General features: G+C 37.9%; 49 protein-coding genes, 7 tRNA genes and 3 rRNA genes (1 of these 59 running past the window's edge). 15 read left to right on the forward strand and 44 right to left on the reverse strand.

What is annotated here, in order from left to right; translation table 11 throughout:
• Nucleotides 1-27: 27 nt before the first annotated feature.
• The 5 genes from ACVWM0_RS09890 to ACVWM0_RS09910 all read left to right on the forward strand — a co-directional run bounded on the left by ACVWM0_RS09890 (nt 28) and on the right by ACVWM0_RS09910 (nt 4,986).
• Nucleotides 28-708 (forward strand): metal ABC transporter ATP-binding protein, encoded by a 681-nt coding sequence (locus tag ACVWM0_RS09890; RefSeq protein WP_476472477.1) that lies wholly within the window; start codon nt 28-30, stop codon nt 706-708.
• On the forward strand, nt 681-1,502 hold the full coding sequence (locus tag ACVWM0_RS09895; RefSeq protein ID WP_476472478.1) for a metal ABC transporter permease: 822 nt from the start codon (nt 681-683) through the stop codon (nt 1,500-1,502). The genes ACVWM0_RS09890 and ACVWM0_RS09895 overlap by 28 nt, the downstream gene beginning before the upstream one ends.
• A gap of 118 nt (nt 1,503-1,620) precedes the next feature.
• Nucleotides 1,621-2,445, forward strand: coding sequence for a pur operon repressor (gene purR, locus ACVWM0_RS09900; protein WP_476472479.1), 825 nt, complete (start codon nt 1,621-1,623; stop codon nt 2,443-2,445).
• Between the two features lie 87 nt (nt 2,446-2,532).
• Nucleotides 2,533-3,906 (forward strand): bifunctional UDP-N-acetylglucosamine diphosphorylase/glucosamine-1-phosphate N-acetyltransferase GlmU, encoded by a 1,374-nt coding sequence (gene glmU / locus ACVWM0_RS09905; RefSeq protein WP_476472480.1) that lies wholly within the window; start codon nt 2,533-2,535, stop codon nt 3,904-3,906.
• A 111-nt stretch (nt 3,907-4,017) separates the two neighbouring features.
• Complete coding sequence (locus ACVWM0_RS09910; protein ID WP_476472481.1) at nt 4,018-4,986, forward strand: ribose-phosphate diphosphokinase; 969 nt, start codon at nt 4,018-4,020, stop codon at nt 4,984-4,986.
• Between the two features lie 51 nt (nt 4,987-5,037).
• Here the strand turns inward: ACVWM0_RS09910 and mscL are convergent, their stop codons facing one another.
• Nucleotides 5,038-5,475: a large conductance mechanosensitive channel protein MscL gene (gene mscL / locus ACVWM0_RS09915; RefSeq protein ID WP_476472482.1), complete on the reverse strand. Its 438-nt coding sequence runs from the start codon at nt 5,473-5,475 to the stop codon at nt 5,038-5,040.
• A 262-nt stretch (nt 5,476-5,737) separates the two neighbouring features.
• Between mscL and yfmF the strand changes: the two genes are divergently transcribed.
• From yfmF to ACVWM0_RS09945, 6 genes are all read left to right on the forward strand, one after another.
• Nucleotides 5,738-7,000, forward strand: a complete 1,263-nt coding sequence (gene yfmF / locus ACVWM0_RS09920; protein ID WP_476472483.1) for an EF-P 5-aminopentanol modification-associated protein YfmF — start codon at nt 5,738-5,740, stop codon at nt 6,998-7,000.
• Nucleotides 7,000-8,298 (forward strand): EF-P 5-aminopentanol modification-associated protein YfmH, encoded by a 1,299-nt coding sequence (gene yfmH, locus ACVWM0_RS09925; protein ID WP_476472484.1) that lies wholly within the window; start codon nt 7,000-7,002, stop codon nt 8,296-8,298. The genes yfmF and yfmH overlap by 1 nt, the downstream gene beginning before the upstream one ends.
• A gap of 6 nt (nt 8,299-8,304) precedes the next feature.
• Nucleotides 8,305-9,030: an elongation factor P 5-aminopentanone reductase gene (gene ymfI, locus ACVWM0_RS09930; protein WP_476472485.1), complete on the forward strand. Its 726-nt coding sequence runs from the start codon at nt 8,305-8,307 to the stop codon at nt 9,028-9,030.
• Nucleotides 9,018-9,962 (forward strand): RodZ domain-containing protein, encoded by a 945-nt coding sequence (locus ACVWM0_RS09935; protein ID WP_476472486.1) that lies wholly within the window; start codon nt 9,018-9,020, stop codon nt 9,960-9,962. The genes ymfI and ACVWM0_RS09935 overlap by 13 nt, the downstream gene beginning before the upstream one ends.
• Nucleotides 9,963-9,976: 14 nt before the next feature.
• The gene (gene pgsA / locus ACVWM0_RS09940; protein ID WP_476472487.1) at nt 9,977-10,555 is read left to right on the forward strand and encodes a CDP-diacylglycerol--glycerol-3-phosphate 3-phosphatidyltransferase; all 579 of its coding nucleotides are present in this window, start codon (nt 9,977-9,979) and stop codon (nt 10,553-10,555) included.
• 114 nt (nt 10,556-10,669) lie between these two features.
• Nucleotides 10,670-11,203, forward strand: coding sequence for an HdeD family acid-resistance protein (locus tag ACVWM0_RS09945; protein ID WP_476472488.1), 534 nt, complete (start codon nt 10,670-10,672; stop codon nt 11,201-11,203).
• A gap of 22 nt (nt 11,204-11,225) precedes the next feature.
• Here the strand turns inward: ACVWM0_RS09945 and ACVWM0_RS09950 are convergent, their stop codons facing one another.
• Nucleotides 11,226-12,305 carry an AI-2E family transporter gene (locus ACVWM0_RS09950; RefSeq protein WP_476472489.1) on the reverse strand — a complete coding sequence of 360 codons (1,080 nt, stop codon included), beginning with the start codon at nt 12,303-12,305 and terminating at the stop codon, nt 11,226-11,228.
• Nucleotides 12,306-12,382: 77 nt separating this feature from the next.
• Nucleotides 12,383-12,910 (reverse strand): hypothetical protein, encoded by a 528-nt coding sequence (locus tag ACVWM0_RS09955; protein ID WP_476472490.1) that lies wholly within the window; start codon nt 12,908-12,910, stop codon nt 12,383-12,385.
• A gap of 97 nt (nt 12,911-13,007) precedes the next feature.
• On the opposite strand from ACVWM0_RS09955, the gene ACVWM0_RS09960 reads away from it, so the two are divergent.
• Complete coding sequence (locus ACVWM0_RS09960) at nt 13,008-13,547, forward strand: dihydrofolate reductase family protein (RefSeq protein ID WP_476472491.1); 540 nt, start codon at nt 13,008-13,010, stop codon at nt 13,545-13,547.
• Nucleotides 13,548-13,571: 24 nt separating this feature from the next.
• On the opposite strand, the gene ACVWM0_RS09965 is transcribed toward ACVWM0_RS09960, so the two are convergent.
• From ACVWM0_RS09965 to ACVWM0_RS09975, 3 genes are read right to left on the reverse strand one after another with little or no spacing between them, the layout of a single operon-like run.
• A complete protein-coding gene (locus ACVWM0_RS09965) occupies nt 13,572-14,312 on the reverse strand; it encodes an epoxyqueuosine reductase QueH (protein WP_476472492.1) in 741 nt (246 codons plus the stop codon).
• An 8-nt stretch (nt 14,313-14,320) separates the two neighbouring features.
• Nucleotides 14,321-14,728 (reverse strand): hypothetical protein, encoded by a 408-nt coding sequence (locus ACVWM0_RS09970; protein WP_476472493.1) that lies wholly within the window; start codon nt 14,726-14,728, stop codon nt 14,321-14,323.
• 49 nt (nt 14,729-14,777) lie between these two features.
• Nucleotides 14,778-15,764, reverse strand: coding sequence for a polyprenyl synthetase family protein (locus tag ACVWM0_RS09975; protein ID WP_476472494.1), 987 nt, complete (start codon nt 15,762-15,764; stop codon nt 14,778-14,780).
• Nucleotides 15,765-15,897: 133 nt separating this feature from the next.
• Between ACVWM0_RS09975 and ACVWM0_RS09980 the strand changes: the two genes are divergently transcribed.
• Both ACVWM0_RS09980 and ACVWM0_RS09985 read left to right on the forward strand, forming a co-directional pair.
• Nucleotides 15,898-16,806 carry a 1,4-dihydroxy-2-naphthoate polyprenyltransferase gene (locus ACVWM0_RS09980; RefSeq protein ID WP_476472495.1) on the forward strand — a complete coding sequence of 303 codons (909 nt, stop codon included), beginning with the start codon at nt 15,898-15,900 and terminating at the stop codon, nt 16,804-16,806.
• A gap of 74 nt (nt 16,807-16,880) precedes the next feature.
• Nucleotides 16,881-17,432: a DNA-3-methyladenine glycosylase I gene (locus ACVWM0_RS09985; protein WP_476472496.1), complete on the forward strand. Its 552-nt coding sequence runs from the start codon at nt 16,881-16,883 to the stop codon at nt 17,430-17,432.
• 41 nt (nt 17,433-17,473) lie between these two features.
• Here ACVWM0_RS09985 and ACVWM0_RS09990 read toward each other — a convergent pair whose 3' ends face one another.
• The 17 genes from ACVWM0_RS09990 to ACVWM0_RS10070 form a co-directional block, all read right to left on the reverse strand.
• Nucleotides 17,474-18,187, reverse strand: a complete 714-nt coding sequence (locus ACVWM0_RS09990) for a DUF536 domain-containing protein (RefSeq protein WP_476472497.1) — start codon at nt 18,185-18,187, stop codon at nt 17,474-17,476.
• A 73-nt stretch (nt 18,188-18,260) separates the two neighbouring features.
• Nucleotides 18,261-19,208 (reverse strand): permease prefix domain 1-containing protein, encoded by a 948-nt coding sequence (locus ACVWM0_RS09995; protein WP_476472498.1) that lies wholly within the window; start codon nt 19,206-19,208, stop codon nt 18,261-18,263.
• A 1-nt stretch (nt 19,209) separates the two neighbouring features.
• A complete protein-coding gene (locus ACVWM0_RS10000) occupies nt 19,210-19,536 on the reverse strand; it encodes a PadR family transcriptional regulator (RefSeq protein WP_476472499.1) in 327 nt (108 codons plus the stop codon).
• 115 nt (nt 19,537-19,651) lie between these two features.
• Complete coding sequence (locus ACVWM0_RS10005; protein ID WP_476472500.1) at nt 19,652-20,263, reverse strand: trimeric intracellular cation channel family protein; 612 nt, start codon at nt 20,261-20,263, stop codon at nt 19,652-19,654.
• Between the two features lie 355 nt (nt 20,264-20,618).
• The gene (locus ACVWM0_RS10010; RefSeq protein ID WP_476472501.1) at nt 20,619-21,731 is read right to left on the reverse strand and encodes a WxLIP family cell surface protein; all 1,113 of its coding nucleotides are present in this window, start codon (nt 21,729-21,731) and stop codon (nt 20,619-20,621) included.
• A gap of 25 nt (nt 21,732-21,756) precedes the next feature.
• Nucleotides 21,757-22,482, reverse strand: a complete 726-nt coding sequence (locus ACVWM0_RS10015) for a WxL domain-containing protein (protein WP_476472502.1) — start codon at nt 22,480-22,482, stop codon at nt 21,757-21,759.
• 20 nt (nt 22,483-22,502) lie between these two features.
• Complete coding sequence (locus ACVWM0_RS10020) at nt 22,503-23,273, reverse strand: WxL domain-containing protein (RefSeq protein ID WP_476472503.1); 771 nt, start codon at nt 23,271-23,273, stop codon at nt 22,503-22,505.
• A 16-nt stretch (nt 23,274-23,289) separates the two neighbouring features.
• Nucleotides 23,290-24,111: a WxL domain-containing protein gene (locus ACVWM0_RS10025; RefSeq protein WP_476472504.1), complete on the reverse strand. Its 822-nt coding sequence runs from the start codon at nt 24,109-24,111 to the stop codon at nt 23,290-23,292.
• 22 nt (nt 24,112-24,133) lie between these two features.
• The gene (locus ACVWM0_RS10030) at nt 24,134-24,964 is read right to left on the reverse strand and encodes a WxL domain-containing protein (RefSeq protein WP_476472505.1); all 831 of its coding nucleotides are present in this window, start codon (nt 24,962-24,964) and stop codon (nt 24,134-24,136) included.
• 4 nt (nt 24,965-24,968) lie between these two features.
• The gene (locus ACVWM0_RS10035; RefSeq protein WP_476472506.1) at nt 24,969-25,280 is read right to left on the reverse strand and encodes a hypothetical protein; all 312 of its coding nucleotides are present in this window, start codon (nt 25,278-25,280) and stop codon (nt 24,969-24,971) included.
• Nucleotides 25,281-25,291: 11 nt separating this feature from the next.
• Nucleotides 25,292-29,599: a hypothetical protein gene (locus tag ACVWM0_RS10040; protein WP_476472507.1), complete on the reverse strand. Its 4,308-nt coding sequence runs from the start codon at nt 29,597-29,599 to the stop codon at nt 25,292-25,294.
• Between the two features lie 537 nt (nt 29,600-30,136).
• Nucleotides 30,137-30,859 carry a helix-turn-helix domain-containing protein gene (locus ACVWM0_RS10045; RefSeq protein WP_476472508.1) on the reverse strand — a complete coding sequence of 241 codons (723 nt, stop codon included), beginning with the start codon at nt 30,857-30,859 and terminating at the stop codon, nt 30,137-30,139.
• Between the two features lie 148 nt (nt 30,860-31,007).
• A complete protein-coding gene (locus tag ACVWM0_RS10050) occupies nt 31,008-31,469 on the reverse strand; it encodes a helix-turn-helix domain-containing protein (protein ID WP_476472509.1) in 462 nt (153 codons plus the stop codon).
• A gap of 103 nt (nt 31,470-31,572) precedes the next feature.
• Nucleotides 31,573-31,764: a hypothetical protein gene (locus tag ACVWM0_RS10055; protein ID WP_476472510.1), complete on the reverse strand. Its 192-nt coding sequence runs from the start codon at nt 31,762-31,764 to the stop codon at nt 31,573-31,575.
• A gap of 251 nt (nt 31,765-32,015) precedes the next feature.
• On the reverse strand, nt 32,016-32,303 hold the full coding sequence (locus ACVWM0_RS10060) for a hypothetical protein (protein ID WP_476472511.1): 288 nt from the start codon (nt 32,301-32,303) through the stop codon (nt 32,016-32,018).
• 120 nt (nt 32,304-32,423) lie between these two features.
• Nucleotides 32,424-33,602, reverse strand: a complete 1,179-nt coding sequence (locus ACVWM0_RS10065; protein ID WP_476472512.1) for a GNAT family N-acetyltransferase — start codon at nt 33,600-33,602, stop codon at nt 32,424-32,426.
• A gap of 14 nt (nt 33,603-33,616) precedes the next feature.
• A complete protein-coding gene (locus ACVWM0_RS10070) occupies nt 33,617-34,039 on the reverse strand; it encodes a NusG domain II-containing protein (RefSeq protein WP_476472513.1) in 423 nt (140 codons plus the stop codon).
• Nucleotides 34,040-34,226: 187 nt separating this feature from the next.
• Here ACVWM0_RS10070 and trhO point away from each other — a divergent pair, with 187 nt between their 5' ends.
• Nucleotides 34,227-35,201, forward strand: a complete 975-nt coding sequence (trhO, locus tag ACVWM0_RS10075; protein ID WP_476472514.1) for an oxygen-dependent tRNA uridine(34) hydroxylase TrhO — start codon at nt 34,227-34,229, stop codon at nt 35,199-35,201.
• A 59-nt stretch (nt 35,202-35,260) separates the two neighbouring features.
• On the opposite strand, the gene ACVWM0_RS10080 is transcribed toward trhO, so the two are convergent.
• From ACVWM0_RS10080 to ACVWM0_RS10180, 21 genes are all read right to left on the reverse strand, one after another.
• Nucleotides 35,261-36,418 carry a cation:proton antiporter gene (locus ACVWM0_RS10080; protein WP_476472515.1) on the reverse strand — a complete coding sequence of 386 codons (1,158 nt, stop codon included), beginning with the start codon at nt 36,416-36,418 and terminating at the stop codon, nt 35,261-35,263.
• Between the two features lie 178 nt (nt 36,419-36,596).
• Nucleotides 36,597-38,969 carry a hypothetical protein gene (locus ACVWM0_RS10085; protein WP_476472516.1) on the reverse strand — a complete coding sequence of 791 codons (2,373 nt, stop codon included), beginning with the start codon at nt 38,967-38,969 and terminating at the stop codon, nt 36,597-36,599.
• Between the two features lie 169 nt (nt 38,970-39,138).
• Nucleotides 39,139-40,899, reverse strand: a complete 1,761-nt coding sequence (cydC, locus tag ACVWM0_RS10090) for a thiol reductant ABC exporter subunit CydC (protein ID WP_476472517.1) — start codon at nt 40,897-40,899, stop codon at nt 39,139-39,141.
• Nucleotide 40,900: 1 nt separating this feature from the next.
• Nucleotides 40,901-42,628, reverse strand: coding sequence for a thiol reductant ABC exporter subunit CydD (gene cydD, locus ACVWM0_RS10095; protein WP_476472518.1), 1,728 nt, complete (start codon nt 42,626-42,628; stop codon nt 40,901-40,903).
• A gap of 15 nt (nt 42,629-42,643) precedes the next feature.
• Nucleotides 42,644-43,648, reverse strand: coding sequence for a cytochrome d ubiquinol oxidase subunit II (gene cydB / locus ACVWM0_RS10100; RefSeq protein WP_476472519.1), 1,005 nt, complete (start codon nt 43,646-43,648; stop codon nt 42,644-42,646).
• Nucleotides 43,649-45,055 (reverse strand): cytochrome ubiquinol oxidase subunit I, encoded by a 1,407-nt coding sequence (locus ACVWM0_RS10105; protein WP_476472520.1) that lies wholly within the window; start codon nt 45,053-45,055, stop codon nt 43,649-43,651.
• Between the two features lie 117 nt (nt 45,056-45,172).
• Nucleotides 45,173-46,519 carry a glutathione-disulfide reductase gene (gene gor / locus ACVWM0_RS10110; RefSeq protein ID WP_476472521.1) on the reverse strand — a complete coding sequence of 449 codons (1,347 nt, stop codon included), beginning with the start codon at nt 46,517-46,519 and terminating at the stop codon, nt 45,173-45,175.
• A 22-nt stretch (nt 46,520-46,541) separates the two neighbouring features.
• Complete coding sequence (locus ACVWM0_RS10115; protein WP_476472522.1) at nt 46,542-47,777, reverse strand: peptidase U32 family protein; 1,236 nt, start codon at nt 47,775-47,777, stop codon at nt 46,542-46,544.
• Between the two features lie 11 nt (nt 47,778-47,788).
• Nucleotides 47,789-48,709 carry a peptidase U32 family protein gene (locus ACVWM0_RS10120; RefSeq protein WP_476472523.1) on the reverse strand — a complete coding sequence of 307 codons (921 nt, stop codon included), beginning with the start codon at nt 48,707-48,709 and terminating at the stop codon, nt 47,789-47,791.
• 112 nt (nt 48,710-48,821) lie between these two features.
• On the reverse strand, nt 48,822-51,290 hold the full coding sequence (locus ACVWM0_RS10125; RefSeq protein ID WP_476472524.1) for an ATP-dependent Clp protease ATP-binding subunit: 2,469 nt from the start codon (nt 51,288-51,290) through the stop codon (nt 48,822-48,824).
• A gap of 12 nt (nt 51,291-51,302) precedes the next feature.
• The gene (locus tag ACVWM0_RS10130) at nt 51,303-51,761 is read right to left on the reverse strand and encodes a CtsR family transcriptional regulator (RefSeq protein ID WP_476472525.1); all 459 of its coding nucleotides are present in this window, start codon (nt 51,759-51,761) and stop codon (nt 51,303-51,305) included.
• A gap of 144 nt (nt 51,762-51,905) precedes the next feature.
• Nucleotides 51,906-52,021: ribosomal RNA gene (gene rrf, locus ACVWM0_RS10135) — 5S ribosomal RNA — on the reverse strand.
• Nucleotides 52,022-52,101: 80 nt separating this feature from the next.
• Nucleotides 52,102-55,014 (reverse strand): 23S ribosomal RNA (locus ACVWM0_RS10140).
• A 240-nt stretch (nt 55,015-55,254) separates the two neighbouring features.
• A 16S ribosomal RNA gene (locus ACVWM0_RS10145) occupies nt 55,255-56,812 on the reverse strand.
• The 16S, 23S and 5S rRNA genes sit together here with 7 tRNA genes alongside, the layout of an rRNA operon.
• A 244-nt stretch (nt 56,813-57,056) precedes the next feature.
• Nucleotides 57,057-57,130 (reverse strand) — tRNA-Pro (locus ACVWM0_RS10150).
• Nucleotides 57,131-57,147: 17 nt separating this feature from the next.
• A tRNA-Arg gene (locus tag ACVWM0_RS10155) sits at nt 57,148-57,221 on the reverse strand.
• A gap of 11 nt (nt 57,222-57,232) precedes the next feature.
• Nucleotides 57,233-57,318: transfer RNA gene (locus tag ACVWM0_RS10160), tRNA-Leu, on the reverse strand.
• Nucleotides 57,319-57,331: 13 nt separating this feature from the next.
• Nucleotides 57,332-57,403: transfer RNA gene (locus ACVWM0_RS10165), tRNA-Gly, on the reverse strand.
• A gap of 9 nt (nt 57,404-57,412) precedes the next feature.
• Nucleotides 57,413-57,485, reverse strand: a tRNA-Thr gene (locus tag ACVWM0_RS10170).
• Nucleotides 57,486-57,521: 36 nt separating this feature from the next.
• Nucleotides 57,522-57,594, reverse strand: a tRNA-Lys gene (locus ACVWM0_RS10175).
• 9 nt (nt 57,595-57,603) lie between these two features.
• A tRNA-Val gene (locus ACVWM0_RS10180) sits at nt 57,604-57,671 on the reverse strand (it continues 5 nt past the right edge of the window).

The raw sequence follows: 57,671 nt of genomic DNA on the forward strand, positions 1-57,671 counted from the left end.
GATTTAAAAAAGAAAGAAGGGACGAACTTGAATTACATAGAAGTCAACGACTTAACTTTTTATTACGGGGATGAGCCTGTCTTACAAGACATCTCTTACACTGTGAAACCAGGCGAGTTTGTCATTTTAACAGGAGAAAACGGAGCTGCGAAGTCCACTCTAATAAAAAATACCCTAGGCTTACTCCAACCAGCCAAAGGACAGGTCACTATTTCTCCTACTAATATAGAAGGAGAGCCACTAAAAATTGGGTATAGTCCGCAACAAATCGCCTCGTTTAATGCTGGTTACCCAAGTACCGTCACAGAACTTGTCCAATCAGGACGATATCAACGTGGCAAATGGTTTAAACGGTTATCCAAAGCAGATCACGATCATGTCAAAAAAGCATTAGAATCAGTAGGCATGTGGGACATGCGGGACAAACGAGTAGGAGAACTCTCAGGCGGTCAAAAACAACGCATCTGTTTAGCTCGTATCTTTGCTTCAGATCCTGATTTATTTATCTTAGATGAGCCGACAACAGGAATGGACGAGAACTCCCGTCGAGAATTTTATGAGTTATTACGTCACAGTTGCCACGCACACAACAAAGCAATTTTGATGATCACTCATGATCACGAAGATATTAAAGAATACATGGACCGACACATTCAGTTAGTCAGAAAGGAGAACACAGAATGGCGATGTTTTCATATGAGTTCATGATTAGAGCCTTGATTGCCGCCTCTTTTATGGCAGTCATTGCCCCTCTACTAGGTGTCTTCCTTGTCTTACGTAGACAATCTTTACTAGCAGATACCTTATCCCACGTATCACTTGCTGGGATTGCCCTAGGTTTTTACTTAAACATTAATCCAACACTTACGACTTTGATCGTTGTTATTTTATCTGCTCTTGTTCTAGAATATATTAGAAAGTTATACGCTTCCTATTCAGAAGTCTCTACAGCTATCCTAATGTCTGGGGGACTGGCAACGGCTCTCGTCTTAATGAACTTAAACAAAGGACAATCCTCTATGAACATTCAGCAATATTTATTTGGTTCTATTGTCACCATTAATTGGATGCAGGTCAAAATACTGGGTATATTGATGGTTGCTATAGTTATTTTATTCATCTTATTGAAACGTCCCATGTACGTATTAACCTTTGATGAAGAGACAGCTCATGTAGACGGTTTGCCTGTCACACTCTTGTCTACTTTATTTAACGTTATTACAGGAGTGGCTATTACTGTGATGATTCCTATTGCAGGAGCGCTTTTAGTTTCTGCTATTATGATTTTGCCAGGTATTATTTCCATGAAATTAGGCAAAACATTCAATTCTGTCATTATTATCAGCGTCATCGTTGGTTTTATTGGTATGATTTCTGGTTTGATTGGGTCTTACCAACTTGACGCTCCTCCTGGGGCAACCATTACTTTAATTTTTATTGGGTTATTTATTTTAGTGAATCTATTTGAATACATGAAAAAGAGAACAAAGAGAAGGGTTTAACCTCCTCTTTGTTTTTATTTACGAACGTTTTTAATGTTTTCTTCAAAATGTTTTGTTTTTTTGATAACAACCCTTTATAATGGTTATTATTACTTAAATCAATAGAGGAGTTTTAACCATGAAAATCAAAAGAAGCGAACGATTAATCGATATGACTGAGTACATTCTTAATCATCCTCATACCCTTACTCCCTTGACCTATTTTGTTAAAAAATACGCGTCTGCCAAATCTTCTATTAGTGAAGACTTAACGATTTTAAAGAAAACTTTCAAAGACCGCGGGTTCGGTACATTAGAAACAGTCGCTGGTGCTGCTGGCGGTGTGATTTTTACACCTCGTGTCCCTAACGATGCTGCTGAACATATGATTAATGATCTATGCAACCGTTTATCCGAACAGGACAGACTTCTACCTGGTGGCTATGTTTACTTATCAGACTTACTAGGCGACCCTCAGTTACTAAAACAAGTTGGTCAAATCATTGCCTCGCAATACGCTGATAAAAAAGTCGATGCTATTATGACCGTCGCAACAAAAGGGGTGCCTATCGCTCAAGCGGTGGCTTACTACTTAAACGTTCCTTTTGTCATTGTTCGTCGTGACTCAAAAATCACAGAGGGATCAACTGTTAGTGTGAACTATGTATCTGGTTCCTCAGAACGTATCGAAAAAATGGAATTATCAAAACGCAGTCTAAAACGAGGTTCCCGTGTCCTAGTGGTGGATGATTTTATGAAAGGTGGAGGTACTGTAAACGGTATGAAAGCCTTAATCGAAGAATTTGAATCAGAACTTGTTGGTATTACTGTGTTTGCTGAATCAAGTTTCAGTGGAAAACGTGTTATTGATGACTATACTTCTTTATTATGCGTGAAGGATGTCGACACTAAAACCAAAACAATCAACGTTGTACCTGGTACTTACTTTGATCACATCAATTAAAAAGAGGTATTTTAAAGAGCTTGCTATTAAAGCTCTTTTTTTGTTAGAATAAAGCAATGAAAAGATATCTTTAAGGAGTGTACACAAGTGAAAAATCGTTACGCTATTATATTAGCTGCAGGTCAAGGGTCTCGTATGAAATCATCTCTTTACAAAGTCCTTCATCCTGTCGCAGGTAAACCAATGGTCGAACATGTGTTAGAGCAAGTTGAAACATTAGACATGACAGACATCATTACTATTGTAGGATTTGGTGCCGAAAAGGTTAAAGAAGAATTAGGAACTCGTTCACATTATGCGTTACAAGAGGAACAACTAGGAACAGGTCATGCTGTCTTAGCCGCATCAGATATTTTAGAAGACAAAGAAGGAACAACTTTAGTTATTTGTGGTGACACCCCTCTTCTTCGAGAAGAAACACTCAAACAACTAATCAAACACCACGAAGAAACACACGCTAAAGCAACGATTCTTTCAGCCGTAGCACAAGATGCAACGGGTTATGGACGCATTGTTCGTGATGACTTGAGTTTGGTTGAAAAAATTGTGGAACACAAAGACGCCAGTGAAGCAGAATTAATGATTACAGAATTTAATACAGGTACTTATTGCTTTGATAACAAAGCTTTATTCACTGCTTTACGCCAAGTTGGTAATGATAATGCTCAAGGCGAATACTATCTACCAGACGTTATTAGTATCCTGAAAGAAGCCGGAGACATCGTGACGGCTTTTGTTATGGACTCTGAGGAAGAATCTATGGGTGTGAATGATCGTGTCGCATTGTCTGTTGCTAATAAGTTAATGCATGCTCGTATCAATGATAAACACATGCGTAATGGCGTGACCTTCATTGACCCTGAATCAACGTATATCGAAAGTGATGTTGTTATTGGGAAAGATACCCTGGTTGAACCCGGTGTCATGATTAAAGGACAAACAACCATTGGGGATAATTGTGTGATTGGTTCCCACTCACATCTCTCTAACAGTATCCTTGGTCATAACGTCATTATTAAACAATCACGCATCGATACAGCCACTATTTCTGATAACGCAGACGTAGGACCTTTTGCTAACCTTAGACCAAACGCCGTTTTAAAAGAACATGCCCACGTTGGGAACTTTGTAGAAATTAAAAATGCGACAGTTGGGGTACAATCTAAAGTCGGTCATTTGACATACGTTGGTGATGCGACACTTGGAAAAGAGATCAATGTTGGTTGTGGAACAGTCTTTGCTAATTACGATGGCAAAAATAAACATCATATCTCAGTAGGAGACCATGTCTTTATTGGAAGCGGGACAATTTTAGTCGCTCCTGTCACTTTAGAAGAAAATAGCGCAACAGCTGCTGGTTCTACCATTAACCAAAATGTGCCAAAAGATGCCTTAGGAATTGCTCGTGCACGACAAACAAACATGGCGGATTACTCAAAAAAGATGCCTTATAACAAGTAATACCCTCGTATAACGAATAAAACCCTGTAAATCACTTGATTTATTCGGTAAAAATGACTAATATTTATAAGGAAGTATAATCTCAGTTAAAACAAGAAAGTGGAGGTCCTCATGTCTAATCATTATTTTGATCCAAGACTAAAAATTTTTTCATTAAACTCTAACAAACCATTGGCACAAAAAATCGCTGATTCTGTTGGTGTGGAACTAGGTAAATCGGAAGTACGTAAATTCAGTGATGGTGAAATTCAAATCAACATTGAACAAAGTATCCGTGGTGGTCACGTGTATTTAATTCAATCAACAAGTAACCCTGTTAACGATCATTTACTAGAATTACTTATTATGATTGATGCTCTAAAACGCGCAAGCGCTCAAACAATTAACGTTGTTATGCCATACTATGGTTACGCTCGTCAAGACCGTAAAGCACGCTCTCGTGAGCCAATTACAGCTAAATTAGTCGCAAACATGTTGGAAACAGCTGGAGCAACTCGTATCCTAACGCTAGACCTACATGCTTCTCAAATCCAAGGATTCTTTGATATCCCGGTTGACCATTTAATGGCCGCACCGTTACTCGCTGAATACTTTAAAGAGAACGGCTATGAAGGCGATGATGTTGTCGTAGTCTCTCCAGATCACGGCGGCGTAACTCGTGCACGTAAATTAGCTGAAAGCTTGAAATCACCTATCGCCATTATCGATAAACGTCGTCCAAAAGCAAACGTTGCTGAAGTGATGAACATTATTGGTGAAGTAAAAGGGAAAAAATGTGTCCTAATCGATGACATGATTGATACAGCTGGTACTATTACTTTAGCTGCAGAAGCCTTAAAAGAAAAAGGCGCAACAGAAGTGGTTGCTTGTTGTACTCACCCTGTTTTATCTGGACCTGCCATTGACCGTATTGATAATTCTTCTATTGAAAAATTAATCATTACAGATTCTATTCTTTTACCTGAAGATAAAAAATCAGATAAAATTGAAACAGTCAGTGTTGGCGAGTTAATGGGAGATGCTATCAAACGTATCCATGAAAACAAACCAGTGAGTCCACTTTTTGAAGTTAGACGCTAGATAAAAAAAGGGCCCGTAAGGCATAAACCTTACGAGCTCTTTTTTTAATCATTATTTTTTGTCTTCTGTTTCTGTTTGTGCTGCTTCTGCTTTTAATAAATCTCTGATTTCTGCTAATAAATCTTCAGAAGTAATTGTTGGTTCTTCAGCTTCTTCAATTGCTTCTTCACGTTTCACGATATCGTTGGCTTTATTAACGGCTTTGATAATCATGAATAAGACAAAGGCTGTAATTAAGAAAGTAATAATAGCTGTAATCACGGAACCATAGTTAAAATCAATCCCCTTAACGGTAAAGACCATCCCTTTTGCAGCTTCTTCTAAATCTTGTTTGTTTGTCAATAGTTTGATAACTAATCCAATAAGTGGCGTAATCAACCCATCAACGAATGCTGTAACAATTGACGTAAACGCTCCCCCAATAATCACACCGACTGCTAAGTCTAGTACACTACCTCTTGAAATAAACTCTTTAAATTCCTTTAACATTTTCTCTCCTCCACTTCTAAATAAGATTATATATAACTTCCTGAAAAAAGCAAAAAATTTTGTTTGGCATTTACGTAATCATATTGTAATATATGATATGATATTGTAAACAAGTTATACATAAATAGGAGATTACTTTTTTCTAACCTTTTATTAAATTTAAGTATTTTCCTATCATATCACCTGTTTTTTTGGTACTGTTAAGTGTATATCTGCATTTGACAAGATGAGATAATTTGTCAAAGAAAGGAAGTTATAACGAATGACTTTTCAATTAAATAAAAACGTGAATTTACATATACTACCCACTGAAAAATATAAAACAGTTCGTGTATTAATTAATTTCTCAACCCCTGTGACCACTCAAAAAAGTAGTCAACGTTCACTACTTGCTAGTGTCCTCGAAACCAATAGTTTAAATTACCCGAACCAAACGGAATTAAGTAAAAAATTAGCGGACCTTTACGGGGCCTCTTTTGGCATTTATGTGGGACGAAACGGGAATCATCATAATTTAACCGTGTCTCTTAATATTATTAATGACACATTAGTGCCTAGCGGGACTTCTGTTTTAGAGCCTAGTGTTGCTTTCTTAAAAGATATTCTCTTCCACCCTAACATGAAAGATGGCGTCTTTGAACAAGAAACCTTCACAAGAGAACAAGACAATTTAGTGGCCTACATTGAATCAATCTTCGATGACAAACAAGCCCTTGCCTCTCTTTCTCTACAACAATTGTATTTTGATGACCAACACCAACGCACACCAAGTTTTGGTGATATTGAGACCATCAAGAAAGAAACGGCTCAATCCCTAGCTGATTACTACACTCAGATGATTCAAGAGGATCAAGTGGATATCTTAGTAATTGGTAATGTGGCTGAAGGGTATGTCCAACGTGTCTTTAAAGATTTTGGCTTCTCAGACAGAGAGGTAGCCGCAACAGATATGTTCTACTACCAAGACACTAATAACATTATTAAGCAGAAAACAGAAGTGCAACCTGTGGTCCAATCCAAACTAAACATTGCTTACCATACGGACATTTATTACTACGATGACCTACACTTCCCTCTTCTTGTATTTAATGGCTTGTTCGGTGGCTTCCCACATTCTAAACTCTTTTTAAATGTACGGGAAAAACATAGTTTAGCCTATTACGCCAGCAGCTCCACAGATCCCTTCAGAGGACTTTTAACCGTTCAGACTGGGATTGATGGACAAAACAGAGAGAAAGTCTTACGTCTCGTTAATGAACAATTAAAACAGATCGCACGAGGCAATGTAGCTGAGGAAGAATTAGAACAGACAAAAATCATGCTAAAAAATCAATATTTACTGTCTCAAGACAGCCAACGTTATTTATTAGATAATGCTTTTTTACGTGTTAAAGTTCCTCGTTCCGATATACCTCAAGACGAGGTCTTAACTAAAATTGATGCTGTGTCTCTAGAAGACGTACAATTAGTTGCAAAAAAATTACAGCTCCAGGCTGTTTACTTCTTGGAAGGAGAAAAACACTAATGGAAGAACGCTATTATCCTTCAGTTAACGAAACTCTTTATAAGGAAATATTACCCAATGGTTTAGAAGTCACTTTATTACCAAAAGAAGATTTCCAAAAAACTTACGGGCTATTTACCACTGATTATGGATCGATTGATAACGAATTCGTTCCAATTGGGCAAGAGGACTTTACTAAAGTTCCTGACGGCATTGCTCATTTTTTAGAACACAAATTATTCGAAAAAGAAGACGAAGATGTTTTCCAAAAATTTGGTCGTCAAGGTGCGGCTTCAAATGCTTTTACTAGCTTCACACGTACAAGCTACCTTTTCTCAAGTACCAATAGTATCTATGAGAACTTGGGGACCCTTATCGATTTTGTCCAAGACCCTTATTTTACAGAGGAATCTGTCAACAAAGAAAAAGGGATTATCGGTCAAGAAATTCAAATGTACCAAGATGACCCTAATTGGCGCTTATTTTTCGGGATTTTAAATAATTTATACCCGAAACATCCCTTGCACATTGATATTGCGGGGACAGAAGAAAGTATTTCACATATTACAGCCGATGATCTGTACACTTGTTACAATACTTTTTATCACCCAAGTAACATGAACTTGTTTGTAGTTGGTAAAATGGACCCAGAAGAAATGATGGCTTTTATTCGCGACAATCAAAGGCAAAAAGAGTTCCCAACAGCCGTACCGGTTAAACGTCGTGTGCCTGTTGAATCCTCTACAGATATTGTGCCTGAAAGTCACATCGAACTCGCTGTTCACCGACCAAAAGCGATTGTTGGGCTGAAAGGTTTAGGAGATTTACCAAAAAGTGGTTTAGAATTACTAACGTATCAAACAAGTATTCAATTGTTATTACAATTACTATTTGGTGTCACATCTAAAAATTACTTAGCAATGTATGATGAAGGCATTATTGATGACTCATTCTCATTTGAATTTTCTTTAGATCGTAGTTTTTATTTCGCTGACTTTAGTGTGGATACTGATGAACCAAAACAATTTGCGAACCAGATTATTAACTTACTACTAAAAGCAAAAGAAAACGATGATATTAACGAAACCAGTCTCAATCTGGCCAAGAAAAAAATGTTAGGAAAACACCTACAATCTCTTGATTCATTAGAGTATATTGCGAATCAATACAGTGGCATGACATTTGATGACACCACACTCTTTGATTTGTCTAAAGTCATTGATAGTATCCAATTAAAAGATATTATCCATGCAAGAGATACCTTTATTAGACCAGAAGCCTTGAGTCGTTTTTATATTTATCCAAAACAAAGGGGCTAATCGTATATGGCTTTTATTTTAGTTACGGGAGCCAGTGGGGATATCGGTGCTGCCTGTGCGCGAGATCTCGCAGCAAAGGGATACTCTCTCTACTGCCACTATTTTAGTAATCAAACAAGAATGGATGCGCTGATAGAGGAATTAACCTTGGCTTACCCAAAACAAGATTTTTTACCCATTCAATGCGATCTACGCCAGATAGATAGTCTTTCTATCATACAAGAGCAGCTCTTTCAACTTGAGGGAATTGTTTTTGCTCACGGGCACACTACGTATAAATTAATCACTGATACCACTCCGTCAGAAATAGACGATCTTTGGTGTAGCCAATTGAAATTACCTATCATGCTATGCCAAGCACTCCAATCAACCTTGACACAGAACTCATTTAGTTCTATTGTCTTTATCAGCTCAGTCTACGGACTGATTGGCAGTGCTATGGAAGTTATGTATAGTACTATTAAAGGTGGTCAACTAGCTTTTGTTAAAGCCTACGCTCAAGAGGTCGCTTCACTTCAACTAACAGTGAATGCCGTCGCACCTGGTGCTGTAGAGACTCAAATGAACCTAGATTGGTCCACAGAAGAAAAAAACGAGTTATTATCTGATATCCCCTTACATCGAATGGCCCAACCAGAAGAAATTGCAAGCCTCGTAAGCTATCTTATTAGCAAAGATGCACGCTACATTACCGGGACAGTCATTCCAGTAAGTGGTGGATGGAAGATTTAGTTAGAAAGAAGGGCGAAAATTTGGATACGATTGGAGAAATATTAAAAGAAGCACGTCTACAACGTGGCTTAACAATCGGTGATTTACAGAAGATAACGAAGATTCAACGTCGATACTTAGAAGCAATTGAACAAAATGATTTAGATGCTATGCCTAGTGATTACTATGCACGCACCTTTATTAGACAGTATTCTGAAGCTGTTGGACTTAACCCTAGACCTCTACTTAGACGGTTAGATGGTCCACCTTCAGAAGAAACGAATGCTCTAACACCTGTCATTCCTGTTAGAGGAAGTCGACGTGAGAAACACAATCAACCCGCTAGTAAAAGGGAGACACTCCGTTCTTATATTCCAGTCTTTTTATTGTTACTGATGGTCGTCTTAATTGTCACCACTATTACCTTTGCTCTTGTTAAGGATGCTGAACAAGGTCCTATCGTTCCAAAACCTGACAAGACAACCTTTGTCACAGATAAGGGCGACACTAAGACCGAAACAACAGATTCTCTTAAAGAAGAAGCAAGTGATAGTTCAGCAAAAGAAAAAGAAGAAAAACCCAAAGAGAAAAAAACTACCCTTACGCTACAAGAAGACTTGGGCGAGCTTGTCACGTATGAAGCAAGCGATATGCCTGCACCGGTTACACTTAACTTCAAAGGGCTAGATGGTCCTGCTTGGATTGGACTTCAAGAACACCAAAGCGGAAAAATATTTTATCAGTACACCTTACAACCAGGCGAATCCTTAGATTCAGAACTACCAGAAGGCATGACTAATTTCGATATTGTCGTTGGTGCCGCGAACAACCTTGAAATTTCTGTGTCAGGTGTTAAAATAGACTTCAATAAGCAGAATCCTGTCACCGGGAAAAAAGTGATTGCGGTCACATCAAAAGAAACCTCTTCTGATGCGGCAAGCTCACAAAATTAAAGGAGAATCTATCCATGAATTTACCTAATAAACTAACAGTCATTCGTATCTTTATGATTCCATTATTTATGATTGTTGCTCTTGTCCCTTTTAATTGGGGCACCTTGTCTGTTGCTAACACCTCCTTAGAGGTCACTCAGTTGGTCGCTGCCGTCATTTTCGCTGTCGCGAGTATTACGGACTGGCTAGACGGAAAAATCGCTCGTAAGCACAATTTAGTAACTAATTTCGGAAAATTTGCTGATCCTTTAGCTGATAAGATGTTAGTTATGACCGCTTTCGTTGTTTTAGTCGAACAAGGAAAAGCCGCATCTTGGATTGTGGCAATTATCATGTGCCGTGAGTTAGCAGTTACAGGACTACGTCTATTATTAGTTGAAGGCGGTGAGGTTATGGCTGCTGCATGGCCTGGTAAAATCAAAACAGCCACACAAATGGTCGCAATTATTTTACTTCTTTTAAACAACGTTCCATTTAGTGCTATTTCTTTACCAGTCGATCAAATAATGTTATATATCTGTTTAATTTTCACCATTTACTCAGGTATAGACTACTTTGCTAAAAATAAAGATGTTTTTAAAGGATCTATGTAAAACTAAGGGACAACTCCCTTAGTTTTTTTCTTTTTTTCGTCGTTATTTTTGTAAAATAGAGCTTTTTTATATAGAATGTAATTACAAATAAAATAAAAGTAGGAGTGAGTTAATATGAACTCTTTATTCAAAACCATGCATCGGTATGCGATTATTCGAAGTATTGCCTTTGTACTATTAGGAATCGCCTTATTCTTAATGCCAAACAAGTCTTTTGATGTCTTAGTCTATCTACTTGTTGGTTATAACTTCTTATTAGGCCTAGTTAACCTAGTGGGCGCTTTAAAAAACAAAACCAGCAACGGCATGCAAATGCCTCTCGTTGTGTTCTATTTTCTTTTCGCGATCGTCCTGTTATTATTCGCTAAACCCATCGCAAGCATTTTCTCTATCTTTTTAGGATTTGCAATAATCATTGGTGGTACGACTCGAGCAACCCAGGCATTAAATTTAAGAAATAAATACGTCAACGTTAGTTGGTTGCCAATGTTTCTATTTGGATCTATTCTTATTATTGCTGGATTGGTCATCTTATTTAAACCTTTTGCAACACAACTTCTCTTGTTCCGATTCCTAGGCTTCACCATGATTGTAGCAGGTATCTCAGAATTGGTTGCCTTTATTAAACTAAAACAATTAAATGACTAATGAAACAAAAAGAGGAGATTGACTAAGTGTCAATCTCCTCTTTTGTTGTTGCAATCGTCGTTAATGCAGGTATGACAGGTTTTTTATGGTTGGTTGTTACTTCTAGTAAATCAAGTAAGAAAACAAACACTGGAATACCAATCACTAGTCCCCAAATACCAAAAAACTTCTCTGAGAACATCAACACAATGAACACATAAAACACAGGTAAATCTGTTTTACTGCTCATTAATTTAGGATTTAGGAAATAAGACTCTATGGCATGAATAATAGTAATCATAACCAGGATATAAATAACGTCTTGAATTCCTCCATTAGTATAAGCAATTAAACTCAACGGAACACATGAAATAATCACTCCCGCTACTGGAATTAAACTTAAAATAAAGATCATTAATGCCAAACTAAACAGCTGATCTTGTGGGAATTTTAAGAAATATAAGCCGATCGTTGTCAAGCTTGTGTTAATCAAAGCAATAATGAATTGTGCTTCAATTACCACACCAAATGTGTTAACAAACTTTTTACCTAAATAGGCCACATCTTGGCTAAAACAACCAATCTTACTTCTTTGAAAAGCCTTACCAAACTCCGTCACCCAGTCAATTTCGATAATGAAAAAGAAACTTAGTAGAAAAGATAACACGAGTGTTAGTCCCATAGAACCAATGCTTGTAATGGTATTAAAGATGACTTTCGCTCCCGTCGTTAACTGTTGTTTAATTTCTTGGAAACCAACATTCTCTGATATCCATTCAAACAATCGGTTATCGCTGTTCATCTTTTGATAGAACGAGAACACTTCCTCAATCATTTGAATCGTTTGATTGAATAATTTTGGTACATAAACGGTGATTGAAAAGTATGCAAAAATTACAATAATCAGATAAACCACAATCACGATTAATTTCTTAGGTACTTTGGTTACACGATGAATCCCATTAACTCCTCTTAAAATTAAATACGTAAAGATAAACGTTAATAACACCAAACTTAATATATTTCGTGTCACATATAAGAATGCACATAATATCAGCAAAACACACGCTCTTCTTAAAGAATCATTCTTAATAACACGATGCCATAAATCAACCACACTCATCACCCCAAATTCAATATAAATCTATTGTTATTCTACTCTAAAAACACCTAAAAAGATAGCAAACCAATCCCTCACCTTTATTGAACGTATTGACAAATAAACAGTTCCTGGTAGTAGGCATCCATCTGCCAACTTGGTACTTTTTCTGGTTGTTCTTCCCGCCATTCCTCTAGATTCTTCAGTATACCTACTAACAGATGTGACACGAGAGATTTTGGTACCGAAATCGAAAAATCATCAAAGACTCGGCTCACATCTTCTTTCATCTTTTTGATAAAAAAAGTATCTGCTTCTTCTAAAAATACATCATCTGAACGATGTAGACGCATTAACTGCTGCGCCTCTGATTGCTCATAAAAACGATCAGCCGTGGTAAAAGGCGTACGCCATCTTTTACCACCATCCAACAAAAAGTAATCTTGCCACAATACATTTAACCCGTAATGTAACACCGCATATTTATCCTCAAAATGACGATAAAAAGTGGAACGATGGATGCCACTCATCTGACAAATATCATATACTCGAACATCTGAAAATAACCGGCGTTGCCCCAACATCAACTCATACATACTTTCCCAAATATTATGCTTTGTTTGTCTCATGCCCGAAACTCCTTTATTTAAGCGACATTTTTTATTTTTGTTTCTTATATTATATAAGAAAATCCCCTATAATGAAAGCTTGAAAGGAAATGATACCATGACAAAACGACACATCATTTTGTATATAGCTACAAGTTTAGATGGCTACATCGCAAAAACAAACGGGGACATCTCTTGGTTAGAGGACTTCCCTACTCCCACTGAACCTGACAATAGCTATGACGTAATGTACGAGACTATCGACACGGTGATAATGGGGCGGACAACTTACAACCAAGTCACACAAGAATTGGCACCGAATCATTATCCTTATCACGACAAAAAAACCATTGTGGTAACCTCTAAAAAAGAACGTTCCTCAGAATCCATCACGTTTATCAATGAACCGATCGTTGACTACCTTCGTTCTCTAAAAGAACTACCTGGGAAAAACATCTGGATCGTAGGAGGAAACAGTGTTATCCAACCGTTGATGGAAGCCAATCTCATTGATGACTACCAGATAGCCACATTACCTATTATACTAGGTGAAGGCATTCCTCTTTTCAGACCACATCACCAACATTTTAAGTTGGTACCAAAGTCCACAAAATTAATCAATCATATCATCTATCAAACTTATACAAAAAGAGCTTAATCCCTTCATAGATTAAGCTCTTTTTCACGAATGATGTTCTGTTCTTTCTTTAAAATAGTCTTTACCTTGTTTGGTGATTTCTTTAAAATCAACCCCTTGCTCTTTGGCAGCAAAGACACACCCACAATAACATTGCCTATAGATATCATAGTCTTTACACATCTTGATAGAACGTTCATACCCTTTATTTTTTTTGAAGTCACTTGGTAAGTAATAGACCTCATAGTACTCTTGAATCTCAATTCCCAGTTCATTAATCAACTGGCTATTCTTTTTAGGTGACAGAGTCAAGGTACTGCCAAAATAGTCAAAACCTAATTCCTGACATTTCTGAGCCACTAAATCCAGACGCATGTTAAAACAAGCCTGGCATCTCTTACCACCTTCAGGTTCTAACTGAACGTTCTTTTCTTTCACCATACGAACAAACGTCTGAGGCTCATAGGGGGCTGCTATAAAACCTACTTGTTGACCTGTCTGTTGTTTAAAGGCTTCTATAAAGTCCTCTTGCACCTGTTTCCGGCGTTCAAACTCAATTCTAGGGTGAATGTTCGAATTAGCGAAATAAATCGTTACCTCCGCAAATTGAGTCAGATATTCTAAGGTATAGGTACTACACGGAGCGCAACAACTATGAAGTAACACATTAGGATGAAAATCGTCCTTTTGCCAATGCTGAATCAGTTTCTGTAATGTTTTATCATAATTTATTTTTTGATTAGGGTGTCGTTGGTTGAGTAACAGCTTAACATCTCTTTCCATCATCTCTCAACCTATTTCATAACAAGCATTAGAATACTAGGCAACCCTATCAACATAAAAATAACCACCATAGGAACAATATATTTGAACCATAAGTCTTTTTTAGGTATTAAATGGTGACGTAATTGTTGAATAAAATAAACACAACCCACAACAATCACACTCATCATAAATGGTGCAATCGTCATAGTTGCTTCTTCATAATGAATTTCTAACTGACTCACCTTCGCTCCATTTAGAAAAAGTTGAAGCACAATAACGACAATCATTGATAGCGCTAAAGAATCTTTAAGTACTTCTATGCGCTGTTTGCTTAGTTCTTTTCTTAACCACATAATGCCACCACGTAACAATGAAAAAACACCCACAATGGCTAAGGCAAATAAAATATTTACCATTGTAATAAATACTAATCCCATATTTCTTTCCTCCTGCTTTCTAAAAAAACTGACGTCTTCACACGTCAGTCTAATTGTTTCTTCCTAATAATGTTTCTGTGACCTTGTATAAAATAGCTCTCTCTGGTAAATCAGGTAGTTTCATGATATTGCTGAGTGCTTTGTCTGTGAACCTCTCAGCAATCACTTCCGCTTGTTTGATGCCATCATACGTTTCAATCAATCCTTGCACCTCTGCTACTTCTATATCTGTTAATTCTGTTCTTTTTTCCAAATAAGGACCAAATTCACCTTTAGACTTGTCCATAGCTAAAATAAGAGGTAACGTGTAATAGCCATTTTTCATGTCTTCAAAGACAGGTTTTTGCATCGCACTTTCTGTGGACTGATAGTCAAGAATATCATCCATAATCTGAAAAGCCATGCCAATATTATAACCAATACGTTTGGCCAACAACTGCATGCGCTTAGACCCACCAGTATAGTGAATCCCTTCTAAACATGAAAACTCAAATAATTGAGCTGTTTTACCTTTGATGTGTTGGAAATACTGTTTTACCGTGATTTCTGTATTGTACCTTAAATTCATTTGATCTAACTCTCCCACTAACACACGCTTCATACTGTGGGCATTCATTTCAATGGTCCTTGCGTTATTTGTGGATGTTGATAATAAATGAAAGTAAACAGTGAATAAAAAGTCACCTGTGTACACAGCTATGTCTTGACCATACATAGCCTGAATGGATGGTAAAGAGCGTCGTATCGGTGAATCATCAATGATATCATCATGAATCAACGTCGCCACGTGTAAAATTTCGAGTGAAGCGGCCATTCTATGGATGTTCTTCTTTGGAATATCTGTGGTGTCTCCAAATTTAGAGAACAAAATAAAGTAGGCTGGTCGAAGAAGCTTTCCTCCGGCTTCAAAAAATAATTGCAAGGCATTCGTGATTTCTTTGTTTCTAATTTTTACGGATTTTTCCATAACTTTTTTTGTCTCAATCAAATCTTGTTGGATCTCTGGGTATTGTTCCCATAGTGGATGAACTGCCATGATAGGCCTCCTAAAAATATAGTCATATCGTCATTAATGTAGCTTATATGAAAAAACTTGTCAATTCGTGAGCATTGTAATTTCCTACCTTCCAAGTATAATAAACAGTGACTAAAATGTGAAGGAGTTTATTATGAATTTTAAGGTTTTTGCTGAACTAGTAGAATTAAAAGCCAAAACGGCTAGTGTCTTTCCTTTTTTGATGGGATGCTTGTTTGCTTGGTACCACTATCAACAAATTTATTTAGGGAATATGGTCTTGTTTTTCATTTCCATGTTCATGTTTAATATGGCAGTAGATATCATGGATAATTATATGGATTATCACAATGCCACAGATGTACACGATTATAAACAAGAAACAAACATCATTGGAAGGGAAAACCTATCCTTGCCTTTAATTAGAAATCTGATGTGGGGGCTTATCATTGTTTCAGCCCTAATCGGCATCTATCTCGCTTATCACACCAGTTGGGTGATTTTATGGTTAGGTATGTTTAGCTATGCCATGGGTATTTTTTACTCCGCAGGTCCAAAACCTCTGTCGAGCCTTCCTGTGGGAGAAGTAACTTCTGGTGTCACTATGGGTATTATTATTCCTCTGATTTGTGTGTACTTAAATGTTTATGATCTAACCTCATTCAATACCAGCTTAATTATTAACGTTACCATAATGTCTTTACCCGCAGCCTGTGCGATTGCTAACCTAATGTTAGCTAATAATACTTGCGACTTAGAAGAAGACATTCTAAACAACCGCCACACTCTGGCTTTTTATCTAGGTAAGGACAAGGCGGTTACCTTGTTCCAAGGTTTAGCTTTAGCGTCTTTTATATTCGCTACCCTGGGTGTTATCTTTAGAATTGTACCAATGACTGTGTTACTTATTTGGATTATCTTTCCTGTCATTCGAAAAAACACAACTTTATACTCTAAAGAACAGATCAAAGCAACAACATTTCCTCTGGCTATTAAAAACCTAGCCATGATCATCTCTACATACGTCGTTTTATTCTTTATTGGCGTACTGTTTCACTTGTAAAACTACCTAATTTGGCGCCAACTTTTTTAGTTTGGCGCCAAATTAAAACACATGATAAATTGGAGGTAATTAGCATGACAACACGCTGCGAATGGGCCACACACAACGAATTAGAACAAACGTATCACGATACTGAGTGGGGAAAGTCTCACAAGGATGATTCTTATCTTTTTCAATTACTCGTTTTAGAATCCATGCAAGCAGGCCTTAGCTGGATAACCATCCTAAAGAAGCGAGACACATTAGCCACTGCTTACGATAATTGGGATTACAAAAAAATCGCTGCCTACGATGACACTAAATGGCGCTCCTTGTTAGAAGATCCTGGAGTCATTCGTCATCAATTAAAAATCAAAGCCACTACTTCAAATGCCCAATCCTTCATAAAAATACAAGAGGAATTCAGCTCATTTAGTGACTACATTTGGGGATTTGTTAATCATACGCCTATCAATAATCAATGGGAAACTATCAAAGATATTCCCTCATCGACTCAGCTATCAGACACCATTAGTAAGGATTTAAAACGCCGTGGCTTCAAGTTTTTAGGAAGTACCACAGTCTATGCCTACCTTCAAGCCATAGGAATTGTTAACGACCACCTCGTATCTTGTGATTATAAATAAAGAGTAGGCTCTCTTGTCAGAGCCTACTCTTTATTTTATTTTTAAGCCTCTGTATCAAATTCCTCTGAGACAGCTTCCTCAATTTTTTCTTTTTTCTTGAATACTTTTGCCCAAAATCCTTGTTTCTCTTCTAATTCAGTCACAGCTTCTTTAGCTGTTTCTTGTTTTTCTTTCAGTCTAGCTGCTTCATCTTCTTTTTCTTGTAAACGAAGCTTCAGCTGATCAAGCTCTGTCATTTGAGAGATGAATTCTTCATGTAAAGCATCAAAATCGCTGTTTGTTTTCTCTTTAATTTTTCCCTCTGATGCTGTGTTCTTTTCTGGACTCGGTAGCTCTTCATTTACTTTCATTTGAAGTTGATCCATGTATTTGTTTGTTTGAAGTGTCAATTGTTGTTGTTGATCCAACAATTTTTGTAAGGTTTCAATCTGACTATTCTTCATTTTATTTTCTTCCAATAATGTAGAGATGTGAGCTTCATAGGCCTTACTTAACTCTTTTATTCCACCTTGATCTCCTAGTTTAACATCTGAAACCGTATTTTTTTCTTGTTTTTTTACTGTTGGTTTTGGTGGTATTTTTTTTCCTTCTACATAAAAGGCTTTTAATGTTTCTACCCCTTCTTTTCCAACAATAATCATACCCTTATCACTTTTTTCGTAGTGTTCTTCAGGTAATTTTTTTATTTGGTACTCAATAGCTTGTTTGGTAACACCAAATTCATCTGCTAGTTCTTTTATCGTCTTTCCAACCATTTCATCTGACATCCATTCTATTTATAATTGTTATAGTTAACTATAATATAGAGTGCCAAAGCATGCAACCTAATTATGATTTTTGGTGGTTCCATATCCCTGATAACACGCCTGCTATCGGGAATACAATCCAAGTCATTCCCCAAGCACCAAAAAGAAAACCGGTTAATAAATAGAAGGCGACCACACTCAGCCAGTAAATGTTATCGAATTTTTTCCAAAATAAATGTTTTTTTATGGTAGATGGACTCACTTGTTCATAGAATCCTTCTTCTAACAGATACGTAAAACTTCCTTGGATGTTTCCTGAATAAATAAAGAAGAAACTACCAATACAACCTAATATAACCGTTAAGGCAACACCAAAGGCCGTATAATCAAACACTGTTGTAACGATCAAGACTGGCAAAATAGCAAGGATACAAACCGTTACCCCAATCACCATAGATAAATTAAAACTCTTAGAAAATTCCTCTTTCGCTTCTTCTAAAAACCCTCTGTCCTGATCACTTAAAATAAAACCTTTTTCCAAATAATGAAACGGGCTCAATCTCATACCACTGATAATAAACAGTGCGACACCAATGGCTAAAAGAGGGACTCCCACAATAAATCCTACTACAGATATATCATAAGCATAACCAACAATTAAACAACTGGCCATTAAACCACATAGAATGACTCCCAAACCTATGTAAAGACCTGCTTGTTTTCTTAGTTTGAGGTAAAGGCTAATATCCTCTGTTTTTAATGTAGGTAAGCTAGGCTCTTGTTGCTCATCCTGACGTGGTCTGGCTTCTGCCTGGTCTTGAGACAACCCAAGTTCTTCCAATAGCTCATCAATGTTCCCAAACTCAGAAATAACCACTCCTATGGCTTCAGATTCTGTCTTGCCTTCTTCTAACAAACCTAGAAATTTATCTTCCATGTTAGCTAAGATATCTTTTTCTAATCCTTCTAATTCCTCTGTTCGAGGCAAATTTAAAAACATTGCTTCAACGTAATTCTTGATAACGTTCATCTTATTCTCCTCCTAAAAAAACATCGATCACTTCTTTAGTAATGGCCCACTCTTTTTCTTTTTCTAAATAATAAGCCAGACCTTCTGGGGTAATTTTGTAGTACGTTCTTTTTTTCCCAAAGGTTTCCTCACCAGGATAGGCGCTAATGTAGCCCTTCTTACTTAACCGATTAAAGGCTGAGTAAAGTGTTGTCTCTTTGATCACGTATTTCCCTTGACTCTGATCCTTGATTGTTTTAGAAATCGCATAACCATAGGAATCCCCATTAATTAGGATAGATAAAATCAACGGGTCGTTGTACCCTCGAATGATATCACTACTAATCATTGCTTGCCCTCCATTACTTTATCTGTCGTAGTAAATAGACTATATCATTTTTACTACGCCTAATCAAGTAATCTGACACAAAAATAAAAAGCCATCTCTGAGATAGCTTTTTGCGTTATTCTATTTTTTTTACTTGCTTTCCTTTAGGTAAATTCCAATTATGATTCAAGCCAACTAACCTTAAAACCACTGTCATAATAATCACTACTAAATAAAAGATAGGATTCAATGGTAATAAGAAATACAGCAGCACACCTATAACAATAGACCAACTACCATATATTTCTGCACACAAGACATTTGGTTTTTTACCCGCTAGTAAATCTCTCAATAAGCCACCACCCGTACCTGTCAATACAGCAGCGACAATTACCGGACCAATGCCTTTGTCTAACTCTAAACCGTACAGTGCGCCTTGAATACTAAAAGCAGCTAACCCCATCGCATCGGATATAATTTCTAGTTTCTTCCAAGAAGCAAACATTTTTGGAAATAAATACACTAAAAAAATAGTGCCAAAAGAAACATAGAATAAGGTTGTTTGATTCCAAAAAATATCCATACTCAATCCTAGTATAACGTTCCTAATAGCTCCGCCACCAAATGCGGTCACAAAACCTAACACAGTAATGCCTAATATATCGTAATCCTCATCCATGGCAACCATTGCGCCCGACAAAGAAAAAGCAATCGTGCCAATTAAACTTGTTACTTCTAAAATATCCATCGTGTGTCTGCCTCTCACTTCATCATGATGTATTAATTATAATTAATGATAATCAAATTACCGTCATTTTTTGAGAAAAACTAATCTAAAAAGATGACGCTCATTTATAATAAAGGGAAACTATGAGTGACACAAGTTATTTTTAAATAAACCTTTCAAAAATTACAATATGAAGGGAGCTTTGAAAAATACTCATCCTGTTTTGAAAGGCACAGCTTTCATATGTCATACATTTAACGATGTGTTAATTGTCCAAACACTAGTCGAGTACAGCCATCTTTATCATGTAAAAACTAAAAAAGGAGTAGATACCTCTACTCCTTAAAAGACTAATATTTAAAAGGGAGGTAGTTGACTATGATTTTTTCTTTTTACTACCTTTTTTACTGTTCCTTTTTCTTTTATTACTCTTTTTATTAACAGATTTATTCTGACTACTATTTTTTCTTTTCACTAATAAGTAAACGACAAGCCCTGTGATAATCATGACTAACGCTACAATAATCCCTATCAAATACTTCGGCCACTGGCTCTCCGCCTCAACCAATTCAACCGCTTCCTCATTTAACGATTTCGATTCATCGGCACTAATGCTAAACTCTTTGGTAAAATCAAACGTTTCTCCTTTTGTTTTTACCGTCATCTTCATGACATACTTTCCAGGTTTAAACGCATTATTGTTCATATTAATCCCATAATCAAAAGATGAGTTAGGAGCCATTTCTAAGTTTTCCTTCTTATCGTAGTAAATAGCATCCTTAGTATTTCCTGCATTATAAATGTAAGCCTCCACATCCATGTTGTTCAAAATATGTGCTTGTGGATTTTGTAATGTTGCTAAAATAGTATTGCGATAATTTCTTTGTCCCGCCATGACATCTAATAAATTGACCTCGGTTTCTAATTCAGTATCATTTTCTGATAATCTGACACCCACAACGTATGAAAATTTATTTTTAACTTGAACGCCTGCTTGTTCTGATTTCTTAGCATCCGTCTCTTTTTGAGAAAAATGAAACCCGCCTAAAATAATCCCATCAAATGATTCTTTTGGAATCGCAACAGGAATTTTTATTCGTTTCGTCTCAGAACCTTTTAAAGTTACTTCTGGATCAACATCCACCATTTTTGAAAAATCACGGGTCATGCTGGCGTCTATTTTAGGATTACTGTTGCTATAATCAATCAGACCATTCCCGTTTGTCACGGCGGTATTCGCGCTCATTAAGACTGTAACATCTTCTTTTGTATTATTTTGAAGCTCTATTTCTAATATTTCAGTTGTATCTGGTGTCACTCTGATATCAAAATACGTTTGTGTTTTATCCAACTGATGCTCAGAAGGAATCGTTTTAACTGAAAAACCCATTTCCTCCGCTGACACAAAAGTTCCAAACATCATCATTATCCCTACTACGATACTGCTAATAAGTACACCTATTTTCACTTGCATTTGCATTTGCTTCATAACCGACATCATCCTTACTCATCCTTTATTTACTTGGCGTGTCCACTAATAACCAAGAAAGCGTTGTTTTATAGTGTCCTTTAACTTTTGGCGAGTTACCTGGAACAAATAATTGAACGCCTGTTGGTGCTTCTTCATTATTTTGCCCAAATCGAATGAGCCAAGTCCCCATGCCTTGATCTTTCTTAGCTTCCACTAAAACCACATAATCACTCGTTGAATCTAACGTAATTCTTTCTTGTGCATATGTCGGTGAAGTATCCTTATTTCCTTCAATATTAGCAATGGCCATATCTTGTAAATATAACTCCGTTCCTTTTAAAATGTGCTCTCCATTTTTAAAAGGAGTACTTTGTTTTACTTCTAATTGCCAACCAGAATTACTTCCCCTATGATCTGATATTTGGATGTAATTAGGGACTTCTTCTATTTCGCCTGATAATTGAAACCTATCCAACTCGCTATTATATAAACTATCTTTGCCTGTTGCTTGTTGATGACTAAACGATAAGTTTGAAACATAGTTTATACTTAACGGCCCCTCACTGTTAGGAAAATCAGGGTTCTCTGGCGTCACTGGTTTACCAGGAGAGACTGGATGGTAGGGTGGATCAATGACTTTCCCATCATCCACATCCATCAATAATGTTCCTTCAGACTTTGCTGCTAGAGCTTCAGTTCTTGTTAGGAAAGAAACACAACCAATTATAAGGAAGAATAGAGGGAGACGATAAGTCTTTAAGTATCGCATCGAACCACATCCTGTCCCTCTTATTTACTTGGTGTATCCGCTAATGTCCATTCCACTGTTGCTTTGTAATTCCCCTCTTGTTTCTTCACTTTACCAGGTATTTCTAGTGTGACACTTTCACGAGCATCTCCTTTGGTTGCTTTTTCTGCCTCATCCATTGAGCCATATAAGACATTCCACGTTCCCATTCCTTTGTCGACTGGAGCGTTCGCAATTAACTCGCTATCTTCTTCTGTTAATACGACTGGTTTTGAAACACTTGGCATGTATTCTTTTAAATCAGTGGCTTGAGGTATTGCCCAACCATTATCAAGTGTAATCGTGCTTCCTGTTAAAACAGACTCTTCATTCTTAAATTGCTCTGATATTTTTGCTGTTAAGTGCCAACCCGCATTAGTTCCTCTGTTATCTGTCACTTGAACAAAATTAGGTCTTTCTTGTTTCTCTTTAGTTGCCAATGTCACTTGAGGTAATTCTGCATGATACTCTTTTGTATTACCTGACATTTTGATCTCACCAAAATTAAAAGCAGTCAACAAACTAATCCTTAATGGTGTTTTTTGACCGGGGTTTACAATTCCGTTTTCCCCATCTTCACCCGGTCCAGGTAAAACTATTTCGCCTCCACCACCTGGATCAGTTACGGTTCCCCCATCTTCACCTTCAGTATCAGCGATTAATTTTAAATCAGCACTTGATTTTGCACTAATAGGTTCTTCTGCAGAAACCACGCCTGTTGTCATTACGACCAGGCTTAGTAAAGCAACTGTACTTAATGTTATTTTCTTCATGTTTTTCTCCTTGTGTTTATTTATTTGGTGTATCTGCTAATGTCCATGTCAACTCTGATGAATAGGTAACATCGGATCTAATTCCTGCAGAAGCTGGAATAGCTAATTTAATCCCTGTACCCTCAATTAACTTTTGATCCTCATCCTTATCACCAAATGATAAGCTCCAACTACCTGTCCCTGCTTTTTCTGCTGCCGTCATTACCGATGCTGATTCATTATTAATCGCTAAAGAAGTTGCAAATGCTGTTGGTGCCGTCACACCAGTAGGGCCTGTTACTTCCGGTTGATTCAAGCTTAATACAGCTCCTTTAAGTTCTACATCTTCATTGCTTTCTTTGACTTTTCCTTTAAATGTAGTGTTTGATACATTTAAATGCCAACCAGTTAGCTTACCTCTATTGTCTACAACTTGAATAAAGTTAGGAATGTTCTCTACATTTGATTGAGCATCATCCATAAATGACAATTTAGTCCCTTTAGCCCACAGATTCATTCCATTTGCATTTAGTATAATACCCACAGGATTCCCTTCACTGTCCGTGTCATTAAATCTAAAATTAGATGCCCAAGCAATATTAAAACTGTTATTACCATTACCTATTTCACCATCACTCCCACCAGGATCAACAATCACTGGTTTTTCTGGGTCTGTTGGGTCTACAATCACTGGTTTTTCTGGGTCTACTTCGCCATCATTTGTTTGAAAAGTTACGGTCGCTTCTGTTTTCGCTTCAATTTCCTTAGGTTCCTGCGCTTCTCCTGTTTCATCTGCTAAAGCAACTGGTCCCAATAAGAATGCGGCTATACTGAGTGTTGCAAATATCTCTTTTTTCATTATCATTAACCTCTTTCAATTTTTATTTAGTTGGTGTATCTGAAAGGATCCACTCTATTTCAGACGTGTACGTTTTATCAGCTTCTGGAAGAGCCGTTACTGGTACCACTAACTGAACTCCTTTATCGACCCCTTCATTGTAAACAAATTCGAAATGTTCACCCTTTGAATTAGGTGACCATGCTAGTGACCATGTTCCTTGTCCTTTTTTTTCCGCTGCCGTCATGATGCTAACTGGTGTCCCTTTATTTTCTAATAAGTCAATCGAATTAGCATTAGCAGTTGGAGATAGTTCCTCATCGCTTCCTTGAGAAAAGATTTGTGGATTCGTGAGTAAAAGCTGGGCTCCTTTTAAGCTTTTATCATCTAAAGGTTGATTTTCAGCATCATATTGTCTAAACTCGGATGCCGAAGCCGTCACTTTCCAGCCTGTATTCGTGCCTCTATTGTCCGTTACTTGAATAAAGTTAGGTAAGTTTGTTTTAGGGATAATTTGTTCATCTGTATCGTTGGCACCTATAAAATTTAACGTGGCTGAATCAGCATATTGGCTTATTTTTTGACCTGTTATTAACATGTCTCCAAATTTAAACTCAGATACCCAATTAATATTAAATGATTTTGTCCCGTTACCTGCTGAGCCACCCCCACCTTCAGGATCAATGACATTCGGGTTCTCCGGATCTGTTGGATCAACAATAATTGGTCCCGTCTCATCATCCCGTTTAAAAGTTACCTCGCCTTTTGTTTCTGCACTAATGGTCTCCTTCGCCTCAACTTGAACTAAACCGACTGATACCATCATCACTCCTAATGTAGCAACACTGTATAACTTACATTTATTATTTTTCATTCCATTATTTCTCCTTTCTTTTGTTATATATTATGTTAAATTTTTCCCTCATTAAGATACAGCTAATTCCAAATAAAGAAAAACCTAATAACCGATAAAATAGTTCGTCATATTCTCCTGTTTTTGGTAATAATGGCCTTTGACTATTTGAAGATTTATAGTCATTATCAAAAACAATCCCTACATCACTCTCAACCGATGTCGTTTTAGAAGAATGAACGGCCTGCACTCCGTCAGAAGCCTCAACTCCCAGTGGAGTTAGTACTCCTATAACAATCATGCTAATAATTAAAAATATGTTAACTCTCTTACTCACAATATCTCTCCTTATGGCTGTGACATATCTGGGACATTGCTTAGTAAAATATCCACAGTGGACGTATACTCTGATTCTGCCTCAATGTAACCTGGCGGTATCGTTAAATAAAAACCATCATCTGACTCCCAAATAACCTGATTAAGCCCTTTCTCCGGCTTTTCTTTTGTGTATACTCTTTGAAATTCTGTGTTTAAATCAACTCTGGTATTGTTACTTTGTACTGCTAAAACAGATCCTTTCAACGGCCTGTAATTAGTATGTACACCCGTTTTAAATGGCTCAGATTTCATTTGGATTGCCCAAGATTGACGTTTCATGTCTTCACGGTTATCCTCCACTTGAAACCCCCACTTATCATTTTTCTTTACTTGTTTTAATACTTGCTCTTTGGATTTTATCACTGGTGTTCCAAAATTAATCACTTCCGGAATGCCTGTCAATGCTAATTCAGGACCTCCTCCTACGATAGTGATAGGATACGCATATTTAATATATTGTTTATTGACCGTTGTCTCTTGAATTGCAAAAACTTCACCGATACTTTCTTCACCAACACCTAAGTTTAGTTCAGGATACGACTTATATCCTGCTGGTTTTATCCCATTATATATATCTTTAGGAACTTCCTCTGGAATCGAAATGAATTTTAGCCAGTTTTCTTCCAAATAATCATCATAAGTTGAATAATCCCTCGTATGCTCAACAGGTATGACACTTCCTTCTGTTTTTAAATGAGCGACATAGGTAGGATGAAATCCCGTTTCTTTCAATACACCAAAAGTTGTTCTATCCTTTGGTAACCCTTGGATGGGTTTAAATGGTCCGTCACTATCTGTATATAACACCTTATGATAAGCATCCGTTGTGTAGAGCCGGATAACATCACCCTCTTCTATCTCTAATCGCCCTTTGGTACCAAATCCATTAATAATTTCTTGTGTCGGTTTATCATTTCCATTAATACTATATGTCACTTGATTTGCTTCATTGGGTCCATCAAACACCTCCAAAGCATGTTCTTCACCACTACTCCAACTTTCAGTTGAATAATGAGTAACTTGCATAAATGGCTGATTGCCTATTTGGGCATCAAAAGGTATGTCTTTCTGATTATTTGGTAGATTACCATAACTCATGCTTAGATATTTACCTGTCTGATCATCATGTAGAGAAAGGGCTAAGGTAGACTCTCGATTCATTAATGTCGTATTACTCCCCCCGATAGCCACACTATTTCCCCATACAATCGGAATGCTGATTGGAACTATCGTCTCTTTTCCTTCTGCTGTAACACTTAGTTTGCCATTATCTGTCTTAGCTTCATTGATGCGACTTGTATCCAACTCAACTAAAGAGACGTCATAATCTGTGACAGGTTTTCCTTCGGTTGTTACTGTCACCCATTTTTTAAGTTCTTTCGGGTCTTTAAAATTACGACTGTCTGTTCCTAAATCTATGCTTTTCGGCATATTTTCTGATGATGCTTGGATGTCAATATCAGGTAATACCGTGACCTTAATGGTTTTTTCTGTTTGTTCATTACCCTTTTCAGCTAGGATGACAGCCTCATAGTCTCCAGATTTTGATTCTGGATTAACCGTTTTAGATGTTATTCTTTTGCTGATGCCATCTAAGGAACCCGTTTCATTTTCCCAAGCAATAGCCTGAGACTCTTTTAATAAATAATTATTTAACTCTCTATCTGTTAGTCCTTTTATACCAGCTGTTTTTGTGGTCACATCTTTTGCGGCAAGGTGAATCCCTCTTTTGGGTAAGTTTCCATTAACAACGCTAACTGGTACATCGTAAGTTTTGGTTTTACCTACTGTGACATCACTCATTTTCACTTTAACCCAATGTAAGCCTGTTTTTTGCGTATTGATAGGAGGATTTTCCACGTACTCATAGGTAGCTTCGTTCCCTGGGAGAACCGCTTTATTGACTAATAAGTCTTCAGGTTTGTCCTTCCACGTACTCCCTTTATTAACCGTTTGTCCTTTCACTTGTGCACCAAAAGCATAGCTTGTGATAAGAACAATCTCTTCATCTGAAGCTATCGTATCAGGAATACCATTTGTTTCCGTTAACGTGGTAATAGGAATCGAGTGGATGTCGATATCTCCATCTGATAAGTTAATGTTACTCATTAATTCATTAAGGTTTAACATTAACGTGCCTTTAACAGTCTCTTCTCCTTTTGGAACATCATATGAGCCAACTTCTATTTCATTTCCGTCTTGGTCTGTTGAGTAAAAATAACCTTTCGTAGAACCTTTTGGAATATCCGTTAAGGTATAAGGGATTTCCATCATATCAGGTCGGTCATCGTGATAGCCTGTCCAGCTATCATTTGTTAGCATTAAAGTAGAAGTAGGTATTTCCTGTCCGACAAATATCTCATATCCAACCGTTATCTTTTCATCATTGTCTAAACTCTTGTAAGGTGCCCCAAATTGATATGCAGTATCTTCTTTTGTCATAATAGGAGTTCCATTTTCCAATGTTGTATGTCTTTCTATACCTGGGTTAGAAAAACCATTTCCAAAAGCATTTCGTTGAGACAAATAACTATCCGCATAGGGAGAGTCCTTTGGCCTATATAAAGCGTTAAGTGCACCTGGTGCCATCATTGTATAGTCCGACAGCCACTCCCCTTTTTTATTTTTCAAAACCATCGTCAATCGTTTTTTTGTGTAAGGTTCCATATAGAAACCTCGGTTATTACCATAAACATACATCGGAACTCTATCATCATAGTAATCAGTATCTAACAATTCTAGCATCGCAATGTCTCGTCTATGTTCTGCCACGTTATAAGTAGACATCATCATTTCATAATTTAAATTTCGTTTTAAAGTCATATCTATCACAAAAACAAAAGACTTATTTTTTTCAACAAAAATTTGTTTTAATTTAGAAGGATTGCCTTCTTGGCCCTTTTTATCTCTAAGAAAGAATTGACTGGTAATAGCCATTTCGGGATTAGATGACTTTCCCCAACCTAATCCTCTGATATTGTTAGAACTAGAATACTTTGAGGTGTAAGCAGCTTTATTGTTTTCGTATGGAATAAATGTAGTGAGATCATCGCTATATGCATATGTCTTTTCGCTTGACCTTTGCAATGGTTTCAATTCATCTACAACGTGAAAGCCATATTGTTGAGATAATCGACTATCTCTACGTTCCCATTCTAACTCTAATCCTCTATGGGGGAAACCTGCTTTCGTCTCATTAATTGGGTTTTCTAATAACCAACGGCTTCGATCGGTAGGATGTACTGGAATATCTTCCCAGTCATCCAAGTCCTCAATCACTCCTTCAGGCAAAACTGTCACATCGACAGGAGGCATTTCTACTGTTTCTCCCTCCACATCCACTGTATAAGTCACAGGAACCACTGTACCAGATAATGTGTCCTTATTTAGGACTTCAGACACATCTTCCATTGTATAGTTATCATATGTCTTTTTTTTTGATTCAACCTTGTTAAATTTTGGTTGTAATGTCTTGTTGACTAACGCCTCAACCTCCGCCTTATTTTTTGTATTTTGTAAATCATTTCTAAGAATAATAGGTAGTTGATACTCTGCTTTGATTGTTGTATTTGCCATCACAGATGCTTGAAAATCTGATTTTTCAACCATATCTAACTTTTCTTTTTCTGATAAATATGACGCTAATTGTTCATGAGTCACTGCCTCTACAAAAAAATTAGCTTCGTCTTCTATTTTTTCAGTCAATAAATACCAATCATCTTGATTAGCAAACGCAGTCATTAACTCTTCTTGCCTAATATCTTTTCCTTGTTTATCAACCCACCTAAAAACGTATGATTCTTTAGAATAATCTGACACATTGACTTTTTCTACTATCAAACTAGGATTTTCTTGTATTTCTGATAACTCAAATTGACGTTCTACCTCTTTATAACTTAGGTTAACAATATCAATAGTAAGTGTTTTTACTATTGGTATTTCTACAATTCCTTGATAAAATACTAAGTCAACTTTCCCTAAACCCGAATCAGGTAAGTCATTCGGAATCTCGACCCCTTCTAAATGGTAATCTTTCATGTCGTTTTCCAGCAACTGCTGTGTCACTAAATCGGTTATCTCATGATTAATCAAATCTCGATCTGTGCTTGAACTGATAGGTATTCTTACAGAATGAATGTTTGTCACTATCTTATCTAAATTATCTAACGGTTCAGTAGTTGCATCCGATGTATAAGGAGATCCGATAAATAAAAATACTACAGTAGCTAACATCAAAATAACATTAACAACATTAACCTCTTGCCCCTTACTGTTCATTGTATTCTCTACTCCTTTTTATAAATATAAAATCTATACTGTATTTTTAAATTATATTACTCTTAATTGTACATTTAATCATATAGAACATCAAGACGAAAAATGTACTTAAATAATAAATTTAATAAGAATAATATCCTTTTATCATAAATATACATATAAAGAGTAATATTATCACACAAAAAATGTGTACTAAAATATATTTTTAAATACAGAATGACAAAAAATGTATTTTAATTTAAATAAATTACGTATGATAAATAAAAAACCGTTTATGAATAATACTAACTCATATTAACTTTTGTTTCCTACACCTATTTTTAAACATTTTAGAGTACAATTTGAGTCTCCTAAATCTTTCTCTTATATAAATCGTCACAAAATGACAAAAAACTAGACATAGAATCATCACATTTCCAGACTATTATATAGACATACCAACAAAACAACCCAAACAAACTTTTTCATTTTATTTACTCCTCCAAAGTAGATAAAACAACTCCTTTTTAGACCCTAGTCGGAAAACTAGGGTCTTTTTTAGTGATTCTCTTCTTGACTCACTAATTCCATCCGGTCTGCTTCATCCTCTCCAATAATGTATATCGTCTTATCTTTATTATAAGAATGTGAGTTTCCATTCACTTCAGCTTGAGCACTAAAACTTGGAATACGAAGTACCATATCTTTTTGATTATTTTTTCTATTTTTTAGAATATTCAAGGACGTTCTGCCTTGGAAACTAACATAAACATTGTCCTTGTCGCCATAAGTATTCCCCGATTCTGTCACCACATCCCAGGTGACAAACCAACGTGTCAGTGTAGCATGAATATCATACTCATAATCTTCCTGAATCTCATGCCCATCAATGCTTCTTTTAGGAACGACCTTTTTCTCAATTTTTTGAATATGGATATCTTTTGGAGATAAGGTCACGATTCTATTCTGCCAGCTAACTATTCCTATCAGTAATAAGACTAAGACACTTACACTTAGTAGCATAATAACTTTTTTTGCTTTTTTCTTCTCTTTAAAATTATAATTTATCTCTTTCACTAGTTCTTGGTCCTCTCGTAACAAGTAATCTAAGGTCACATCGAAATAGTCACAAATAAACACTATCATCTCTAGATCAGGATGACTTCTACCTGTTTCCCAACTTGAAATCGTCGATCTTGAGATAACACATGCTTTTGCTAATTCTTCTTGAGTGACCCCTTTTTCTTGCCTCATTTTTTTTATTTTTTCACCTATATTCATCTGCTTCTCCTTTCTCCATGACTATATATGACCTCCCACTCAAAAAGCGAGATAATATTCTACACATGCTTTTAAATAAGGTTTTTCGTACCAAATTAAGCACCAAAAAACACAGTGGTTTCATAATAACCACTGTGCTCACACCTCTTTATCTCCTATTTTTAAACCAAAAGATACTTTTTCTGAGCCCTCTTATAACCAATAAAAAGCCACCTAAAAATAAAAAAACATAACCCAAAGGTATAAGGAAAAAGTACGGTTCTATTAAGTAACCCTGTGCATCCACATAACTGCCCCCTAGGCCACCGCCTAGAAAACATAGACCACTTATAACAAGTAGTATCATGTTGATTAAGGTTAATTTAGCTGATCTTGCTGTTTTTCCATCTTTTACTAATTTTGTCGCCATTTGATCATCTCCTAGTATTAACTGATCCAGGGAGAGGTCAAAAGTCTGTGCAATAAACACAATCATTTCTAAGTCAGGATAATTTCGCTGATTTTCCCAACTAGAAATTGATTGCCTTGACACATTCAGCAATTGCCCCAATTCCTCTTGCGTTAATTCTCTGTCTGTTCGGATTTTTTTTATTTGGGTACCAAATTCCATAATTATCTCCCCCTTTATTCAGTTATACTACTAACCATCAATGATGTATAGCTCCTTTAACTAGCATCTAGAATTTTTAGAGACAGCCTGTCTGTCCTCTCCACTAATAGATTATTCCAGCTAAGTATAGACAACCAATACCAGTAAGCGTTAATATTAGCCCTAATGCATATTGTTTAAACATGCTGTGATCTTTAAAAATAAACAAACGTACTTTTACCCACTTCTGACCAATAATTCCAAAGAATATACCTATAAAAATCAACCCGTAGCCTAACCATTCTAGTATGACCATCTCTTACCACCGCTCTTCTCTTAATATTTTCTTATAAAATAAGTCATAAAACCGCCTATTTTTCATCTATTTATAGCCACATAATACCTCTATTATGTAGTTATACCAAACAAACAACCCTAACAAACTTTTTCATTTTATTTACTCCTCCAAGGTAAATAAAACAACTCCTTTTTAACCATTTGTCTTTTGACAGATGGTTTTTTTATACAAAAAAGCCGTGAAATCTTAAGACTTCACGGCTTTTTACGTTATGAAAAATGGCCGAACAGTAAGTAACAACCAAAAATAATAATTAAGATACCAATGATACGATCAGCGTATTGTGAGTATTTCATAATTGTTAGTTCTCGTGTCGTTCTTTCGTCTGAAAGGAATTTTTCGTAAAATGAATTTTGAGAAAAATAAATAGATAAACCACCAATAGCTAATAGTATTACCCCTTGTAACAAAGCATGCTCTAATAAAAAGTAAGAAAGTAATGCTAACAAATATAAAACATAAAATAGCGTTCTAAAGGTTGTTTTATTCTCTTTCATTAAAATGTCCCCTCCCATCTTGTATTCTTTTTTTCAATACTACCAAGTTAACAATTTAACAGACATTTGTCCATCCATATCCATAAAAAAGATGAGGATTTTTAATGTTTTTTAATAACCTTAAAAGTAATCATATAAGTGTGGAAGCTCACTACCCAGCAGTGCGGATAATTCGTCATCACCATCCATACTTAAACTACCATTAAACACGGTTTCTTTTATTGTGGCATGATGCATGAAGATTTGTGTCCAGACTTGGATAGACCCCTCATAATGCGTCTTAGACACCTTAGAATTCGGCACGCACTTGCCACGACCCTGTTCAATAACGACGTGGAACATCCCATTATTCCAAGGACATTGCTCATCTTTAATCGACAGACTCATCTCTTTTGATTCTGCTTGTGAGAAAAAAGGATATTGCTCAATTAATGTGACTATATCAATAATTCTTGCCATCATATAGCTATATGACTTTATCTCTATTTCAGACGTATCTGGTAATACGTTTAACCATGATGTATCCAAAATATTAGTAGATTTAAACGTTTCGAAACTACTTCCATGGGAACCAATAAACGTTAACAATTTCGTCAGACCAAAATAATTAGTATACACGAACTCTTTAATATGATAGACCGTGTCTGTCATTTCATAGACGATGTAGCCTCTTGGAATGTTGTCATCATCTAAAACTAGCCCTAATCGATGATTTTGACGAGACGCATGTTTGTACACTGTCCACCAATCTTCTCTAACTAAACTACCATGTTCTTTCCCTTGAGTGTCACTGTACAGCTTGTCTATGACTTCTCTTATCCCCTCTTTATCTAGGCTTGTTCGTATCACTTTCCCTCTTTTTTCCACTGGAAAGCCAGTCATTACCTTCTTAGGTATCGTAATTTCAAGACCATCAAATACCCGTTCATAACCAAACTGACGATAGAAGGGTTGCGAAAAAGGGGCCAAATAAGATAATGGAACTTTCTTTTCATGAAGTTCTTTAAAAATATGCATCAGCAGCTTCCTAACGCTTCCTTGTCCCCTAGCTTCTGGATACGTTGAAACATCTCCAATACCTGCCATTAACATCGGGACCCCATTTATCATAACCGTAAAAGGATACGAGACAATTTGACTCTGCAGACCATCTTCTGTTACTATCCCATAATTATCACTATGCTCATGTAACTTTTTGTAAGCTTCTTTTTGCGTAGCTGAGTGTGTACTATTAAAAGCATAACAAGCCAACTCATGCATCTGGTTCACTTCATGTTCTGTCATCAATTGTTGCACCATATCAATCCCTCCTATTAGTAGCTAATAATTAAATCATCCTCATCACTCGGTTCTTGGGACTTAATTTCAATCATCAATTTATGAGGCAAGCAGATACTCATCTGCCCTGGTTTACTAATCCAACCAGTTCTTACAGCGATTTGATCTGGGCTATTGTCTTCTTTCACCCTAATGCGTGATCCTTCCATCTCTATAATATTATATTTATCTTTCCCTGGATAATAGGTTTTCTCAAAATGTTTCGTGTTCTCATTCAAAATAAATCGGTCTACTTCTTTTCCGTCGATAGACACAATCGCCACCATTCCACTTTCTGGATCTATACTTTTTTGAGCGTTTGAGAAAATAACAAGAGGGACAAAGGATAAAATGATAAGTGAAACAATCACAACCCCATCCATAAAACGCCATTGTTTTTTTAATTCTTTCCACATCATAAAATATCGTGGCTCCTTCACTGACTATTCTCTATTCGTACTCTTAGTAACATATCCTTAATTCCTATTTCCGTCAACTATTTTATCCATCTATCCCTCTTGTTTTTTTGTGAAGGAAGCACGTATGTTGCTATTTACACAAGATGTCACTTATAATATGAACGTACAAACTATAGGAGGAATTGTTGTGTCAAAATATCAAGTTTTATTATATTATTTATATGTTCCATTAGAAGACCCGGAAGCATTCGCTAAAGAGCACTTAGCTTTATGTAAATCAATGAACCTAAAGGGTCGTGTCTTAGTTGCTAAAGAAGGGATTAATGGTACCCTATCTGGCTTAACAGAAGATACAGAAAAATACATGGCTTATATGCACGCAGACGAGCGTTTTAAAGACACTTTCTTTAAACTCGATCCTGCTGAGGAACAAGCTTTCAAGAAAATGTTTGTCCGTCCACGTCCAGAGCTTGTGTCTCTAAAATTAGAAGATGATATTAACCCATTAGAACTAACAGGGAATTATTTATCACCAACAGAATTCAAAGAAGCCATCTTAGATGAAGGAACGATTGTCATTGACGCTCGTAACGATTATGAGTACGATTTGGGTCATTTCAGAGGGGCCGTTCGTCCAGACATTCGTAACTTTAGAGAATTACCTCAATGGATTCGCGATAACAAAGAACAATTCATGGATAAACGTGTCGTAACGTACTGTACAGGTGGTATTCGTTGTGAAAAATTCTCTGGCTGGTTAGTCAAAGAAGGATTCCATGACGTTGGACAACTTCACGGTGGTATCGCTACATACGGCCGCGATCCTGAGGTTCAAGGTGAATTATGGGACGGTGCAATGTATGTCTTTGATGAACGCATTAGCGTCCCTATTAATCACGTCAATCCAGTTATCGTTGGTAAAGATTGGTTTGATGGCACACCTAGCGAGCGTTATGTGAACTGTGGTAACCCAGAATGTAATCGCCAAATTCTTTGTTCTGAAGAAAATGAAGCAAAATATGTTCGTGGCTGTTGTCATAACTGTCGTGTTCACGAACGCAACAGATACATTACAGAAAATGACTTAACTATGTCAGACTGGCAAGAACGCATTGAAGCTTTAGGTGAAGAATTCACCTTGGTTGTTTCAACTCAAAAATAACAAAAAGACGACTCTTATGAGTCGTCTTTTTTGGTGCCAAATAAGGTGCAAAAATACACTTATTTAGCCTCTTTGTTCTTAATTTTTGTAAAGAAGTGTTTCAACATTGGTGGCGCGATTAATGTTGTTAAAATAACAGAAATAATCACACTTGTATAGTAATCTTCAGATAAGAGGCCTGAGCTCAATCCTGTTGTTCCTAGAATTAAAGCCACTTCTCCACGTGATACCATACCTGAACCAATACTTAATGATGACAACTTATTAAAGCCGGTTACTCGTGCCCCAGCGTACCCACCAATTAATTTAGAGAATACAGCCACAATGGTACAAATAACCAAGAACCAGATTTGGTCTAAGACACCATCAAAGGTAATACTTAACCCCACACTCACATAGAAGAAAGGAACAAACAGAGCATTCGCAATCGGATCTACCGTATGCTCAATTTCCTCTTTGAAATCTGTTTGAGAAATAAATAATCCTGCTAAGAATGTTCCAATAATACCAGCCATACCTAACATTTCACCAAAATAGGCGAAGCCAAAACAAACAATCAATGCTCCAGCTGTTACAGGTGCTGTTACTTTAAACTTAGAAAATAGTTTTAAGAACAATGGAACCACATAAATCCCTACAACAAAGGCACCAACAAAGAAAATAGCTTTCTTCAGTAATAAAACAGGTACTGATACATCTGATGAGCCTTCTCCCATAAATGACATAACAAACGCTAACAACGTCACAACTAAAATATCATCCACAACAGCGGCACCTAAAATGGTTGTAGATTCTCTCGTTTGCATAACATCCATTTCTTTTAGTACTTGAACCGTAATACTTACAGAAGTTGCTGAAAATAGCACTCCTAAGAAGATAGAGTGATGAGATGGAAAACCAAAAGCGGTTCCTAATGCATAAGCTGAGGCGAATGGGACAATAATCCCTAGTACCGCTACAGCAACAGATGGCTTCCAGTTAGCTTTTAACTGATCCGCATCTGTTTCTAACCCTGCTAGAAACATTAATAATAGAACACCTAATTCTGAAAACTCATGAAATATTGGCGTGTTAGACACCAAAGATAATACAGCCGGCCCTAACACAATTCCTATCAATAACTTCCCTAATACAGCCGGTTGTCCGATTTTAACGGATAAATGCCCAGCAACTTTGGTACTCACTAAAATCAAAATAATTGTAAATAATAATTCCATTTCTTCTCCCCTATTCTTAATATTAACCTTGAATATCAACTTTACTAGATATGATAGCTTCTTGTAAAGTAAAACGATAATAAACTTATTTCGCTATTAGTATCTCTATAAAAAATAACCTAAAGAGTTTCCCCTTTAGGTTATTTTTTTGATGTGTTGCAATCAATTAAGTGATTCTTTAATAATCGTAGTCATAATCATAGTCGTAATCATCTTCATAATCGTCGTAATCATAGTCGTCATCGTTGTCTAAATCACCTAGTAAATAGCCTAAATGGTAGCTTATTAATGCATACCCTTTCGCTTGATTTAATAAGCCTTCTTCCATCTTATACTTACGAGAGAATAACCTTGGTTTTTTAACATCGTTCTCAAATTTACTCTCGAATTTTTTAAATTTCTTCATTTTAGCATGTGCAACTAACTTAAAGGCCTCTTCATTTGGCGTTTCTTTAAATCTTTTCTTTAAACTGTCCAAATGTTCTTCTAGTTCTTGGTAGTCTTGTTTAGATACTTTTGTGATAGAATCATCATCAATATCATCAAAGTACTCCTCAATATCTTCTTCGATGCTTTCCTTATGATATCCTAAGAAGCTATCGTCTTCGTAATCATAATCGTACTCATCTTCATAGTCATAATCATCGTCTTCGTAGTCATAATCCTTATCATCTGTATACATATCGCTAATTTCCGGAGTAACAGGAGTTATAACGGGTGTTTCTGTGACACTCTCTGTTATTTCAGGCACAACAATATCTGATGTTAGTGTTTCTATGACTGGAACTTCGATAGATGACACTGGCATTACTGGTTCTTCTTCATAAAACATTGACGAAGATATCTCCTTCTTACCTTCCAAGAGACGATTCTCTTGTCTTAAGCGAATCACTTCTTGTTCGAATTGTGTCGACTGTTCTTTGATTTTTTGGTAGTTTTCTTCAAGCTGCTTGTAATTCCCTTGCCAACTTGACTGAGACTCTTGTTGATTCTTCATTAATTGTTCCACTAAGCCTTGTTGTTGCTGTAATCTTTCTGTTAATCGTTGAATTTCTAACTCTTTAGAACGCACAAATTGCTCTTTTTCCAGTTGTGTTTGCTTCAGTAGTTCTTCTTTTTCACGTTCGATCTCAGCAATTCTTGTTTTCCATTTTGTTGTTAAACGATCTTTCTCTAAACGTGCCATTTGTAAGGCTTGTTCTTGTGAGACAATGTGCTCATTTAAGTTGATTAATTCCGCTTGTCTTTCTCTTTCTAATTGACGAGCATTTTCAAGACTGACAGATAAATTATCGTTCTCTAACTGAACCGTTCTTTGACGTGTTTCCCATTCTTGTTGAATTCTAGACATCTCTAATTCCAATTGTCTGGCTTTTTCAACTTGAGCATTTAATTCTTGGGTTGTTAGTAACAATTCTGATTGCATTTGTTCTTCAAACGCTTGGTTCTCACTTAATATCGTATGTAACTCTTTATTTTCAGTTTCAATCCGTTGATTCTGTAACAGATACTCGTCTTTGATTGTTTCTTTTTCTAAAGATAACCGCGCAACGTCATTTTTCAATCCTAACATTTCAGATTGAATGCCTTGTGTGGCACGTCTTGTTTCTAAGTCTTGCGTCTGATAAGTAATAATGTCCTGTTTCAATGTTTCATTTTCAGACATTAATTGTTGAATTTGCTGATTGTTCGCTTCTTTCAATCGATCAAAATCAAGCTGTAAGCTTTGGACCAATTGATCATGATTTGTGACTTCATATTGTAAATTTTGTATCTCACGTTGTTTTTCAAATAACTCTTGGGTCGTTTGACGGTATTGGTACGTCAAATCCTCGAGCTCTTCTTGTAAACCTCTGTACTTAACTTCAATACCAGTCGTTGTTTCTGAATAATGTGTCTCTTTTTGGTCTAATTGGCGTTGTTGCTTTTCTAATTCCAGAGTCAACCGTCCAATTTGATCTTTTTTAGCTAATTCTTCCGATTTACTTTGTTGTAAACGCAACTGTAAATCGTTATTCTCACGTTGTAATTGTAATAATTTATCTTGCCATTCTGATTCAATCCGACGCTGTGATTGTTCTGAATCAGATAATTGTTGTTGCAATAGTGACATGCGTTGATTTAATTGACTTGATTCTGTGGTCTCCTGACCTGCTGATACTCTCACATTGGCCTCCTGATACACCGTCTGTAATTCTTTTCGTAATAGATTCGGTGCTTTTTTTTTGATATTACGAATTTGGGTATTTGAATAAATATTACTGGCTTGAAATGTTATATAAAACTCAATAGGACGACGGGGATGCCTATCGACAAACGCTCGCTCTACTTGGTATAGAGGAAATTGCTCTTCCCAACTAATAAAGAATCTCTTAGATAAGGATTCAATATCAGACTGACTTAATTCTTTTCCCACATTGGACCATCTCAATAACAATTGATTCCTTGTTGTTGATTCTTCCGATAAAGGAATTAACATCAGGCTAGAAGAAGTAGGCTTTTTCAATTCATCTTGGTATATTTGAACATCTACATTTAATTCATCAGACAACACGTGTCCCCCTCTCCGTGAAGTATTATTATTACTCAACATATTCACCATTTAATTTACTTAATTACTTTAATAGTACCCTTTTAACTACTTTAAGTAAAGTTGTTTTCCCTCTTATTGTAAAATAAAACGGACAAAACATGGTACTGTTTCATCCGTTCTCTAATAACTAAGATTCATACGTATCTAAATCATACAATTCTTTGAAATATGAATTATTATCTAATAAAATTTGCGGTTTATCATCCATTTTTACCCCGCCATTTTCTAGAAAAACAACGCGATTAGCATGCTTTGTTCCCACTAAATGGTGGGTAATCCACACTACTGTTTTACCTCTCAAAGTATCAAACATTGTGGTTAATAATTGTTTTTCGGTCATTGGGTCCAATCCTATTGTTGGTTCATCAATAATAACAATGGGTGTATCCTGTAACAATATCCTAGCCAGGGCCAATCGTTGTTGTTCCCCGCCAGAGAAACGTTTCCCACTTTCTTCAACTAAGGTTTCTAATCCTTCAGGTAATCTAGCAACCATGTCAGAAAGACCTGCTTTGTCCACAGCTTGTAAAATGTCTTCGTCTGTTGCCTCTAAGTTACCTAAACGAATGTTATTCTTAATGGATGTATTAAACAAATGAGGATGTTGATTTAACACACTAAAAACATCTGACTGTTGATGCTTCATGGTGCTTACATCTTCCCCATTTAATAAAACACGACCTGAATCAGGAGCCAAATCACCTCTAAGTAAATTAGAGAGAGTTGTTTTACCAGTACCACTTTTCCCTAGAATAGCAATGATTTGTCCACTTGGAATCGTTAAAGAAAAGTCTGTTAATATGCTTCTACTTGTTTCTTTGTATTTAAAGTTAATATCCTGAAACACAATCTCTATCCGTTCTGGCACGATTCTTTTTGGTTGTGGCGCTTCGTCTCTAATCATCTCTGGATTTGGTAAATCTGATAAACGTTGAACCGTGTCTTCATACAACGGAAATTCTCGTACAGAATCACTCACAGGAGCAAAAGCGTCAATCAATGGGAAAAAGGCCAAGACAAAAGCGGCAATCCAGTTTAACTGACTCTGCTCACCTGTTGCTCCAAAATAGTTACCCGCCCATACAAACAACGCTAAAACAATTACACCAAACACTAATTGTTTGATTAAACCCTCACCTCGAGTATAACGGTTCATCTTAGCATCTTCGTACCTAACTTTTTCTTCACTCTCATTGTAGTGAGCTAAAAATTCTTGATAGCGGCCACTATATTGCCAATCAGCAACCCCAAGGACAGCATCTGTTAACTCATTATAAAGAACGTGTTGTTGCTCTTTACGACGGTAAATACGCCCTTGATTAATCGCTACTGACATCAGTGGCAATAGAATAAGTAACACACCCATAAACAGCATCATCAGTAAAGCAAAAGGGACAGAAAAGAAGCCTAGAGCAATAATAATGACAATATACAAGAGTGTTGAAATAAACGCTGGGAAAATCGTTCTTAAATATAAATTCTGAATGTGATCAATGTCTTCAGCAAGTAGCCCTAACAGCTTTCCTGTTTGATGCTCTGATTTTGACTGTGCCGCTCGTGTTTCAAGGGATTGGTATAATTTCAAACGAATGTCTGATGTCATCTTTAATACCCAATTATGACTCCCTAGCCGCTCAATATAGCGTAACGTTGGTCTTGCGATACCAAACCCACGAGTCAAGACAATCGGAACGTAGACCATCAATATATTCTCAGGTTTAGTTGCAGATTTACTAATCAAATAACCTGACGTAAACATCAATGCTGACGCTGCAAAAAAAGTTAATAAGCCTAAAAATAAAACAAGAGCTAGTAACCCTTTGTATTTCTTAAAGTAAGGACGCACCCAGTGATCCTCTTTTGAAAGTAATAAATAATTTTTCTTCATATTACTCTCCTTTCAACTCATCAACAAAGCGACTATATGCCCCATTTTGCTTACGCAATTCAGCATAGGTCCCTTGTTCTACAATTTTACCATGTTCCATCACAACAATATAATCCATCTCTTTCATCCAATGCAAACGATGCGTGGCAAAAAAGACTAACCGGTCTTTAAATAATGGTAACATCGTTGCTTTTAGTTCTGCTTCTGTTTCCACATCCAAATGGGCAGTCGGCTCATCAAATAATAGCACACGGCGTTGATCGTCTAAAAAAGCACGAGCAATAGCGACACGTTGAAATTGTCCCCCACTTAGCCTGTAACCAGCTTCACCAATGACTGTGTCCAAACCATCTGGTAATTCTTTTAATACCTCTGTAAGCCCAGCACGTTCCACTGCGAGTAATACCTCAGCCTCTGTTGCCTCTGGTTGATAGAAAGCCACGTTATCTCTTAGTGTTGCATGGAATATGTACGGATCTTGTGGCACATAAAACAATTGATCTTGCCAATTTTTGACACGAAGATTCGACATCTCTTCCCCGTTAACCAGGATACTTTTCTCAGTGGCCTCTAAGAAACCACCTAACAATTTAATCAAAGTAGACTTACCAGAACCCGAAAAACCTACAATCCCAACTTTTTGATAGCCAGATAAGCTAACGTTAAGGGCTTCTAATGTATTGGTTTCTGCTGCGGCATCGTATTTTAATGATGTATTTTTCAATACCAAGGTATCCTCTTCGCTCCAATGTTTACTTAAAGGTAACGCGTCAACAGAGACCATCTCTGGTTGGTCTAATATCGTAAAGATGGATTTCAGCGTATTCCCACCGTCTAAAGTGGCATGGTAATCATTCGAAAAGTCTCGTAACGGTAAAAAGAAATCTGGAGCTAATACTAACACCGTCAATGCTGGCCAAAGGTCCATTTGACCATTCATAAGTTTGAATCCTAAAAAGACTGCTACAATCGCTACTGACAATGTCGTGAAAAAATCCAAAGCAAAGGTTGATAGAATAGCAACTTTAAGCGTGCTCATTGTAGCCTTTCGGTAATCCTCGCTAATGTCATAGACGTTTTTTTCATATTTTTTACTTAATCCTAAAAAGTTAAGCGTTTCTAGACCTCTTAATGAGTCTAAAAAATGATTACTAAGTAATTGATACCCTTCATACTGACGGTCAGCCTTAGCTCTAGCCGCGTATCCTAAAATAATCATAAATAAAATGATAATAGGGAAAACAAGAAATAATATCACGCCTGAACGGATATCTTGCGTTAAGACAAATACTAGGATAACCCAAGGAATTACCATCATGTTAGTTAGTTTCGGTAAAATTAAGGTTAAATAATTCTCAATCTGGCCAACACCTTCAATCGCCATAGTGACCATGTTCCCCGTTCCTTCTTTTTGAACAAAGTTAGGACCTAGACGGAACACTTTATCTAGTAATTCTTTACGTACAATTTGAGACTGCTCGTAAGCATAAGAATCCAATCCCTTGTCTCTAATAAATAACAACACTTGTCTTAAGAAAAAGCATATAAAAAAAAGAGCCATCGTCGGTAGTTGAGACTTAACTGTCTCACCGTTCCATAATGCACTTAATCCTTTAGATAAAAAATAAGCCTGCCCAATAATCAATAAAGCTTGCAGGACACCAAGTCCTGCAAGCCCTATTAAGACTGGCCTAATTTTATCAATACGAAATAAATTCTTATCAATCAAATTAGGTACGTCTCCTTATCTGTCTATTTTGACACGTTTTGAAAACTTAGCATAACTCCAAGATGTATAAGCTAATACGATTGGTAGTAAGATAATCACAACGATTGTCATTACTTTCAATGTATAAGGTGTGCTTGAAGCATTTTCAATTAACAAATGATACTGTGCATCTTTAGCCACCATCACACGTGGGAATAACCCGTTAAATAAGAAGGCTACAATTCCTGCAAAGACTAGTCCTGTAGAAATAAATGAAAAACCTTCCTTATCTTTGTATGATCCATAGGCTCCCATAACAGCAAACACAACAATCAATACTAATAAGATAAGTGATGAGACAAAACGTGCTTCAAAGAAGTCCGTTTGTAAGAAAGCTAAAATAGCAAATGCTACTAACCCAACAAATAAAACAGGGTATAGTTTTTTAGATTGTGCTAACGCACGCTCTCTAATTTTACCGTCTGTTTTAAGACGTAAGTAGTTTAAACCATGTAAGTAACTAAGTAAGGTTACTGCAACACCGCCAACAATAGCGAATAAGTTAATATAATCACCAAAGCTTGCATCCATTACGTTTTTAGTAGCATCTAATGGCATACCACGTACTAAGTCAACGAACATCATCCCTAGGAAGAAGGGTGCTAAAATACTTCCGACAAACAATGTCATTTCCCATACATTACGTTCTTTTGCGTTCTCAGAACTACTTCTGAATTTAAATGATACCCCACGAATAATTAATCCCACTAAAACAAAGAGTAAAAATAAGTAGAAACCACTAAATAGTGACGCGTACCATTCTGGGAATGATGCGAACATCGCTCCACCTGCTGTAATTAACCACACTTGGTTCGTTTCCCATACAGGTCCAATGGTATGAATAATTTGATCTCTTTCACGTTTGTTACGAGCGAGTGTTTTAACTGCAATACCTACACCAAAGTCAAATCCTTCTAAGAAGAAGAAGCCAGTGAATAGTATTCCAATCAAAGCAAACCACACTAATTCTAAAGTACTCAATTAGAACACCTCCTTCGCGAATGGGTCGATTCCCTCTTTACGAGCTTCTGATGCATCCACATAGTAAGGTCCTTTTTTCACAGCACGTTTCGCGAAAACAAACATTACATATCCTAAAAGCAAGAATAGCGCAAAGTAAACAATATTACTAATTAATAAATCGGTCTTAGACACACTTGGTGACACACTGTCTGCAATCGTGAATAGTCCATAAACAGTCCATGGTGCACGACCTAATTCAGTAATTAACCACCCTGTTGTGTTTGAGATGAATGGGAATGCAATCCCAGCAACAAAAATACTTAATGCCCATCTCATTTTTAATAACTTGTCATCTTTAAGTAAGAATAAACCAGCTGCTGCCATTAAAGCCATTAACGTTCCAAAACCTGCCATAAATCGGAAGCCCCAGAACAATGTTTTTACTGGTACATAATAGTCCATATCTTTACCAAACTGTTCATCATGCTGCTTATGTAAATCAGCATTCACTGAGTCCATCCCTTGATACTGATCTTTTCCACCTAAGGCAGTTAAAAGAAACGGTACTGAAATTTCCCAGTCAGTTTTTTTATTTTTAGTATCCACTCCAGCAATTAAATTCCAAGGTGCAGGTGACTCAGTATCATCATAAATACCTTCCATTGCTGCAAACTTCATTGGATGATCTTCTGCTACAGCGATCATTTGTTGGTGTCCAGCACCAATCGTTCCAATTGAACTAATTAAACCAATGATCAAAGCAAATTTCATTGATTTTTTAAAGAATGGTACATCTTCATTACGTAAAATTTTCCAAGCTGATGCCCCTGCGATAACAAATGCTCCTGTTACAAAAGCACCCATAATAACGTGAGGGAATTCATACCATAATTGATGGTTTTTAAGTAGTCCTCCAAAGCTTTCTAATTCAGCTCTGTTAGTTACCCCATTAATTTTATAGGCTACTGGATTTTGCATAAATGCATTAGCTGCTAAAATCCATAATGCTGATAGTGTCGAGCCAATTGCCACTAACCAAATAAATACTGCATGCAGTTTCTTATTAAATTTATCCCATCCAAACATCCATAATCCAATAAATGTTGATTCTAAGAAGAATGCTAATAATGCCTCTACTGCTAAAGGAGCGCCGAAAATATCCCCCATGAAACGAGAATACTCAGACCAGTTCATTCCAAACTGAAACTCTTGAATAATCCCTGTTACAACCCCTACTGCAAAACCTAGTAGAAAAATGTTTCCCCAGAATTTTGCCATGTCTTTGTAAATTTCGTCCTTCTTAACAACATACATTGTTTCCATAATAGCCACTGCAAAAGATAAACCAATTGTCATAGGCACGAAGAAAAAGTGAAATACTGTCGTCATACCGAACTGAAATCTTGCTAACGTTAACAAATCCATGTCATGTCCTCCTTGTTCTTAATCAATTTTTAAACAAATACCATTATACCCTATTAACCTAGGATATTCAAAATTATTTTTAACGATTATTACTTTAAAACCTTTATAAATTAAGGCTTAACGCATGGTAACGAATTCTTCAGATGCTGTTGGATGAATGGCGACGGTTTCATCAAAATCAGCCTTCGTTGCACCCATTTTAATCGCTACAGCAAATCCCTGTAACATCTCGTCCATTCCTAAACCAATTCCGTGAAGTCCAACAATCTTTTCTTCCTTGCCAACACACACCAATTTCATCGAGCACATCTCTTTGTGATCCGTAATGGCGTATTGCATTGGAGTAAATTTAGAACGATATACTTTAACAGTCTCATCGCCATAGTGTGACCTTGCTTCTTCTTCACTGACACCAATCGTACCAATGGTTGGATGTGAGAACACAACCGTTGGGACTAATTTATAATCAAGCTTTAAGTCTGTTTTACCATTAAATAATCGTTCTGAAAGTCTACGTCCAGCAGCAATGGCAACCGGAGTTAAATTGATTTTATCAATCACGTCTCCCACTGCATAAATGCCTGCCTGTGTCGTATTTTGATACTCATCTACCTTAATCGCACCCTGTTCATCGAGTGACACATCGGTTGCCTCTAAACAAATATCTTCAACGAGCGGTTTGCGGCCAATAGCCCAAATAATTTCTTCAACCTCTAAAGTATTCTCATTTTCAAAAGTTAGTTGATAACCAACCTCTGTTTTTTCCACCTTTTTAGGTACAGATAAGGGATGTAAATTCATGCCTTGTTGGCTGTAATTTTCCAATAAAGCCTCTGACAACATCTCATCAAATTCGCGAAGAACACGGTCTTTACGGAATACCAAGTGAGTCTCTGATCCTAATCCATTTAACACACCCGCAATTTCCACTGCAATGTAACCAGCTCCTACTACCGCCACTGATTTAGGTAACGTTGTTAAGTCAAAAAAGCCATTAGAATCGATGCCGTAGTCAGCTCCTGGAATATCAGGGCGAACAATTTTCCCACCTGTGGCAATCAAGATATTAGGTGCTGTATAACGGATATTATTCACTTCCACGACTTGCTTATCCACAAATTTAGCATAACCATTAACAAAACTTACACCATTGCTTGCCAAACCTTTCATATAGAGGCCATGTAATCGATCAATATAAGCTTCTCGTCGGCCCACTAACCCTTCAAAATCAACATCCTCCATAGTTAAATTAAAGCCATATTCTTTTGCTTGATGTAACATAGTCGAACGCATCTCTGCCGCTGACCACATCACTTTTTTAGGAACACATCCCACATTGACACACGTTCCTCCAATATTATTGCCTTCTATTAATAACACTTTTGCTCCATGCATTCCCGCACGGTTAGCAGAGGCAATACCACCACTGCCTCCACCAATAACAATATAATCAAATTGTTCCATATTAGTATGAACTCCTTCTATTCTATTTTCTCTTGCGAATCATGTCTCCTGGCTTAACTGGTGTTGACACTGGCATTTTAACAATCATCATAGCATTAGGCGCCTTCTCGATTGACTCACCGTCTTCATTCCACATCTCTGTAATAACTTGATGACTGTGTGTGAATCCCGGACCATAGAATTCGATATCATCTTGAAGTTTAAAATGATTTCTTTGACGAATAGTTGCTATTTTTGTTGTGTCATCATAAGCCAATACTTCACCAATAAATTTGAACACAGGAATTTTACGGCGTTTACCAAATAACTGTTCTTCATCTGTCGGTGTATGATAATAGAACCCTGTTGATAATTCACGTTGAGCCACTTTCCATAACTCATCAATCCACTCTTGACGACACACATAATTTTCTGGGTCTTCCATGTAACTGTCTACTGCTTTTTTGTACACATTAGACACTGTAGACACATAATGAATGGACTTCATACGTCCTTCTATTTTCAAACTGTCCACACCATTCTTAACCAAATCTGGGATAGATTCAATCATGGACATATCCACAGCGCTCATTGAAAAGGGTTCCGAGACTTCGCCACTATCGGTTAAACTACGACGTTCCTCGCCAAAAGGCATATCGTAAAGGTCATATTTCCAACGGCACGACTGAGAACAGCCCCCACGATTAGCGTCTCTATGAGACATGTGATTAGACAACGTGCAACGACCAGAGTACGAAATACACATAGCTCCGTGTATAAAGGCTTCAATTTCTATGTCTGTGTTCGCTCTAATAGCTGCCACCTCTGCCATAGACACTTCACGGCCTAACACCACACGCTCTAATCCTTCATTTTTCCAAAACTCTAAAGTCTCATAATTAGTAGCAGAAGACTGTGTTGATAAATGAACCGGTAATCCTGGCGCTTCTGTAATACAGATTTCAATTAATGCCGGATCCGAAACAATCACTGCGTTAATACCAATGTCTCGTAATTCTCTAAAGAAGTCGCCTGCTCCTTGCGCGTCAAACTCATGGGTGACCATATTAGCAGCAACATACACTTTAGCTCCATATTCTTTGGCAAATGCCACGCCTTCTGCCATCTCTTCATAAGAGAAATTGCCTGCACGACTACGTAATCCATAGGCATTTCCTCCAATATAAACAGCATCTGCGCCATAACGAATGGCGATTTTTAATTTTTCTAATGTTCCTGCTGGTGCTAATACCTCAGGGCGTTTTAATTGTTGTCTCATGACTAAACTCCTTACTTAATTTCATCTGGATCTAAATGAAAAAATCCAGTATCTAACGAACGATTTTTTGGATGTAAACGACGAATACTTTCTGATAAACGTTGGCCTTCTACCTCTGTCCATCTACCTGTTTCAAGTAATTCTTTAGCTTCGATAAAACAAGCCACAATGGAAACATAGTTATCTCCAGGCGTATAAATCCCATCTAATTTCCAGTGATGTAGGCCAAGAGTATATAATTTATCTAACTCATCCATTAAATTCACATCATCGGTAGCAAATATATGGGTCCCATGCTGATCTTCATAAATTGAATAATGGGTCTCTTCTTCCTTTGGCTCTGCAATAAATAAGTTACGTGCTTTATCCGTTTCTTCGTCACCCTTAACAAAAGAGAAGTAATTTTCTACTAAAGGACGTTTTGACTGATGAATACACGTTGCTCCGTAAACCAGTATCTCACCAAAAATGTCTAAGTTAGGGGCAAGTTCTACTAACTCCAGATAAGGAATCTCCCTTGCAAGCACTGCACCTATCGCGCCTCTTTTTCCCCAAAAATTAATTTGTCGAGAGCTCGTTACCATTGTGGCAGCATCATATATATAAGGCAGATCGTAATTGTCTCGTCTTAATACATGAATCACACCAGGGTCTCCTACAACAATCTCATCTGCCTTTATGCTCGTTAGAAAAGTTAAGTAATCAGGAATATTTGTCATTGTCTCAGGATGCATAATAGCATTCACTGCCACGCGAATCTTTTTCCCCTTTTCATGAGTTAATTGTACTAATTCTTCCAGCTCTTCCCTAGTAAAATGCTTAGGCAAGCGTAGACCAAACGTTGCCTCTCCTACATATAAGTAATCAATGTCTAATTCCAGTAATGCTTTGGCCTGTTCAATTGATTCTGCTGTTGCTGTTATCTCTATCATTTGGGTGACTTCCTTCCATTCATAATCAAAACTATCCTACCACAGGACGCCTACTTTGCCAATGTTATCACAAATAAAAAAGCGTTAGTTATTAAACTAACGCTTCGTTTTATTATGATATTGGAACCACTTTTTGTGAAGTATTCTTCAAATAAATCTTACCCTTAGAGGCTCCCATTGTTACCTGATCTCCAGCTTTAATGTCACCGGATAACAATGCTTCACTCAAACGATCTTCTACTTCTTTTTGTAAAGCACGTCGGATAGGTCTAGCTCCGTATTCAGGATCAAACCCTTCCTTACTAATCACATCAATCGCACCAGGAGTCAATTTGAAATGAATGTTTTGTTCTTTCAATCTCTTAACAATGGATTCACTCATGATTTTAACAATATCATGTAACTCATCTTTCGTTAACGAATGGAACACAATCATCTCGTCTACCCTATTTAAAAACTCAGGTCTAAACGATTTTTTCAACTCTTCTAAAACGCGCGACTTCATCGCTTTATAATTTTCAGACATGTCTAGTACATTAAACCCTACTGTTTTCTCATCCCTAATAGCCGTTGCACCGATATTGCTTGTCATGATAATAATCGTGTTTTTAAAGTCTACCTGACGACCTTTCGCATCTGTTAAATGACCATCATCAAGAGCTTGTAATAAAATATTGAAAACATCTGGATGTGCTTTTTCTACCTCATCAAGTAAGATGACTGAATATGGTTTTTGACGGATTCTCTCGGTTAATTGCCCGCCCTCATCATAGCCTACATAGCCAGGAGGAGAACCTACCAATCGACTTGTACTGTGTTTCTCCATGAATTCAGACATATCTACCCGAATCAAGGCATCCTCAGAGCCAAACATAGCTTCTGCTAATGTCTTAGCTAATTCTGTCTTACCAACACCTGTAGGTCCTAAGAACATAAATGAGCCTATTGGACGGTTAGGATCTTTCAAGCCACTACGAGCACGTCTAATCGCTCTAGAGACTGCTTCTACTGCTTCTTCTTGCCCTACTACTCGTTTATGAAGAATCGCTTCCAATTCAAGTAAACGATCACTCTCTTTTTTCTCTAACTGATCTAAAGGAATACCCGTCCATTGTCCAACAACTTGATTAATGGCTTCTTCTGTTACTTTAACTGTATAATGACCAACCATTTGCTTTTCTTCTTCTACGAGCTTATCAAATTTTTCCATGGCTCGTTGCTCTTTCTTACGCAACTTCGCTGCTTCTGAAAAATCTTGAGCCATAATTGCTGCTTCTTTTTCTTTACGAATGCTCTCAATTTTATTCCCTTGAACGACTAGAGGTGAGACAGTGTTCGCATTTTCTAGGCGCACGCGAGCTGCAGACTCATCAATTAAATCAATCGCTTTATCTGGTAACTGTCGATCCGTAATATAACGTACAGCTAGATTAACCGCTGTTTTTACAGCCTCGTCAGTAATTTCAACAGAATGATGCTCTTCATAACGACCCTTTAAACCTAGTAGAATCGCTTCTGTTTCCTCAGGAGTGGGTTCATCTACCTGAATCTTGGCAAACCTACGCTCTAATGCTGAATCTTTCTCAATATATTTTTGATACTCATCTAACGTCGTTGCACCAATGGTTTGTAACTCACCACGAGCTAAAGCCGGTTTTAAAATGTTAGAAGCATCAATCGCACCTTCCGCTCCACCAGCTCCAATAAGGGTATGTAATTCATCAATAAAGAGTATAACATTACCATCATGATAAATTTCATCAACTAATTTCTTCATTCGATCTTCAAACTCGCCACGATATTTTGTCCCAGCAACAACAGAACCCATATCTAACATCATTAATCGTTTAGATAGCATATCCTTAGGAACAGAGCCTTCTACAATTTTTTGCGCCAGTCCTTCAGCAATAGCTGTCTTACCAACACCAGGCTCACCAACTAAAACAGGATTATTTTTTGTCCGTCTACTTAAAACTTGAATTAATCGTTGAACTTCTTTCTCACGTCCCACTAAAGGGTCTAATTTCCCTGCTTTTGCAGAAGCTGTTAAGTCTCTTGCTAAAGAATCAAGTGTGGGCGTAGGGCCAACAGGTTGGTTCCCTTTACTCATTCCTTTACCTGGTTTAGCTTTGGTATCAACACCTACTTTTTTCAAGGTCATTTTGCGTAAAGTATTTAAATCCACATCTAAATTAATTAAAATTCTCGCAGCAAGAGTATCTATATCTCTCGTTAATACAATTAAAATGTGTTCCGTTCCAATACTCGGAGCACCCAATCTTTTCGCTTCTTCACCAGCAAATGCTAAAATCTGTTTTACTCTTGGTGAATAATCTAATTCCACATTTAGTAAGCTTCTTCTATTACGTGGACCGTACTGAGCAATCTGTTCAACCTCTTCAAATACGTGTTTTTCTGAAACTCCAAGTTCTAATAACACTTTGCCAGCAATTCCTTGACTTTCCTTTACTAATCCTAACAATAAATGCTCTGTTCCCACTAGATCTTGTTTAAAATATTTTGCTCCATCTTGGGCGAATCCTAAGACGTTCAAAGCCTTTTTCGTAAATACATGATTCATCTATTATTCCTCCTACTCATAAGCTAATCGATTTAATAAATCAAACATTAATTCTGCTCTCAACTGATGACTGTTTTCTGTTAATAATAATGATTTACTTGTCAACATCGAACTTATCAATTCTTTTTCTTTTTGTGTTAATAAATTTTCTTGCATCAACTGATCTAAAATGGCAATAGCCTCGCCTTCTGTAAGATTAGAATCTATTCTATCACCTATTTGGTAAAGATAGTCACTATGCTGTAATAAATCAATTTTTACAATTCTGATATAGCCTCCACCGCCACGTTTACTTTCAACTTTATAACCTTTAGGTAAGGTAAATCGTGTATTAATAACATAATTAATTTGGGAAGGAACACAATCAAATAAGTCAGCCATCTCAGAGCGTCTTATTTCAATTTGCTCATGAACCTCTAATATCTCTTTCAAATATTTTTCAATACTATCCGACATATTTCTATTACTCATTTGAACACCACCTTCATTGACTAACTCTGACCTTTATTATACAAAAAAAATCACTATTTATACAGTGATTCGTTTATAAGCTTTATTTTTAAACAAAAATAAAAAGGTAAGGAGAATTCCTTACCTTTTTGTACGTTATACATAGCATGGCGTCGTCCTACTCTCACAAAGGGAAACCCTTCACTACCCTCGGCGCTAAGAAGCTTAACTTCTGTGTTCGACATGGTTACAGGTGTGTCCTTCTTGCCATCGACACCACACTTATTTTATAACTGAGTGATTATTCACTCAAAACTGGATTTGAAGTTATCTTTCAACATAATTGTCCACCGCTTAAATCTTGGTTAAGTCCTCGACCGATTAGTACTAGTCCGCTCCGTACATCACTGCACTTCCACTTCTAGCCTATCTACCTGATCATCTCTCAGGGGTCTTACTTTCTTAAAGAAATGGGAAATCTCATCTTGAGGGGGGCTTCACGCTTAGATGCTTTCAGCGTTTATCCCTTCCACACATAGCTACCCAGCAATGCCCTTGGCAGAACAACTGGTACACCAGAGGTGTGTCCATCCCGGTCCTCTCGTACTAAGGACAGCTCCTCTCAAATTTCCAACGCCCGCGACGGATAGGGACCGAACTGTCTCACGACGTTCTGAACCCAGCTCGCGTGCCGCTTTAATGGGCGAACAGCCCAACCCTTGGGACCGACTACAGCCCCAGGATGCGACGAGCCGACATCGAGGTGCCAAACCTCCCCGTCGATGTGAACTCTTGGGGGAGATAAGCCTGTTATCCCCAGGGTAGCTTTTATCCGTTGAGCGATGGCCCTTCCATGCGGAACCACCGGATCACTAAGCCCGACTTTCGTCCCTGCTCGAGTTGTAGCTCTCGCAGTCAAGCTCCCTTCTGCCTTTGCACTCTACGAATGATTTCCAACCATTCTGAGGGAACCTTTGGGCGCCTCCGTTACTCTTTAGGAGGCGACCGCCCCAGTCAAACTGTCCATCTGACACTGTCTCCCGCCACGATAAGTGGCGCGGGTTAGAATGGTCATAACACAAGGGTAGTATCCCACCATTGCCTCCTTCGAAACTAGCGTTCCGAGCTCTACGGCTCCTACCTATCCTGTACATGTGTCACAAACATTCAATATCAAACTACAGTAAAGCTCCATGGGGTCTTTCCGTCCTGTCGCGGGTAACCTGCATCTTCACAGGTACTAAAATTTCACCGAGTCTCTCGTTGAGACAGTGCCCAAATCGTTACGCCTTTCGTGCGGGTCGGAACTTACCCGACAAGGAATTTCGCTACCTTAGGACCGTTATAGTTACGGCCGCCGTTTACTGGGGCTTCAATTCTGAGCTTCGCTATTGCTAACCCATCCTCTTAACCTTCCAGCACCGGGCAGGCGTCAGCCCCTATACGTCATCTTTCGATTTTGCAGAGACCTGTGTTTTTGATAAACAGTCGCTTGGGCCTATTCACTGCGGCTAAACTTGCGTTTAGCACCCCTTCTCCCGAAGTTACGGGGTCATTTTGCCGAGTTCCTTAACGAGAGTTCTCTCGCTCACCTTAGGATTCTCTCCTCGACTACCTGTGTCGGTTTGCGGTACGGGCCGTTTAATTCTAACTAGAAGATTTTCTTGGCAGTGTGATATCAGGACTTCGGTACTATATTTCCCTACTCATCACAACTTGTCCTTAAAAGTAAAAGCATTTGACTCTTACTAAGACTTGTTGCTTGAACGCACATATCCAACAGTGCGATCCTTTAACCTCCTGCGTCCCTCCATTGTTCAAACAAATCAAACGGGTACAGGAATCTCAACCTGTTGTCCATCGCCTACGCCTGTCGGCCTCAGCTTAGGTCCCGACTAACCCTGGGAGGACGAGCCTTCCCCAGGAAACCTTAGTCATTCGGTGGACAGGATTCTCACCTGTCTTTCGCTACTCATACCGGCATTCTCACTTCTAAGCGCTCCACCAGTCCTCACGATCTGGCTTCAACGCCCTTAGAACGCTCTCCTACCATAGAACCTAATGGTTCTATCCACAGCTTCGGTAATATGTTTAGCCCCGGTACATTTTCGGCGCAAGGGCACTCGACTAGTGAGCTATTACGCACTCTTTAAATGGTGGCTGCTTCTGAGCCAACATCCTAGTTGTTTGTGCACCCTCACATCCTTTTCCACTTAACATATATTTTGGGACCTTAGCTGGTGGTCTGGGCTGTTTCCCTTTCGACAATGGATCTTATCACTCACTGTCTGACTCCCGGATATAAATGAATGGCATTCGGAGTTTATCTGAATTCGGTAACCCTAGATGGGCCCCTAGTCCAAACAGTGCTCTACCTCCATCATTCTTAATTCCGAGGCTAGCCCTAAAGCTATTTCGGAGAGAACCAGCTATCTCCAAGTTCGTTTGGAATTTCTCCGCTACCCACACCTCATCCCCGCACTTTTCAACGTACGTGGGTTCGGTCCTCCAGTGTGTTTTACCACACCTTCAACCTGGACATGGGTAGGTCACATGGTTTCGGGTCTACGACTACATACTAATTCGCCCTATTCAGACTCGCTTTCGCTACGGCTCCGCTTCTTCAGCTTAACCTCGCATGCAATCGTAACTCGCCGGTTCATTCTGCAAAAGGCACGCCATCACCCATTAACGGGCTTTGACTTCTTGTAGGCACACGGTTTCAGGTTCTATTTCACTCCCCTTCCGGGGTGCTTTTCACCTTTCCCTCACGGTACTGGTTCACTATCGGTCACTAGAGAGTATTTAGCCTTGGGAGATGGTCCTCCCGGATTCCGACGGAATTTCTCGTGTTCCGCCGTACTCAGGATACTCATAGGTGTGTTGTCAATTTCGTCTACAGGGCTTTTACCCTCTTCGGCTGACCTTTCCAGGTCGATTCGACTATTCACAACAGCTACCACAGCTGAGTCCTACAACCCCAACAAGCAAGCTTGTTGGTTTGGGCTGTTTCCGTTTCGCTCGCCGCTACTAAGGAAATCGATTTTTCTTTCTCTTCCTGCAGGTACTTAGATGTTTCAGTTCTCTGCGTCTACCTCTAACAAGCTATGTATTCACTTGAAAGTAACATCCTATTAAAGATGCTGGGTTCCCCCATTCGGAAATCTCTGGATCATAGCTTACTTACAGCTCCCCAAAGCATATCGGTGTTAGTCCCGTCCTTCATCGGCTTCTAGTGCCAAGGCATCCACCGTGCGCCCTTATTCACTTAACCTTTTCTAACCTACGGTTAGATTGTATTACTAATTTTTATCAATAGTTAGATAGCGATATCTAATCTATCGACACATTTCACAGTAGTTTTTAAAAAACAACTGTTCAACGCGGTGTTCTCGGTTTATGTTGATGTCTAACTTCAACTATCCAGTTTTCAATGAACAAATCGTTTGAGAGTAGACCTCTCAAAACTGAACAAAGTAAGTAACGGCCAATGTGTTTCCGTAATATTCCTTAGAAAGGAGGTGATCCAGCCGCACCTTCCGATACGGCTACCTTGTTACGACTTCACCCCAATCATCTATCCCACCTTAGGCGGCTGGCTCCCGAAGGTTACCTCACCGACTTTGGGTGTTACAAACTCTCGTGGTGTGACGGGCGGTGTGTACAAGGCCCGGGAACGTATTCACCGTGGCATGCTGATCCACGATTACTAGCGATTCCGGCTTCATGTAGGCGAGTTGCAGCCTACAATCCGAACTGAGAACAGCTTTAAGAGATTAGCTAAACCTCGCGGTCTCGCAACTCATTGTACTGTCCATTGTAGCACGTGTGTAGCCCAGGTCATAAGGGGCATGATGATTTGACGTCATCCCCACCTTCCTCCGGTTTATCACCGGCAGTCTCGCTAGAGTGCCCAACTGAATGATGGCAACTAACAATAAGGGTTGCGCTCGTTGCGGGACTTAACCCAACATCTCACGACACGAGCTGACGACAACCATGCACCACCTGTCACTTTGTCCCCGAAGGGAAAGCTCTATCTCTAGAGTGGTCAAAGGATGTCAAGACCTGGTAAGGTTCTTCGCGTTGCTTCGAATTAAACCACATGCTCCACCGCTTGTGCGGGCCCCCGTCAATTCCTTTGAGTTTCAACCTTGCGGTCGTACTCCCCAGGCGGAGTGCTTAATGCGTTAACTGCAGCACTGAAGGGCGGAAACCCTCCAACACTTAGCACTCATCGTTTACGGCGTGGACTACCAGGGTATCTAATCCTGTTTGCTCCCCACGCTTTCGAGCCTCAGCGTCAGTTACAGACCAGAGAGTCGCCTTCGCCACTGGTGTTCCTCCATATATCTACGCATTTCACCGCTACACATGGAATTCCACTCTCCTCTTCTGCACTCAAGTCTCCCAGTTTCCAATGACCTTCCTCGGTTGAGCCGAGGGCTTTCACATCAGACTTAAAAGACCGCCTGCGCTCGCTTTACGCCCAATAAATCCGGACAACGCTTGCCACCTACGTATTACCGCGGCTGCTGGCACGTAGTTAGCCGTGGCTTTCTGGTTAGATACCGTCAAGGTGGGAACAGTTACTCTCCCACTTGTTCTTCTCTAACAACAGAGTTTTACGATCCGAAAACCTTCTTCACTCACGCGGCGTTGCTCGGTCAGACTTTCGTCCATTGCCGAAGATTCCCTACTGCTGCCTCCCGTAGGAGTCTGGGCCGTGTCTCAGTCCCAGTGTGGCCGATCACCCTCTCAGGTCGGCTATGCATCACGGTCTTGGTAGGCCATTACCCCACCAACTAACTAATGCAGCGCGGGCCCATCCATCAGTGACACCGAAGCGTCTTTTATCATCTTCTCATGCGAGAAAACGAATTATGCGGTATTAGCACCTGTTTCCAAGTGTTATCCCCCTCTGATGGGCAGGTTGCCCACGTGTTACTCACCCGTCCGCCACTCAACTATCTTCGGTGGAGCAAGCTCCGGTGAAAATAGTTGCGTTCGACTTGCATGTATTAGGCACGCCGCCAGCGTTCGTCCTGAGCCAGGATCAAACTCTCAATAAAAGTTATGATAACATCCGAAGATGTTTAGCTCATTTTAAAACTTGCTAGCGATATTTCTTCACTATAATAATTCTGGTTATTTTTACTTTCGTAAAAACACCTACACATTTGGTTCGTCTTACTTTGTTCAGTTTTCAAAGGTCTAAATCAAGTCGCCTTAGCAACTTTTATATTATATCAAGCTATCAACTTATTGTCAATAGAAAGATTGAATATTTTTTGAATATTTGAATATATATTCAAATCGGGAAGACAGGATTCGAACCTGCGACCCCTTGGTCCCAAACCAAGTGCTCTACCAAGCTGAGCTACTTCCCGTAAAAAAATCAAAAAAACGCGCCCAAGAGGAGTCGAACCCCTAACCTTCTGATCCGTAGTCAGACACTCTATCCAATTGAGCTATGGGCGCTATTATTTCTATGCCGAGGACCGGAATCGAACCGGTACGGAGATCACTCTCCGCAGGATTTTAAGTCCTGTGCGTCTGCCAGTTCCGCCACCCCGGCTGGAACTAAAAAAAGCGGAAGACGGGGTTCGAACCCGCGACCCCCACCTTGGCAAGGTGGTGTTCTACCACTGAACTACTTCCGCTTAAAGCGATGCCGGCTAAAGGAGTTGAACCCTCGACCCTCTGATTACAAATCAGATGCTCTACCAACTGAGCTAAGCCGGCGTAGTTTTATTCAATCACCTTTTGGTGATATTATAATGACCCGTACTGGGCTCGAACCAGTGACCCTCTGATTAAAAGTCAGATGCTCTACCAACTGAGCTAACGAGTCTAAATAAAGTGGAGGTTAACGGGATCGAACCGCTGACCCCCTGCTTGTAAGGCAGGTGCTCTCCCAGCTGAGCTAAA

This window comes from Vagococcus sp. 211 (assembly GCF_056322705.1).

Coding starts and splice junctions, on each gene's coding strand:
- ACVWM0_RS09895 (WP_476472478.1), top strand. CDS start 681: ATGGCGATGTTTTCATATGAGTTCATGATTAGAGCCTTGATTGCCGCC.
- purR (WP_476472479.1), top strand. CDS start 1,621: ATGAAAATCAAAAGAAGCGAACGATTAATCGATATGACTGAGTACATT.
- ACVWM0_RS09910 (WP_476472481.1), top strand. CDS start 4,018: ATGTCTAATCATTATTTTGATCCAAGACTAAAAATTTTTTCATTAAAC.
- mscL (WP_476472482.1), bottom strand. CDS start 5,475: ATGTTAAAGGAATTTAAAGAGTTTATTTCAAGAGGTAGTGTACTAGAC.
- yfmF (WP_476472483.1), top strand. CDS start 5,738: ATGACTTTTCAATTAAATAAAAACGTGAATTTACATATACTACCCACT.
- yfmH (WP_476472484.1), top strand. CDS start 7,000: ATGGAAGAACGCTATTATCCTTCAGTTAACGAAACTCTTTATAAGGAA.
- ymfI (WP_476472485.1), top strand. CDS start 8,305: ATGGCTTTTATTTTAGTTACGGGAGCCAGTGGGGATATCGGTGCTGCC.
- ACVWM0_RS09935 (WP_476472486.1), top strand. CDS start 9,018: ATGGAAGATTTAGTTAGAAAGAAGGGCGAAAATTTGGATACGATTGGA.
- pgsA (WP_476472487.1), top strand. CDS start 9,977: ATGAATTTACCTAATAAACTAACAGTCATTCGTATCTTTATGATTCCA.
- ACVWM0_RS09945 (WP_476472488.1), top strand. CDS start 10,670: ATGAACTCTTTATTCAAAACCATGCATCGGTATGCGATTATTCGAAGT.
- ACVWM0_RS09950 (WP_476472489.1), bottom strand. CDS start 12,305: ATGAGTGTGGTTGATTTATGGCATCGTGTTATTAAGAATGATTCTTTA.
- ACVWM0_RS09955 (WP_476472490.1), bottom strand. CDS start 12,910: ATGAGACAAACAAAGCATAATATTTGGGAAAGTATGTATGAGTTGATG.
- ACVWM0_RS09960 (WP_476472491.1), top strand. CDS start 13,008: ATGACAAAACGACACATCATTTTGTATATAGCTACAAGTTTAGATGGC.
- ACVWM0_RS09965 (WP_476472492.1), bottom strand. CDS start 14,312: ATGATGGAAAGAGATGTTAAGCTGTTACTCAACCAACGACACCCTAAT.
- ACVWM0_RS09970 (WP_476472493.1), bottom strand. CDS start 14,728: ATGGGATTAGTATTTATTACAATGGTAAATATTTTATTTGCCTTAGCC.
- ACVWM0_RS09975 (WP_476472494.1), bottom strand. CDS start 15,764: ATGGCAGTTCATCCACTATGGGAACAATACCCAGAGATCCAACAAGAT.
- ACVWM0_RS09980 (WP_476472495.1), top strand. CDS start 15,898: ATGAATTTTAAGGTTTTTGCTGAACTAGTAGAATTAAAAGCCAAAACG.
- ACVWM0_RS09985 (WP_476472496.1), top strand. CDS start 16,881: ATGACAACACGCTGCGAATGGGCCACACACAACGAATTAGAACAAACG.
- ACVWM0_RS09990 (WP_476472497.1), bottom strand. CDS start 18,187: ATGGTTGGAAAGACGATAAAAGAACTAGCAGATGAATTTGGTGTTACC.
- ACVWM0_RS09995 (WP_476472498.1), bottom strand. CDS start 19,208: ATGAACGTTATCAAGAATTACGTTGAAGCAATGTTTTTAAATTTGCCT.
- ACVWM0_RS10000 (WP_476472499.1), bottom strand. CDS start 19,536: ATGATTAGTAGTGATATCATTCGAGGGTACAACGACCCGTTGATTTTA.
- ACVWM0_RS10005 (WP_476472500.1), bottom strand. CDS start 20,263: ATGGATATTTTAGAAGTAACAAGTTTAATTGGCACGATTGCTTTTTCT.
- ACVWM0_RS10010 (WP_476472501.1), bottom strand. CDS start 21,731: ATGAAGCAAATGCAAATGCAAGTGAAAATAGGTGTACTTATTAGCAGT.
- ACVWM0_RS10015 (WP_476472502.1), bottom strand. CDS start 22,482: ATGCGATACTTAAAGACTTATCGTCTCCCTCTATTCTTCCTTATAATT.
- ACVWM0_RS10020 (WP_476472503.1), bottom strand. CDS start 23,273: ATGAAGAAAATAACATTAAGTACAGTTGCTTTACTAAGCCTGGTCGTA.
- ACVWM0_RS10025 (WP_476472504.1), bottom strand. CDS start 24,111: ATGAAAAAAGAGATATTTGCAACACTCAGTATAGCCGCATTCTTATTG.
- ACVWM0_RS10030 (WP_476472505.1), bottom strand. CDS start 24,964: ATGAAAAATAATAAATGTAAGTTATACAGTGTTGCTACATTAGGAGTG.
- ACVWM0_RS10040 (WP_476472507.1), bottom strand. CDS start 29,599: ATGAACAGTAAGGGGCAAGAGGTTAATGTTGTTAATGTTATTTTGATG.
- ACVWM0_RS10045 (WP_476472508.1), bottom strand. CDS start 30,859: ATGAATATAGGTGAAAAAATAAAAAAAATGAGGCAAGAAAAAGGGGTC.
- ACVWM0_RS10050 (WP_476472509.1), bottom strand. CDS start 31,469: ATGGAATTTGGTACCCAAATAAAAAAAATCCGAACAGACAGAGAATTA.
- ACVWM0_RS10055 (WP_476472510.1), bottom strand. CDS start 31,764: ATGGTCATACTAGAATGGTTAGGCTACGGGTTGATTTTTATAGGTATA.
- ACVWM0_RS10060 (WP_476472511.1), bottom strand. CDS start 32,303: ATGAAAGAGAATAAAACAACCTTTAGAACGCTATTTTATGTTTTATAT.
- ACVWM0_RS10065 (WP_476472512.1), bottom strand. CDS start 33,602: ATGGTGCAACAATTGATGACAGAACATGAAGTGAACCAGATGCATGAG.
- ACVWM0_RS10070 (WP_476472513.1), bottom strand. CDS start 34,039: ATGATGTGGAAAGAATTAAAAAAACAATGGCGTTTTATGGATGGGGTT.
- ACVWM0_RS10080 (WP_476472515.1), bottom strand. CDS start 36,418: ATGGAATTATTATTTACAATTATTTTGATTTTAGTGAGTACCAAAGTT.
- cydC (WP_476472517.1), bottom strand. CDS start 40,899: ATGAAGAAAAATTATTTATTACTTTCAAAAGAGGATCACTGGGTGCGT.
- ACVWM0_RS10105 (WP_476472520.1), bottom strand. CDS start 45,055: ATGGATTTGTTAACGTTAGCAAGATTTCAGTTCGGTATGACGACAGTA.
- gor (WP_476472521.1), bottom strand. CDS start 46,519: ATGGAACAATTTGATTATATTGTTATTGGTGGAGGCAGTGGTGGTATT.
- ACVWM0_RS10115 (WP_476472522.1), bottom strand. CDS start 47,777: ATGAGACAACAATTAAAACGCCCTGAGGTATTAGCACCAGCAGGAACA.
- ACVWM0_RS10120 (WP_476472523.1), bottom strand. CDS start 48,709: ATGATAGAGATAACAGCAACAGCAGAATCAATTGAACAGGCCAAAGCA.
- ACVWM0_RS10125 (WP_476472524.1), bottom strand. CDS start 51,290: ATGAATCATGTATTTACGAAAAAGGCTTTGAACGTCTTAGGATTCGCC.
- ACVWM0_RS10130 (WP_476472525.1), bottom strand. CDS start 51,761: ATGAGTAATAGAAATATGTCGGATAGTATTGAAAAATATTTGAAAGAG.